Source organism: Polaribacter sp., assembly GCF_039939415.1.
Lineage (GTDB): Bacteria > Bacteroidota > Bacteroidia > Flavobacteriales > Flavobacteriaceae > Polaribacter.
The window spans coordinates 1-45,752 of the sequence record NZ_JBDVJE010000042.1; the positions used below are offsets into that span (position 1 = coordinate 1).

At 28.1% G+C, this 45,752-nt stretch carries 41 protein-coding genes and 1 tRNA gene; 38 read left to right on the forward strand and 4 right to left on the reverse strand.

The window, feature by feature from the left end; translation table 11 throughout:
- Window positions 1-20 precede the first annotated feature (20 nt).
- Window positions 21-1,163, reverse strand: a complete 1,143-nt coding sequence (locus ABJG40_RS06015; protein ID WP_348023673.1) for an acyl-CoA dehydrogenase — start codon at window positions 1,161-1,163, stop codon at window positions 21-23.
- A gap of 92 nt (window positions 1,164-1,255) precedes the next feature.
- On the opposite strand from ABJG40_RS06015, the gene ABJG40_RS06020 reads away from it, so the two are divergent.
- From ABJG40_RS06020 to ABJG40_RS06180, 33 genes are all read left to right on the forward strand, one after another.
- Complete coding sequence (locus ABJG40_RS06020; RefSeq protein ID WP_348023674.1) at window positions 1,256-2,335, forward strand: anhydro-N-acetylmuramic acid kinase; 1,080 nt, start codon at window positions 1,256-1,258, stop codon at window positions 2,333-2,335.
- A 171-nt stretch (window positions 2,336-2,506) separates the two neighbouring features.
- Window positions 2,507-3,919 (forward strand): sodium:proton antiporter NhaD, encoded by a 1,413-nt coding sequence (gene nhaD, locus ABJG40_RS06025; protein ID WP_348023675.1) that lies wholly within the window; start codon window positions 2,507-2,509, stop codon window positions 3,917-3,919.
- Window positions 3,920-4,067: 148 nt separating this feature from the next.
- On the forward strand, window positions 4,068-4,757 hold the full coding sequence (locus ABJG40_RS06030) for a MotA/TolQ/ExbB proton channel family protein (RefSeq protein ID WP_348023676.1): 690 nt from the start codon (window positions 4,068-4,070) through the stop codon (window positions 4,755-4,757).
- Between the two features lies 1 nt (window position 4,758).
- The gene (locus tag ABJG40_RS06035) at window positions 4,759-5,151 is read left to right on the forward strand and encodes a biopolymer transporter ExbD (RefSeq protein WP_348023677.1); all 393 of its coding nucleotides are present in this window, start codon (window positions 4,759-4,761) and stop codon (window positions 5,149-5,151) included.
- Window positions 5,152-5,292: 141 nt separating this feature from the next.
- Window positions 5,293-6,123, forward strand: coding sequence for an energy transducer TonB (locus ABJG40_RS06040; RefSeq protein WP_348023678.1), 831 nt, complete (start codon window positions 5,293-5,295; stop codon window positions 6,121-6,123).
- A 17-nt stretch (window positions 6,124-6,140) separates the two neighbouring features.
- Complete coding sequence (locus ABJG40_RS06045; protein WP_348023679.1) at window positions 6,141-7,349, forward strand: folylpolyglutamate synthase/dihydrofolate synthase family protein; 1,209 nt, start codon at window positions 6,141-6,143, stop codon at window positions 7,347-7,349.
- A 58-nt stretch (window positions 7,350-7,407) separates the two neighbouring features.
- Window positions 7,408-7,485: transfer RNA gene (locus tag ABJG40_RS06050), tRNA-Val, on the forward strand.
- A 119-nt stretch (window positions 7,486-7,604) separates the two neighbouring features.
- Window positions 7,605-8,588, forward strand: coding sequence for an SDR family oxidoreductase (locus tag ABJG40_RS06055; protein WP_348023680.1), 984 nt, complete (start codon window positions 7,605-7,607; stop codon window positions 8,586-8,588).
- Window position 8,589: 1 nt separating this feature from the next.
- Window positions 8,590-9,873: a nucleotide sugar dehydrogenase gene (locus ABJG40_RS06060; protein WP_348023681.1), complete on the forward strand. Its 1,284-nt coding sequence runs from the start codon at window positions 8,590-8,592 to the stop codon at window positions 9,871-9,873.
- 2 nt (window positions 9,874-9,875) lie between these two features.
- Window positions 9,876-10,808, forward strand: a complete 933-nt coding sequence (locus tag ABJG40_RS06065; RefSeq protein ID WP_348023682.1) for a Gfo/Idh/MocA family oxidoreductase — start codon at window positions 9,876-9,878, stop codon at window positions 10,806-10,808.
- Window positions 10,809-10,840: 32 nt separating this feature from the next.
- Window positions 10,841-11,266, forward strand: a complete 426-nt coding sequence (locus ABJG40_RS06070) for an adenylyltransferase/cytidyltransferase family protein (RefSeq protein ID WP_348023683.1) — start codon at window positions 10,841-10,843, stop codon at window positions 11,264-11,266.
- Between the two features lie 3 nt (window positions 11,267-11,269).
- Window positions 11,270-11,701: an adenylyltransferase/cytidyltransferase family protein gene (locus ABJG40_RS06075; RefSeq protein ID WP_348023684.1), complete on the forward strand. Its 432-nt coding sequence runs from the start codon at window positions 11,270-11,272 to the stop codon at window positions 11,699-11,701.
- 12 nt (window positions 11,702-11,713) lie between these two features.
- On the forward strand, window positions 11,714-13,036 hold the full coding sequence (locus ABJG40_RS06080) for a UDP-glucose/GDP-mannose dehydrogenase family protein (RefSeq protein WP_348023685.1): 1,323 nt from the start codon (window positions 11,714-11,716) through the stop codon (window positions 13,034-13,036).
- 5 nt (window positions 13,037-13,041) lie between these two features.
- Window positions 13,042-14,001, forward strand: coding sequence for a GDP-L-fucose synthase (locus ABJG40_RS06085; RefSeq protein ID WP_348023686.1), 960 nt, complete (start codon window positions 13,042-13,044; stop codon window positions 13,999-14,001).
- A 7-nt stretch (window positions 14,002-14,008) separates the two neighbouring features.
- Window positions 14,009-15,136 carry a GDP-mannose 4,6-dehydratase gene (gene gmd, locus ABJG40_RS06090; RefSeq protein ID WP_348023687.1) on the forward strand — a complete coding sequence of 376 codons (1,128 nt, stop codon included), beginning with the start codon at window positions 14,009-14,011 and terminating at the stop codon, window positions 15,134-15,136.
- A gap of 777 nt (window positions 15,137-15,913) precedes the next feature.
- Window positions 15,914-16,516 (forward strand): hypothetical protein, encoded by a 603-nt coding sequence (locus ABJG40_RS06095; protein WP_348023688.1) that lies wholly within the window; start codon window positions 15,914-15,916, stop codon window positions 16,514-16,516.
- 1 nt (window position 16,517) lies between these two features.
- Complete coding sequence (locus ABJG40_RS06100; RefSeq protein ID WP_348023689.1) at window positions 16,518-17,432, forward strand: alpha-1,2-fucosyltransferase; 915 nt, start codon at window positions 16,518-16,520, stop codon at window positions 17,430-17,432.
- Entirely contained in the window at window positions 17,429-18,652 is a 1,224-nt protein-coding gene (locus tag ABJG40_RS06105) for an O-antigen ligase family protein (protein WP_348023690.1), read from the forward strand. The genes ABJG40_RS06100 and ABJG40_RS06105 overlap by 4 nt, the downstream gene beginning before the upstream one ends.
- Window positions 18,653-18,679: 27 nt before the next feature.
- On the forward strand, window positions 18,680-18,868 hold the full coding sequence (locus ABJG40_RS06110) for a hypothetical protein (protein ID WP_348023691.1): 189 nt from the start codon (window positions 18,680-18,682) through the stop codon (window positions 18,866-18,868).
- Between the two features lie 26 nt (window positions 18,869-18,894).
- Entirely contained in the window at window positions 18,895-19,995 is a 1,101-nt protein-coding gene (locus tag ABJG40_RS06115) for a glycosyltransferase (protein WP_348023692.1), read from the forward strand.
- Entirely contained in the window at window positions 19,992-21,131 is a 1,140-nt protein-coding gene (locus tag ABJG40_RS06120) for a glycosyltransferase (protein WP_348023693.1), read from the forward strand. The genes ABJG40_RS06115 and ABJG40_RS06120 overlap by 4 nt, the downstream gene beginning before the upstream one ends.
- Window positions 21,132-21,198: 67 nt before the next feature.
- On the forward strand, window positions 21,199-22,374 hold the full coding sequence (locus ABJG40_RS06125; protein ID WP_348023694.1) for a glycosyltransferase: 1,176 nt from the start codon (window positions 21,199-21,201) through the stop codon (window positions 22,372-22,374).
- Window positions 22,375-22,386: 12 nt separating this feature from the next.
- A complete protein-coding gene (locus tag ABJG40_RS06130) occupies window positions 22,387-23,499 on the forward strand; it encodes a polysaccharide pyruvyl transferase family protein (protein ID WP_348023695.1) in 1,113 nt (370 codons plus the stop codon).
- Between the two features lie 8 nt (window positions 23,500-23,507).
- Window positions 23,508-24,869, forward strand: coding sequence for a Coenzyme F420 hydrogenase/dehydrogenase, beta subunit C-terminal domain (locus tag ABJG40_RS06135; protein ID WP_348023696.1), 1,362 nt, complete (start codon window positions 23,508-23,510; stop codon window positions 24,867-24,869).
- Between the two features lie 8 nt (window positions 24,870-24,877).
- Entirely contained in the window at window positions 24,878-25,423 is a 546-nt protein-coding gene (locus ABJG40_RS06140) for a putative colanic acid biosynthesis acetyltransferase (protein ID WP_348023697.1), read from the forward strand.
- The gene (locus ABJG40_RS06145) at window positions 25,416-26,339 is read left to right on the forward strand and encodes a glycosyltransferase family 2 protein (RefSeq protein ID WP_348023698.1); all 924 of its coding nucleotides are present in this window, start codon (window positions 25,416-25,418) and stop codon (window positions 26,337-26,339) included. Before ABJG40_RS06140 ends, ABJG40_RS06145 begins: the two co-directional genes overlap by 8 nt.
- Window positions 26,340-27,086, forward strand: a complete 747-nt coding sequence (locus ABJG40_RS06150) for a glycosyltransferase family 2 protein (protein WP_348023699.1) — start codon at window positions 26,340-26,342, stop codon at window positions 27,084-27,086.
- Between the two features lie 2 nt (window positions 27,087-27,088).
- Entirely contained in the window at window positions 27,089-28,012 is a 924-nt protein-coding gene (locus tag ABJG40_RS06155; RefSeq protein ID WP_348023700.1) for an NAD-dependent epimerase/dehydratase family protein, read from the forward strand.
- A 4-nt stretch (window positions 28,013-28,016) separates the two neighbouring features.
- Window positions 28,017-29,000 carry a glycosyltransferase family 4 protein gene (locus tag ABJG40_RS06160; protein WP_348023701.1) on the forward strand — a complete coding sequence of 328 codons (984 nt, stop codon included), beginning with the start codon at window positions 28,017-28,019 and terminating at the stop codon, window positions 28,998-29,000.
- Window positions 28,990-30,099 (forward strand): DegT/DnrJ/EryC1/StrS family aminotransferase, encoded by a 1,110-nt coding sequence (locus tag ABJG40_RS06165; protein WP_348023702.1) that lies wholly within the window; start codon window positions 28,990-28,992, stop codon window positions 30,097-30,099. The genes ABJG40_RS06160 and ABJG40_RS06165 overlap by 11 nt, the downstream gene beginning before the upstream one ends.
- A 218-nt stretch (window positions 30,100-30,317) precedes the next feature.
- Window positions 30,318-32,021, forward strand: a complete 1,704-nt coding sequence (locus ABJG40_RS06170) for a nucleoside-diphosphate sugar epimerase/dehydratase (RefSeq protein WP_348023703.1) — start codon at window positions 30,318-30,320, stop codon at window positions 32,019-32,021.
- 43 nt (window positions 32,022-32,064) lie between these two features.
- Window positions 32,065-32,844, forward strand: a complete 780-nt coding sequence (locus tag ABJG40_RS06175; protein WP_348023704.1) for a polysaccharide biosynthesis/export family protein — start codon at window positions 32,065-32,067, stop codon at window positions 32,842-32,844.
- 21 nt (window positions 32,845-32,865) lie between these two features.
- Window positions 32,866-35,244 (forward strand): polysaccharide biosynthesis tyrosine autokinase, encoded by a 2,379-nt coding sequence (locus tag ABJG40_RS06180; RefSeq protein WP_348023705.1) that lies wholly within the window; start codon window positions 32,866-32,868, stop codon window positions 35,242-35,244.
- Window positions 35,245-35,280: 36 nt separating this feature from the next.
- Here ABJG40_RS06180 and ABJG40_RS06185 read toward each other — a convergent pair whose 3' ends face one another.
- Window positions 35,281-36,018, reverse strand: coding sequence for a CpsB/CapC family capsule biosynthesis tyrosine phosphatase (locus ABJG40_RS06185; RefSeq protein WP_348023706.1), 738 nt, complete (start codon window positions 36,016-36,018; stop codon window positions 35,281-35,283).
- Window positions 36,019-36,174: 156 nt separating this feature from the next.
- On the opposite strand from ABJG40_RS06185, the gene ABJG40_RS06190 reads away from it, so the two are divergent.
- Window positions 36,175-37,026, forward strand: a complete 852-nt coding sequence (locus tag ABJG40_RS06190; RefSeq protein WP_348023707.1) for an N-acetylglucosamine kinase — start codon at window positions 36,175-36,177, stop codon at window positions 37,024-37,026.
- On the opposite strand, the gene murF is transcribed toward ABJG40_RS06190, so the two are convergent.
- Together murF and gldJ are read right to left on the reverse strand one after the other, a co-directional pair.
- Window positions 37,019-38,275, reverse strand: coding sequence for a UDP-N-acetylmuramoyl-tripeptide--D-alanyl-D-alanine ligase (gene murF / locus ABJG40_RS06195; protein ID WP_348023708.1), 1,257 nt, complete (start codon window positions 38,273-38,275; stop codon window positions 37,019-37,021). The two genes, ABJG40_RS06190 and murF, sit on opposite strands and share 8 nt — an antisense overlap.
- Before the next feature lie 73 nt (window positions 38,276-38,348).
- Complete coding sequence (gene gldJ / locus ABJG40_RS06200) at window positions 38,349-40,010, reverse strand: gliding motility lipoprotein GldJ (protein WP_348023709.1); 1,662 nt, start codon at window positions 40,008-40,010, stop codon at window positions 38,349-38,351.
- 202 nt (window positions 40,011-40,212) lie between these two features.
- Here gldJ and porU point away from each other — a divergent pair, with 202 nt between their 5' ends.
- From porU to ABJG40_RS06220, 4 genes are all read left to right on the forward strand, one after another.
- A complete protein-coding gene (gene porU, locus ABJG40_RS06205) occupies window positions 40,213-43,608 on the forward strand; it encodes a type IX secretion system sortase PorU (protein ID WP_348023710.1) in 3,396 nt (1,131 codons plus the stop codon).
- A 40-nt stretch (window positions 43,609-43,648) separates the two neighbouring features.
- Window positions 43,649-44,782 (forward strand): type IX secretion system outer membrane channel protein PorV, encoded by a 1,134-nt coding sequence (porV, locus tag ABJG40_RS06210; protein WP_348023711.1) that lies wholly within the window; start codon window positions 43,649-43,651, stop codon window positions 44,780-44,782.
- Between the two features lie 80 nt (window positions 44,783-44,862).
- Complete coding sequence (gene cdd / locus ABJG40_RS06215; RefSeq protein WP_348023712.1) at window positions 44,863-45,345, forward strand: cytidine deaminase; 483 nt, start codon at window positions 44,863-44,865, stop codon at window positions 45,343-45,345.
- A gap of 71 nt (window positions 45,346-45,416) precedes the next feature.
- Window positions 45,417-45,752: group III truncated hemoglobin (locus ABJG40_RS06220; RefSeq protein ID WP_348023713.1), on the forward strand; the 336-nt coding region annotated here is incomplete at its 3' end.

Sequence of the window (45,752 nt, forward strand, 5' to 3'; positions counted from 1 at the left end):
TATTATGTATAAGGATTAATTTATCCTTTTATAACTCCTCTAGAAATTACAATTTTTTGAATCTCAGAAGTACCTTCGTAAATCTGTGTAATTTTTGCATCTCTCATTAGCCGTTCAACATGGTATTCTTTTACAAAACCATTACCACCATGAATTTGAACAGCTTCTACAGTTTGTTCCATGGCAACTTTACTTGCGTATAATTTTGCCATTGCAGATGACATATCATAATTATTGCCTTGGTCTTTGTCCCAAGCAGCTTTTGTAACTAGCATTCTTGCAGCCTCAATTTCTGTGTACATATCTGCTAGTTTAAATGCAATTGCTTGATGATTGCAAATTTCTGTGCCAAAAGCTTTACGTTCTTTAGAGTATTTTAACGCTAATTCGTAAGCTCCAGAAGCAATGCCTAAAGCTTGAGCAGCAATACCAATTCTGCCTCCAGAAAGTGTTTTCATTGCAAACTTAAAACCAAAACCATCTTCTCCAATTCTATTTTCTTTAGGCACTTTAACGTCGTTAAATTGCAAAGTATGAGTGTCTGAACCACGAATACCTAATTTGTCTTCCTTTGGACCAATATGAAAACCTTCTGTTCCTCTTTCTACAATAAAAGCATTAATTCCTTTATGACCTTTACTTCTGTCTGTTTGTGCAATTACTAAATAAATATCTGCACGCCCACCACTTGTAATCCAGTTTTTAGTTCCATTAATTACATAATGGTCTCCTTTGTCTTCTGCAGTGGTTGCTTGTGATGTTGCGTCTGAGCCAGCTTCTGGTTCGCTTAAACAAAAAGCACCAATAAACTCACCTGTTGCTAATTTTGTTAAATATTTTTGTTTTTGTTCTTCAGAAGCATATGCTTCTAAGCCATAACAAACTAAAGAATTGTTTACAGATACAATTACAGAAGCAGAAGCGTCTATTTTAGAAAGTTCTTCCATAATTAATATGTAAGAAATAGTGTCCATACCACTTCCTCCGTATTTTGGATCTACCATGATTCCTAAAAAACCTAGATTTCCCATTTTTTTTACTAACTCTTGTGGAAACTCTTGTTTATTGTCTCTTTCTATAACACCTGGTAGTAATTCTGTCTGGGCAAAATCTTTAGCGGCATCACGTATCATAAGGTGTTCTTCTGTTAAACTGAAATTCATCTGTATGTATTTTTGTTATATTCGTAATTTTATGTCTCAAAGATATCGATTTCGTAACTTATTTTCAATAGAGTTTTGTTAATTTTACAAATATGAATAAAAATGAAGTTTTTGCAATTGGGTTGATGTCTGGGACGTCCTTAGATGGTATTGATTTGGTTTATGTGAAGTTTGATAAAAAAAAATATCAAAATTTTGAAATTTTACATTCAGAAACTGTTTCCTATTCTAAAGAATGGATGTTTACTTTGCAAAATGCCATTCATTTTTCTTCTTCAGATTTAAAAAAGTTAGACGTTAATTATGGAAAACATTTAGGAAGTGTAATTAATAGTTTTATAAAAAAATTTAGAATTGATCTTATTGATTTTATAGCTTCTCATGGTCATACAGTTTTACATCAACCAGAAAAAGGAATTACACTTCAAGTTGGTTCAGGAAAAGAAATAGCAAATGTTACCAAACAAAAAGTGGTTTGCGATTTTAGAACGCAAGATGTAGAATTAGGTGGGCAGGGGGCTCCATTGGTCCCTGTTGGAGATGAGTTACTTTTTTCTGATTATGATTATTGTTTAAATTTAGGAGGTTTTTCTAATATTTCTTATCATAAAGAAGGTAAAAGAATTGCTTTTGATATATGTCCTGTAAATATTGTCTTAAATAAATATGCAAAAGAATTAGGTTTTGAATATGATGATAAAGGAAAAATTGCTGCTTCAGGAACTTTTTTAATGCAGTTAGAGTCTGAGTTAAGAATGTTAGATTATTATAAACAGTTGCCACCAAAATCTTTAGGATTAGAATGGGTGCAAAAAGAAATCTTTTCAAGATTAGAATCATCAAAAAGAAAACCAGAAGATTTATTGAGAACATTTACAGATCATATTGCTAGGGAAATTGCAAAAGTGTTACCTAAAGGAGTAAAGGTTTTGGTAACAGGTGGTGGGGCTTTTAATGAGTATTTAATTTATAAAATAAATTTTAATAAAAAAGTAAATTTAATAATCCCATCAATAGAATTAACAGATTTTAAAGAAGCGTTAGTTTTTGCTTTTTTAGGTTTGTTAAGAATTGATAATCAGGTTAATTGTTTGTCTAGTGTAACTGGTGCGCAAAAAGATCATTCCTCTGGAAAGGTGTTTTTACCTATTAGGGATTCAATAAAAATTTGAGCAATCATTTTTTTACTGTAAGTTTGTAGATAGACTGCTAACTTGTATTTTGTTTTTTTTGGGTGATAAAAGTCATGAAATGAAAGAGCAATTCTTCTGATATTTCGTCCAATTTAGCGATAAGTATAAAGATTAATGAAAAAATTAAAAAACAACAAATAAACAACAAAAATGGAATCAGTAATTATTATTGTATTTGTAATGGGGTATCTAGCCATTACATTAGAACATAACTTAAAATTAGATAAATTAATACCAGCTTTAATTATGATGGCCGTTTGTTGGGCGCTGGTGGCTTTGGGTGTAGATAATTTTACAAATTGGTTCGATTCTGCAAATCATGGTTTGGTAGATGGTTTTGCATCTATGATACATGATGATAAATTACATTTAGTAGAAGAAACATTATTACATCATTTAGGTAAAACTGCAGAAATATTGGTTTTTCTTTTAGGAGCAATGACAATAGTTGAAATAATTGATTATTTCGATGGTTTTTCTACTATTAAAGGATATGTAAATTTTAAAAGTAAAAAGAAACTATTGTGGATGTTTTCAATATTAGCTTTTGTTTTATCTGCAATTATAGATAATTTAACTGCAACCATTGTATTAATTTCAATCTTGCAAAAAATTGTTAAAAACAGAGATGAAAGAATTTGGTTTGCAGGTTTAATAATTGTTGCTGCAAATGCAGGTGGAGCTTGGTCACCTATTGGAGATGTTACCACAACAATGCTTTGGATTGGTAATAAAGTAAGTACTTTAAAACTTATTGAATATTTATTATTGCCTTCATTGCTATGTATGGCTATTCCTTCTTTTATTGCTACTTTTTTACCTGCGTTTAAAGGAGATATTGATTTTGATGAAAACGAAGTTGATAAGCCTAAAAGTAAGCACAGTGCAAGAATGTTGTATTTAGGGTTAGGGGCAATTTTATTTGTGCCAGTATTTAAAACGGTTACGCATTTACCACCTTATGTAGGGATGATGTTGTCTTTAGGGGTTGTAGCAACTTTTGCAGAAATATATAGTAATTCAAAATTCTCAATATCTAGTGTAGAGGGAGAAGAAGCTGTAGAACATGAGGCAGAAGCTCATCACAGTCCTGTTCATCATTCATTATCTAAAATAGAAATGCCAAGTATTTTATTTTTCTTAGGAATCTTAATGGCAGTAGCAGCTTTAGAATCATTAGGAATTTTATTTAATTTTGCTTCTACATTACAAGAAAATGTACCAATGATGGGGACAGAAATGCATGTTGAGGGAATTCATGGAGTTTCGGACTTAGTAGTAATGTTATTAGGTTTAGGTTCTGCTGTTATAGATAATGTTCCGTTAGTGGCTGCAAGTTTAGGAATGTTTTCAGAACCATTAGATAATGAGTTATGGCATTTTATTGCATTTTCTGCAGGTACAGGAGGTTCTATGTTAATAATAGGTTCTGCTGCAGGTGTGGTTGCAATGGGGATGGAAAAAATAGATTTCTTTTGGTATTTAAAAAATATATCTTGGTTAGCATTAATAGGTTTTGTTGTTGGTTCAGCAGTATTTATGGTTACTAGAACTCTGTTTTAATATAAAGCTAATAAATATAAAAATGTCATTTTGTTTTACAGCAAAATGGCATTTTTTTTGATGTAAAAAGAAATTGATTCTTTAATTTTGAAACAATTTAAAAAAAGAATAACCGTTAATAAAATAGAACTTTAAAAATTAGAATTGAATGATATCATTTTATCAAGAAAATAAAGAGTTTGTAGAAGAAGTTGTTTCTGAGAAAAAAACACTTTCAATCTATAATTTAATTATGGATGGTGGTTTAGGAGGACAAATAATTATAGCGATACTTTTTGTGTTATTAACTGTTGCTTTATATATTTATTTCGAACGTTTTTTTGCTATAAAAGCTGCTTCAAAAATTGATCAAAATTTTATGAACCAGATAAAGGAATATATTTCAAATAGTAAGCTAGAGTCTGCAAATGCGCTTTGTAAAAGTAAAAACACACCTACAGCAAGATTAATTGGTAAAGGTATTTCTAGAATAGGGAAGCCTTTAGAGGATATAAATACAGCAATTGAAACAGCGGGTAAACTTGAGGTTTATCAACTAGAAAAAAATGTAAGTATTTTAGCAACAATTGCAGGTGCAGCTCCTATGATTGGTTTTTTAGGAACTGTAATAGGTATGATTGTTGCAATTCACGAAATAGCAAATGCAGGAGGGCAAATAGATATAAAAATGCTTTCAGACGGATTGTATACAGCAATGACAACAACAGTTGCAGGTTTAATTGTTGGTATTATAGCTTACATTACCTATAATCATCTGGTGGTAAGAACAGATAAAGTTGTCTATCAAATGGAAGCTAAATCTGTAGAGTTTTTAGATTTATTAAACGAACCAGTTTAGTATGAATTTAAGAGGAAGAAATAAAGTAGACCCATCATTCAATATGTCATCAATGACAGATATTGTTTTTTTGTTGTTAATATTTTTTATGCTAACATCTACATTAGTAACCGTAAGTGCTATAGATGTTTTGTTGCCAAAAGCAGGAGGGAAAACAGAAAACAGTAAATCAATAGCAATAACAATAACTAGTAAATCTTTGTTTTATATAGATAAAACTAAAGTAAGTTCGGCTAAACTAGAAAGTGAAATTTTAAGAGAAGTAGGGGTAGATAAAAAGAGAACTATTGTTATTAGAGGGGATAAAGATGTACCTTATAAAAATGTAATGAAGGTAATTGATATTGCAAATAAAAATAAATTAAAAATGATTTTAGCAGTAAAAGGAAAATAATATTTTGGGCGTTTTAACAGGCTTTCCATTATATCTTTTTGCAGAAAAAGCAAAAAGGATGTCATTTCAATCCCTAACGCTATGGCTAATCTAAAAAAGGAATTACTTCATTATTCTAATAGAAATATTTAATATATAGAGTTGAAAATATTAGAAACAAAACATAAACGTAAATCTGCTGTAATCACAGCATTAATTCTGTTGCTTTTAATTTTCGGAATTTTTAATTACGGAATGCAATATCTAGATCCACCAGAAGAATATGGTATTGCAATTAATTTTGGAACTTCAGAAATTGGAAGTGGAGATCCAGTTTATAAAACAAAAAAAGTTTCTACACCTAAGGTTGTTGAAAAGCAAGAGGTTGTAAAAGAAGAGGTTAAAGAAGTTTCAAAAGAAATAATTAAAGAAGAAATTATTACAGAAGATGCTGCTAAAGATGTTCCAGTGGTAGAAAAGGTTAAAGAAGTTAAAAAAGAACCTGTTAAAGAAGTAGTAGAAAAAGAAGTAAAAAAAGAGACTCCAAAACAAAAACCATCCAAAGAAACTCAAGATGCATTAAATAATTTATTAAACGGTAATTCTTCAGATGGAGAGCCAAAAGGAGAAGGAGATAATAATGAGCCAGGAGTTAAAGGAGATAAAAATGGAGATCCAGATTCGTCCAAGTATTATGGAAATACAGGAACTGGTTCTGGAGGGAATTATAATTTAGCAGGTAGAAAAGCGCTTTCTAAACCAAAACAACAACCAGATTGTGAAGAAGAAGGGACAGTTGTAGTAAGAATTCATGTAGACAAAAACGGTAAAGTTGTTTATGCTCAAGCAGGAGTGCAAGGAACAACAAATTCTGCACCTTGTTTATTAAAGCCAGCAAAAGAAGCAGCTTTAAAAACAAAATGGAATTCAGATAGTAAAGCACCAGCAAATCAAGTCGGAACTATTATATATAAGTTTTCTCTCTCTAAATAATCACGTATTTTTGTAAAATGAATTATCAACAAACGTTAGACTGGATGTTTGCACAATTGCCTATGTATCAAAGAGAAGGTAAAACAGCATTCAAAAAAGACTTATCAAATACATTTGCATTTTCAAAAGAATTAGGTTTTCCAGAGAAAAGATTCAAATCAATTCATGTTGGAGGAACAAACGGAAAAGGTTCTACAAGTCATATGTTAGCTTCAATTTTGCAAGAAGCAGGGTATAAAGTTGGTCTGTATACTTCTCCTCATTTAAAAAACTTTACAGAAAGAATAAGAATCAATGGAAATGAAATTCCTAAGAGAAAGGTTTCTTCATTTATAAATAAGAATAAAGATTTTTTAGAAAATCAAAAATTATCTTTTTTTGAAATGACTGTAGGTTTAGCTTTTGATTATTTTGCAAGCCAAAAAGTAGATATTGCTATTATAGAAGTTGGTTTAGGAGGAAGGTTAGATTCAACAAATATTTTAACTCCAGAAGTTTCAGTTATTACAAACATAGGTTTAGATCATACTCATTTTTTAGGCGAAACATTACCAGAAATTGCATATGAAAAAGCAGGAATTATAAAAAAGAATATCCCTGTTATAATTGGTGAAGAGCAAGAAGAAGTGAAAAATGTTTTTGTTGCTAAAGCAGATGAGTGTAAATCTTCAATACATTTCGCTTCAGATGTTGATAAGAGTTACAAAACTGATTTATTAGGAGATTATCAAAAGAATAATACAAAAACAGCTGTTGAAGCAATCCGTAAATTAAAAGGTTTTGATGTTTCAGAAGAAAACATAAAAAAAGGTTTGTTAAATGTTGTGAACAATACAAATCTAAAAGGAAGATGGCAGGTTTTGCAAAACAATCCAAAGGTAATCTGTGATACAGCTCATAATAAAGAAGGGTTGAGTGTTGTTTTAAAACAATTAAAAAAAGAAAATTTTAAAAAGATACATTTTGTTTTAGGTGTAGTTTCAGATAAAAAATTAGAAGATATTTTACCTCTTTTTCCAAAAGAAGCAACTTATTATTTTAGTAAACCAGATATTCCAAGAGGAATGTCAGAACAAGTTTTACAAGAAAAAGCTGCTTTTTTTGAATTAATTGGGAAAAAATATTTTTCTGTAAGTGAAGCTTATAAAATGGCATTAACAAATGCTAATCAGCAAGATATAATTTATGTTGGAGGAAGTACTTTTGTGGTTGCTGAAATAATTTAAAAAAAAATCTTTTTTTATTTGTCAAACTCGAAAAGGGTTGTATATTTGCAACCGCTTAGGGCAATTAGCTCAGTTGGTTCAGAGCACCTCGTTTACACCGAGGGGGTCGGGGGTTCGAATCCCTCATTGCCCACCAATTAAAATCCTTCACATTTGTGAAGGATTTTTTCTTTTTAATAGTTTTGTTGTAAAGTAATTAGTCATTCTTTTTGTTATATTTGTTTTTCTTTAAAAAACAGCTATAAATATTTTACAATGGAAGTAGAATTGTCAAAAAAAAAGATTCTTGTTACTGGTGGTGCCGGATTTATAGGTTCTAATCTTAGTGAAGAGTTACTTAATAGAGAAAATTTTGTTGTTTGTTTAGATAATTTTTCCACAGGAAAAAGAGAAAATATTTCTTCATTTATAGATAATCCTAATTATAAGTTGATTGAAGGAGATATCAGGAATCTAGATGATTGTTTTTTGGCTACTAAGGATGTTGATTATGTTTTGCATCAAGCAGCGCTAGGTTCAGTTCCTAGGTCTATAAAAGATCCAATTACAACAAATGATGTAAATGTTTCAGGGTTTTTAAATATGTTGGTTGCTGCTAGAGATAATAATGTTAAAAGGTTTATCTATGCAGCAAGTTCTTCTACGTATGGAGATTCAGAATCACTGCCAAAAGTAGAAGATGTAATAGGAAAACCATTATCTCCTTATGCTGTTACAAAATATGTGAATGAATTGTATGCAGATGTTTTTTCTAAAACATATGGTTTAGAAACAATTGGTTTGAGATATTTTAATGTTTTTGGAAGAAGGCAAGATGCAAATGGTGCTTATTCAGCTGTAATTCCAAAATTTATCAACTTGTTAATGAAAGGAGAGTGCCCTGTAATTAATGGTGATGGTTCTTATTCAAGAGATTTTACTTATATAGATAATGTAATTCAAGCAAATATTTTGAGTTTAGTTTCTCAAAATAAAGAGTCTATAAACCAAGTTTATAATGTTGCTTTCGGAGAAAGAAATACTTTAAATGATTTAGTTGGATATTTAAAAGAATATCTATCTGATTTTGATACAAATATTCTGAAAGTTAAGGTGAAATATGGAGGTAAAAGAGAAGGAGATATTCCTCACTCTCACGCAGATATTCAAAAAGCAAAAGATAGTTTAAATTATAATCCAGCGTTCTCTTTACAAGAAGGGTTAAGGAAGTCAATTAAATGGTATTGGGAAAATATATAGAATGGAGCAAATAAAGATAGCGATAATAGGTTTAGGTTATGTAGGGTTGCCGTTGGCAAGATTGTTTGCGACAAAATATCCTGTTGTAGGTTTTGATGTAAATGAAAATCGAGTTTCTGAGTTAAAATCTGGAATAGATAAAACTTTAGAAGTTGATAAGGAAACCTTACAAGGAGTTTTGGTTAAAGAAAAATCAATTGAAAATGGCCTTTTTTGTTCGTCAACAATCACTGATATAGTAGATTGTAACTATTTTGTTGTAACAGTTCCAACACCAGTAGATAAAAATAATAGACCGGTTTTAACTCCCTTAATTAAAGCAAGCGAAACAGTTGGTGGTGTACTTAAAAAAGGAGATGTTGTTATTTATGAGTCTACAGTTTATCCTGGTGCTACAGAAGAAGATTGTGTGCCAATATTAGAAAAAATTTCAGGATTTAAGTTTAATAAAGATTTTTTTGTAGGATATTCTCCAGAAAGGATCAATCCAGGAGATAAAAAACATACCGTAGATAAAATCTTAAAAGTAACTTCTGGTTCTACAAAAGAAACAGGAAAAAAGGTAGATAAATTATACGCTTCAGTAATATCTGCAGGAACACATTTAGCGCCTACAATTAAAGTTGCAGAAGCGGCAAAAGTTATAGAAAACTCACAAAGAGATATTAATATTGCTTTTGTTAATGAGTTGGCTAAAATTTTTGGTTTGATGGATATTAATACGCAAGATGTTTTAGAAGCAGCTGGTACAAAATGGAATTTCTTGCCTTTTAAACCAGGTTTGGTTGGTGGTCATTGTATTGGGGTTGATCCCTATTATTTAGCTCAAAAAGCTCAAGAATATGGATATCATCCAGAAATTATTTTAGCAGGAAGAAGAGTAAATGATGGAATGGGTAAATATGTTGCTTCTGAAGTTGCAAAACTAATGATTCAAAAGGATATTGAAGTTAAAGCAGCAGAGGTTTTAGTACTTGGAATAACTTTTAAAGAGAATTGCCCAGATGTTAGAAACACAAAAGCTGTTGATTTAATTTATGAATTAAAAGATTATGGAGCTAATGTTACAATTTTTGATCCTCATGCAAATTCAAATGAAGTTGAGAGAGAATATGATTTGGAATCAAAAATGATATTGCCTTCTAAAGAATTTGATGCAATAGTTTTAGCGGTTTCTCATAAGGAATTTCAAAATTTAAATTTTGAAAAAATTAAAAAAGAAAAATCAATTGTATACGATGTAAAGAATTTTTTAAATTCAGAATTCGTAGATAAATCATTATAAAGATGAAAAACTTTGCTTTAATAGGTGCTGCAGGGTATATAGCACCAAGACATTTAAGAGCTATAAAAGAAACAAATAATCAATTGATTGCTGCTCTAGATAAATTTGATAGTGTTGGCGTAATGGATAGTTATTTTCCAAATGCAGATTTCTTTGTAGAATTTGAAAGGTTTGATCGTCACATAGAAAAATTAAAAAGAGCAGGAACACAGTTAGATTATGTAAGTATTTGTACTCCTAACTATTTACACGACTCACATATTAGAATGGCTTTACGAAGGGGAGCAGATGCAATTTGTGAAAAACCCTTAGTTTTAAACCCTTGGAATGTTGAAGCTTTAAAAGATATTGAGAAAGAATCTGGTCAAAGAATAAATACAATTTTACAACTAAGATTACATCCTAGTATTATCAAATTAAAGAAAAAAGTTGAAGCTGCAAGTAATAAAGAAAAGTTTGATGTAGATCTAACCTATATAACTTCACGAGGAAAATGGTATGATATTTCATGGAAAGGAGATGAAAGTAAATCAGGAGGAATTGCAACAAATATAGGGGTACATTTCTATGATATGTTATCATGGATTTTTGGTGAAGTTCAAGAAAACATAGTTCATTTAAGGGAAAAAGATAAGTCTGGGGGGTATTTAGAATTTAAAAAAGCAAGAGTAAGATGGTTTTTATCTATTAATGAAAACGATCTACCTAAAGAAGTGAGAAAAAAAGGACAAAGAACTTTTAGGTCTATCAATATTGATGGAGTAGAACTAGAGTTTAGCTCAGGCTTTACAGATTTACATAACGTAAGTTATCAAGAAATCTTAAAAGGAAATGGTTTTGGGTTAGGTGATTCTGAAGAATCTATAAAAATTGTCCACAAGATTAGGAATTCAGAAATTAGTAAAATAGGTGAAAAACACCTGTTTATTAAATAAATAAATAAGTATATATTTGCAAAAAATAAATCATGAAGAAAAAAGCTATTATAGTATCAGGTTACTTTAATCCTATTCATAAAGGGCATTTAGAATATTTTAATAATGCGAAAGCATTAGCAGATGAACTTTTTGTTATTGTAAATAGCGATTTGCAAAGAGGATTAAAAGGTTCAAAAGAATTTCAAAAAGAAGAAGAAAGGTTATTTATAGTTCAGAATATTAAAGCGGTAGATAAAGCTATTATTTCTATTGATAAAGATAGAACTGTTTGTGAATCTATTCGTTCTTTTTTTGAAGCATATGGGCAAGAATATGATTTAGGTTTCGCTAATGGAGGAGATCAAGATAACAATTCAATTCCTGAAGCTCCAATATGTAATGAGTTAAATATTCAGTTAATAGATGGTTTAGGAGATAAAATTCAATCTTCATCATGGTTGTTAAATAAAAAATAAGTTATGAAAGTAGGAATTACTTTTAGTGCATTTGATCTGTTTCATGCAGGACATGTAAAAATGTTAGAAGATGCAAAAGCTGAGTGCGATTATTTAATTTGTGGTTTACAAACTGATCCAACATTAGATCGTCCAGAAAAAAATATGCCAATTCAATCTGTTGTTGAGAGGTATATTCAATTAAAAGGTTGTAAATATGTAGATGAGATTGTTCCTTATGCAACAGAACAAGATTTAGAAGATGTTTTGAGATCTTTTAAAATTGATGTGCGTATTGTAGGAGATGAATATGCTAGTAAGCCTTTTACAGGAAGAGAATATTGTGAGCAAACAGGAATAGAACTTTTCTACAATAAAAGAGAACACCGTTTTTCTAGTAGTGGATTGAGGAAAGAAGTGCAAGAAAAGGAAAATTCAAAAATAAATAATAAATAAATAAAATTATTAATGAATATATCTGTAGTAGGTTCTGGTTATGTTGGGTTGGTTTCAGGTACATGTTTTGCAGAAATGGGAAATCATGTAACTTGTGTAGACATAGATCCAGTAAAGATTGAAAAATTAAACAAAGGTATTATTCCAATTTTTGAACCAGGGTTAGAAACTATGGTTTTGAAAAATGTAAAAAATAAAAATCTAGATTTTACAACAAGTTTGTCAGATTCAATTTTAAATGCAAAAATTGTTTTCATTGCTGTTGGAACTCCAATGGGAGATGATGGTTCTGCAGACTTACAATATGTTTTGGCTGTTGCTAAATCTATAGGTCAATCAATGATAAAAGAAATTGTAGTTGTAGACAAATCTACGGTGCCTATTGGTACAGCAGATAAAGTGAAAGCAACAATTCAAACAGAATTAGATAAGAGAGGTGTTGATCTTAATTTTCATGTTGTTTCTAATCCAGAGTTTTTAAAGGAAGGAGCTGCTATTGATGATTTTATGAAACCAGATAGAGTTGTGATTGGAGCAGATTCAGATTATGCTTTTGAAGTAATGAAACAATTGTATTCGCCATTTTTCAGAACACATGATCGTTTTATAACGATGGATATTCGTTCCGCAGAAATGACAAAATACGCAGCAAATACTATGTTAGCAACAAAAATTTCATTTATGAATGAAATAGCAAATATTTGTGAAAGAGTAGGAGCAGATGCTAATAAAGTGAGAATTGGTATTGGGTCTGATAAAAGAATTGGTTATAGTTTTATTTATCCAGGTGCAGGCTATGGTGGATCTTGTTTTCCTAAAGATGTTAAGGCTCTTAAAAAAATAGCTGAAGAAAACGGTTATAAGGCAAGTTTAATTGAATCTGTAGAGAATGTTAATGATGCTCAAAAATTAGTGATAGCAAATAAAATTGTAAAACGTTTTGGTGAAGATTTAACAGGAATGACGTTTGCCTTATGGGGTTTAGCATTTAAACCTGGTACCGACGATATGCGTGAAGCACCTGCAATTTATATAGTTAAAGAATTGGAGAAAAGAGGGGCAAAAGTTAAAGCCTATGACCCAAAAGCGATTGAAGAAGCAAAAGAATGTTATTTAAAAGAAGCCAAAAATATTACTTATTATAATTCTAAGTACGAAGTTTTACAAGATGCAGATGCCTTAATTTTATTAACGGAATGGAAAGAATTCCGTTCTCCAGATTTTGTGGAAATTAAACAACAGTTGAAAAACGCGATTATTTTTGATGGTAGAAACCAATACAATGCATTTAATTTAGAAGAAGAAGGATTTGAATATTTTCAAATAGGAAAGTAAAAGTAATGAATAAAGATACAAAAATTTATATTGCAGGTCATCGAGGTATGGTTGGTGCTGCAGTTTGGAGAGCGCTAGAGCAAAAAGGCTATACAAATTTAATAGGAAAAACTAGTAAAGAATTAGATCTAAAAGATCAAAAAGAAGTTTTAACTTTTTTAGAAAAGGAAAAACCAGAAGCTATTATTGATGCTGCTGCTAGAGTAGGAGGTATTTTAGCTAATAATGATTTTCCGTATCAATTTTTGATGGAAAATATGCAAATTCAGAACAATTTAATTGATGGTGCATTAAAAACAGGAATAGAGAAATTTGTCTTTTTAGGAAGCTCTTGTATTTACCCTAAATTAGCTCCCCAACCTTTAAAAGAAGAGTATTTATTGACAGATTCTTTAGAGCCTACAAACGAATGGTACGCCATAGCAAAAATTACGGGTGTAAAAGCTTGTCAAGCCATAAGAAATCAGTTTCAAAAAGATTATGTAAGTTTAATGCCAACAAACTTATATGGGTATTTTGATAATTTCGATTTAAAAACATCACATGTGTTACCAGCAATGCTTCGTAAATTTCATGAAGCCAAAAACAATAATCATTCAGATGTAACGCTTTGGGGAAGTGGAACTCCAATGCGAGAATTTCTTTTTGTAGATGATATGGCGGAAGCTGTAGTATATGCATTAGAAAATAAATTGCCAGAATATTTGTACAATGTTGGTTCAGGTAAGGATATTACTATAAAAGAATTAGCAGAAACTATTCAGAAAGCTACAGGTCATAAAGGTAATATTTTTTGGGATTCTGAAAAACCAGATGGTACACCAAGAAAATTAATGGATGTTTCTAAAATGAAAAATATAGGTTGGTGCTATTCAACCGAATTACAAGAAGGCATTGAAAAAACCTATGATTGGTTTTTAAATAATATAGATAATATAAAAGAAGTAAAATTACAAGTCAATTAAAAATCATATGAAAGTAGCATTAATTACAGGAATTACAGGGCAGGATGGTTCTTATTTAGCAGAGTTATTGTTAGAGAAAGGATATATGGTACATGGAATAAAAAGAAGAGCATCTCTATTTAATACTGATAGAATTGATCATTTATATCAAGATCCTCATGATCCAAATCAAAGATTAAAATTGCATTATGGAGACTTAACTGATTCAATGAATTTGACTCGAATTATTCAAGAATGTCAACCAGATGAAATTTATAACTTAGGAGCAATGTCTCATGTGAAAGTTTCCTTTGATATGCCAGAATATGTAGGTAATGTTGATGGCTTAGGAACTTTACGTATTTTAGAAGCAGTAAGAATTTTAGGTTTAGAAAAGAAAACTAGAATTTATCAAGCTTCTACTTCGGAATTATTTGGTGGATTGCCAGAAAATAAAAACGAAAGAGGTTTTTATGATGAAAACTCTCCTTTATATCCGCGTTCTCCATATGGTGTGGCAAAAATTTATGGTTTTTGGATTACTAAGAACTATAGAGAAGCTTATGATATGTTTGCTTGTAATGGGCTTTTATTCAATCACGAATCACCTAGAAGAGGAGAGACTTTTGTAACAAGAAAAATTACACGAGCAGTTGCTAAAATTGCTTTAGGGTTACAAGAAAAAATATTTTTAGGAAATTTAGAAGCTAAAAGAGATTGGGGGCACGCAAAAGATTATGTGCGAATGATGTGGATGATCTTGCAAGCAGATAAAGCTGAAGATTGGGTGATTGCGACAGGAGTTACGACAACTGTACGTGATTTTGTAAGAATGGCTTTTCAAGAAGTAGGTATAGAATTAGAATTTAAAGGTGAAGGAGTAGAAGAAAAGGCCTATGTTAAAGCTTGTAATCATAAAGAATTTCAAGTTGAAATTGGTAAAGAGGTTTTATCAATCGATCCTACTTACTTTAGACCAACAGAAGTAGATTTGTTATTAGGAGACCCTACAAAAGCAAAAGAAAAATTAGGTTGGGTACCAGAACACGATTTAGCTTCTTTAATAAAAGACATGATGAAAGGTGATGTAGCCTTGATGAAAAAAGATGTGGATTTGTTAAAAGCAGGTCATGAAATTTTGAAACAAGTAGAGTAAACTTCTTATATTAAATTTATGAATAAAACCATTATTTAAAATATACTGGTTTTATTTTTTCAGTCTAATACTAAATTTTTTAATTAAAAAAAATTGGAATATAAAAACTTAAAAAAAACTTTTGTAACAATAGGGGTTGTAAGAGTTCTTACTATTTTGTCTAATTTTTTCATAACATCCTTGTTGTTGAGGTTGTTAGATGTAGGGTCTTACGGAGTATATGCTGCAATGTTCTCACTTTTATCCTGGATATTTTTATTCGATATTGGTATAAGTAAAGGGATGAGAAATCATTTGACTAAATCATTAGTTAATAAAGATTTTCTTTTAGCGAAAAAATTAATAAGTACATCTTATATTACAACATTTATAATTGTATGCTTTTTTTTTTTATTAATATATTTTTTTACAAAGAATATTAATATTGCAAATTATTTAAACATTACGAAATATTCAAATGATAAAATTTATTCAATTTTTATTGTTTTTGTCTTAATAATGTTAAGTAAATTGTTTTTTGGTACAATAAATCAGATACTTTATGCTCATCATAAAAGTAGTTTGAATTCCATCAATGGGTTGATTATTAATTTACTTTTTATATTTGTGTTAATTGTTTTTCTGAAATTTTCATTAAATAATATTTTATTAGTATCCATTGGTTATGGTTTTTCTGTTTTAATTTCATATTTATTTCTGACAATCTATTTTTTTAGAAAAAATTATTCATTATTTCCTAGTTTTAAATTTTATTCAAAAGATTTAATTAAAATTATAATGGGTGATGGAATAAGAATTTTATTTATTCAGTTATTATTTTTCACATTTTTAGGGTTAGATCGATTTATTTTGTTAAAACATGTTTCTGCACTAGAAGTAACTAATTACGATATAATGTATAGAGTAATGAGTTTATTGCTTTTTCCATGGTCAATAATAGCACAACCATTATGGTCTTCTTATGCTGAAGCGTATAATCGAAAAGATATTTCTTGGATAAAAAATATGTATAAAAAATTATTATTAGTGTTTGGTTTTACCATATTAGGTGTGTTTATTTTAAGTTATTCTTTTGATTTTATTACGGAATTATGGATAGGTAAAGTTTTGGAAGTTGATCTTAATATATTGTTTTTAACAGGTTTATTGATTTTATTGATTATGTGGTCTACAATGCATACAGATATTTTATTTGGATTAAGTAAATTTCGTATTCCTTTAATCTCAGCTTCGTTAGGATTCATAGTTAAAATTATTTTCATTTTTGTTGCTATAAACACAGGATTTGATATTTTTAAGTTATTAATTAGTTCTATTGCTGCATATGGGATGTTTTGTGTAATTGCGCCTATTAATGTTTTTAAACTATTAAAGAGTTAATATGAAAAATGTTTTTGTAAATGTTAAGTTAAGTAAAATTGATCTATTGGGATTTAGAATAGGTGGGGCTGGATTGGGAAATATATTATTTCCATGGGCTAGAGGAGTTGTTTTTGCTAAAAAAAATAAATTAAAAAAAATAAATTCAACATGGATCACTTTTAAGTTTGGTACTTATTTAAGAAAAGAGAAAGATAAAAGAAACTATCACAATATTTTTTTGGAAAAGAATATTGGTGGAATAAGAAAAATGATGTATTTGTTTATTGGTAAACATTTTAGTGAAAATGAAATAATAGGAAATAAAATTGAATCAACATTTAGGCCAAGTATCATTACTTTTTTTGGTATGAAGAATCAAATGAATGATATTATTAATGATCAGAAAATTGTTAAAGAAGAACTTTTTAAAATATTAAGGGATAAGCATTTAAAATTAGCTGAAAAACACACACCAAAATCAATAGCAATTCATATACGTTTGGGGGATTTTAGTATACCAAATAATGAAAAAGATATAAGAAATGGCAAAACAAACTGTAGATTACCTTTAAATTGGTACGTGGAAATTATTTCTAATATAAGAAAGGAACTGTCAGATGATATTGACGTATTGGTTTTTTCTGATGGTAAGGATGAAGAATTAAAGCAAATTTTAGATTTACCTAATGTAAGTAGAGCAAAAGGAGGGACAGCTATTTCAGACATGCTATCATTATCATATGCTAAAATTTTGATAGCATCTAATAGTACTTTTAGTTTATGGGCTTCTTATTTAGGCCAAAATAGTACTATATGGTTTCCGGGAACTCATAGGGTTAAGCTTTTTAATAATGATAATGTATTTGAAGGTGAACTAGATTATAATGATAATATACCTTATGTTTTAATTGAAAATTTAAAAAACAAAAATTGAAGAAAATAATATATTTTATAGTTTTTTTTCTGTATTCAGGTTATTATGCTGTTTTAGCTTTACTTATTTCTTTTAATTTAGTGAGTTTTTCAAGATATATTACAGTACCATTGAGATTAGCAACATCAGGTCTAATGGTATATGTTATATTAAATGTAGGAATAAGCAATAATAATTTTTTTAAAAAGAAGAATGATTTATTATTAATTATTATTTGGAATGTTTTTTTTATAAAGGTGTTGGTTGAATTTAATATTGGTACAAGTTTGTTGAGAAGTTGGTATGAATATCTTTTTTATTGTATTAATTTTTGCGTCCTACCATATTTTATGTTTTCAAAACTTAATTTTACAAAATATAAGGACGTTATATTAAATGCTACCATATTTTCAGGATTTGTATTAGGTTGTATTAGCCTTTTTTTATATCGAGACCTTCTAATAATGGGGGTAGGTAGGATCTCAGAGGCAGCATATCTAGATAATAAAATAGAAACGATAAGCCCACTTGCTTTATCTTACTGTTCAGTTTTAACTATAGCACTCTCTGTTTATCAATTATTGTTTCAAAAAGGAATTAATCTAAAGTTTAAATACTACTATTATGTAAATATTGTTCTCTCTTTTATTATGTTTTTTTTAGGTGCTTCTCGAGGGTCTGTGATTGCACTTTTTTTTAGTATATTAATTTTTTATTTTTTCACTAATAAAAAAGTAAAAACGAAAATAATAAAATTAATATTAATTTCAATTCCCTTAATAATTATTGGAGTTATTAAAACCAAAAGCCTTGTTTTTGAAAGGATTTTTAACTCCTCTTCCAAAGTAAATATTGATAATTTTGGTAGGGGTGATTTATGGAGATTAGCTTTTAAAGATTTTGTTAATAACCCATTTTTTGGGGGGCACATAGAATTAATTAATATTCCTGGTTATCGTGATGGTATGGCTGGTAATATATATCCACATAATATGATTTTAGAAGTTTTTATGTCTTCAGGGCTATTCATTGGGCTTCTTTTTATTACAGTTATTATTATTAATTTTAAGAAAATATTTTATCTAGTAAAAAATAATAATGAGAATATTTGGGTTTTTATTATTTTTATTCAAAGTTTTACACAACATATGTTTACAGGATCTATATATACAGCAGTTTTATTTTTCTTTACATTAGGTTTAATATCAGCTATTAAGTTTGATTATAAAACTATTTATTAGAATAATAAATAAAATGAATAAAATAAAATGAATAAAACGACATGCTTAATCTATAACAATGTCCAACATTATAGAGGTGGGATATTTAAGGCTTTAGATCAAGAATTAAAGATTGAATCTTATAGGGGTATTAAAAAGTTAGACGATAAAGAATTAGATTATTTTCAAAAAGAATTAATTAATATTAGTTTAATATTAAATAAAGATTTCTTATAAAATTACCCTTTTAATAATATATATATATGAGTAAAATAGCATTTATATTAAATTTTGCATCTTTTTATCGTCAGAATATTTTTCTAGATATAGAAAAAGAACTAAAGTGTGATTTTTACTTTGGGAATGTTGATAATGGAAGGATTAAAAAAATAGATTTTACTATTTTTAATAATAAAGTAGATGAATTTAATACAATAAAGTTAGTTCACAATTTTACATGGATGTGTGGAACTCTTTCATTATTGTTTAAACCATACGAAAAATATATTTTAACAGGAGAGCCTTATAGTATTTCAACTTGGTGTTTTTTAATTTTAAATAAACTCATTGGAAAGAAAACCTATTTATGGACACACGGTTGGTATGGAAATGAGGGAAGAATAAAAACTGTTATAAAGTATTTTTTTTATAAATTATCAGATGGCTTGTTCTTATATGGAAATTATGCCAAAGTTTTAATGTTAAAAGAAGGTTTTAAAGAAGAAGAATTACATGTTATATATAATTCTTTAGACTACAATAAGCAATTAGAAGTTAGAAATAATTTAAAAAAATCTAATATTTACACGAATCATTTTAAAAATGAATACAAAACATTGCTTTTTATAGGTAGGTTAACACCTGTTAAAAAGTTAAACCAGATCATAGAGGTGGTGTCTAATTTAAAAAAGAAAAATAAATATGTAAATGTTGTTTTTTTAGGTGATGGTTTAGAAAAGAACAGATTAATAGATTTATCTAAAGAACTAGGTATTGAAAAAAATTGTTGGTTTTATGGAGCTGTTTATGATGAGTTAGTTATTAGTGAGTTTATTTTTAATGCAGATTTATGTGTTTCACCTGGTAATGTTGGTTTAACAGCAATACATGCACTTATGTATGGTTTACCTGTTGTTACTCATAATAATTTACCTAATCAAATGCCTGAGTTCGAAGTCATAAAAGAAGGTATAACTGGGGGGTATTTTGAAGAAGATAATTTACTAGAATTAGAATTGAAAATAAGCCAATGGTTAGAAGGTGGGTGGGATAGAGAATCTACAAGAAAGAGTTGTTACAAAATAATTGATAATTATTACAACCCTAATTATCAAATAAAAATTTTTAAAGAAATATTAATATGAAAATTTCCCATGTAATATCATCAATAGATTCAAATTCTGGAGGTACAACAGAATACCTTCGTTTATTAACCAATCAACTTTCAGCAAAAATAGATAATGTTATTATAACTGATGTTAGTAGGACACCTGCAGAGTTTAATCTAAAAGTAATTATAGAGTCAGCTAAATCTAAAAGTAGTTTTTTAAATGTTTCTAATGATATTTCTAAAAAAATGAAACGAATAGAATGCGACTTATTTCATGGAAACGGATTGTGGCAATTTCCTGTTCATTCAATGTCTAAGGTTGCTTTTAAAAGAAATATACCTTATATTATTTCACCTCATGGTATGTTAGAACCTTGGTCTCTAAAACAAGGTAAAGTTAAAAAAGAAATAGCTTTAAAGTTATTTCAGTATAGAGATATTGCCAATGCAACATGCATACATGCAACAGCCCCTATGGAGGTAGAAAGTATTAGAAAACTAGGTTTTAAGAACCCTATAGCTGTAATACCGAATGGTATTGAATTATTAGAATTTTCAAAAGAAATACCAGAGAAATTGAGCAAACAAAAAAAAATATTATTTTTATCAAGAATACATAAAAAAAAAGGGATAGAAAACTTAATTGATGCATGGGAACTGATTGATAAAGAATATAAAAAAGATTGGAAAATTGAAATAGTTGGTAATGGTGATGAAAACTATATACAAATTCTAAAAAATAAAATAATTTCTAAGAATTTAATAAAAGAAATTGAAATTAAAGAACCCGTTTTTGGAGACCATAAAATTAAATTATTTAGAGAAGCAAGTTTATTTGTTTTGCCAACTTTTAGTGAAAATTTTGGTATTGTAATTGCTGAAGCATTAGCGGGTTATACGCCTGTAATTACAACTAAAGGAACTCCATGGGAAGATTTAAATAATTTTAATTGTGGTTGGTGGATTGATATAGGTGTAAAGCCATTAAAAAAAGCTTTAGAATTTGCTTTAAATACTAATGAACAAGAATTGTTTAAAATGGGACAAAATGGTAGAGATTTAATTGAAAATAAATACTCTATGGATTCTGTAGGGAAACAAATGATACAGCTTTATGATTGGATTTTAAATGAAAACAAAACAAAACCTAAATTTGTAGATATTTTATAATCAAAGAAGTTGGTTAATACCAACTATAATGTTTTAGGTAAAAACCCTTAATAAATCACATATTTCTATGGCTAGTATACTTTTTTTAATAGGAACTTATCCCAATTATGGAGGTACTGAAAAAGTTACAACATTTTTAGCGAATAAATTTTCTGAAGAAGGTCATGAAGTTGCTATTGCTTCTTTTGAGCAAACTGTTCCAGAGTTAATTAATGAACTTAGCAGTAATATAAAGTTAGTTGAATTGTCTTACCCTGTTCTAAAAAAAAATAATAAAATAATTTTAAGCAAAGCAATAAAGGATTTTAATGTTGATGTAATTATCAATCAATGGGCATTACCTTTTCAGACAAATATTTTATGCAATAGAGCCATTGGTAATAAAAAATGTAAAATAATTTCTGTTTTTCATAATGCGCCAAATAAAAATGCTCGTGTAACGGATATTGATATCGTATTGTCTGAGTCAGGTTTAAGTTTTTTTAAAAAGAAAATATTAAATTTAAAAAGGTTTTTTACGGAGTCAGTTATTAGGTTAAGTATGCATTATGTTTATAAGAATAGTGACCAATACGTAATTTTGTCAGAAAGTTTTAAAAAAATATTTTTTAATTATGCTATGCTTAAAAAGGCACCTAAGCTTTCTGTAATTACTAATCCATTGACTATAGAAGAAGTCAATTGGAAGATGTCTGATAAAGAAAAGGTTCTAATCTATGTTGGACGTATAGATTATAATCAAAAACGTGTGGAAAGAATTGTAGATCTTTGGAGTGAAGTTAATGAAAATTTAACAGGTTGGAAGCTTCAAATTGTTGGTGATGGACCTGAAAAAGAAAAATTGGAAATAAAAGTTAAAGAAAAAAACATCAAAAATATAAGTTTTGAAGGTTTTCAAAATCCTTTAGAATATTATAAAAGAGCTTCAATTTTACTACTAACTTCAGAGTATGAGGGGTTTGGTTTAGTTTTAGTAGAAGGTATGCAATATGGTGTTGTACCAATTGTTTATGGTAGTTATGAATCTGTATTTGATATTATAGAAAATGAAAAAACAGGGTTTATAACGGATGTTCCTTATAGGTCAGCAGATTTTGAAAGTATTATAAATAAACTGGTTTCGGATGAAAAATATTTGTTAGAAATAGCCGAAAACTGTGTTAAAGAATCTGAGAAATTCACAATATCTGAAATTTCTTTAAAGTGGAATGAGTTATTTGATAAATTAATTAATAATAAATAGATAATAAATAATATGAAAATAGGTCAACTAACTTTACCTTTTAATTGGAATTATGGAGGTATTTTACAAGGCTATGCCTTAAAAAAAACACTTCATAATTTAGGTCACGAAACTGTAATTATAAGTAGAAGGCGTAATCGAGATAAATTTATACCAAAAATGATTGTTTGGTTTAAATGGGAGGCTATTAAAGTGTTAAGTTTTATACCTTTTTTTAGAGCAATACCTCTTATTAGTGTAGAGGCTTTTAAACGTAAATATATTAAAGATTTTACACCTAATGTATACTCTGATAAAAGTTTACGTGAAATAGTAGGTAAACATGATTTTAAAGGTTATGTTGTAGGTAGTGATCAAATTTGGAATTATACTGCTGCTCCGCATATAAATGATGCTTTTCTAGATTTTGTTTCAGATAAAAAAGATATAAAGAGGGTTTCTTATGCTGCCTCTTTTGGAAGAGGTGTTTGGAAGTTTCCTAAGGAAGAAACTAAGATATGTAAAGAGTTGGTTAAAAAATTTGATGGAATTTCTGTTAGAGAAAAATCGGGAGTGACCTTGTGTAATGATTTCTTAGATATAAAGGCAGAACATCATGTAGATCCAACGATGTTACTTAATAAAGAAGACTACATAGATATTATTCAAAAATCTAATGTATCAGCATCAAATGGTAAATTATTGCTTTATATATTAGATAATACAGAATCTAAACAAGAAATCGCTAACAAAGTAACAAGTGAGTTGGGGTTAAAACCTTATGGTATAAGACAGTTTAAAAAAATTCAGGTTTTGCAAAATGCCATTAAAGGTATATATCCTTCTGTAGAACAATGGTTAAAAAGTTTTTATGATGCAGAGTTTGTAATTACCGATTCTTTTCATGGAACTATCTTTGCAATAATTTTTAATAAACCATTTATTACTGTAGGTAATAAAGAAAGAGGTATGGCTAGATTTGAATCTCTGTTAAAAGGTTTAAGCTTAATTGATAGGCTTGTTAATGATCCAAAAGAAGTTAATATAAGTTTAATTAAGCAAGTAATTAATTGGGATAGTATTAATAAACAGATTGATTTATATAGATCTGATAGTATGAGTTTTTTAAAGAATAATTTTAAATAATATTTAAGATGGAGGGAATCCCAAGTGTAATAAAGCATGTAGTTGAGAAAGATATGTGTACTGGTTGTGGAATCTGTACAAGTTTCTGTAGCAGTAAAGCTTTAAAAATGGATTGGAATGAATCTGGTTTTTTAGTACCTAATAAAATAGATGATTGTTCAGAAGATTCTTCATGTATTTCTGTTTGTCCTTTCAATCCTTTTCCAGAAGATGAAGTAAAAACAGAAACGGAAATAGCAAATATATTTTTACCAAATGATGACTCAACAAAGTTCCTTCCTAAATTAGGGAAATATAAAAATACTTATGTAGGCTATAGTAAAGAATATAGAGAAAGCTCTTCATCAGGAGGGATTGCAACTTATGTTACAAAAACGCTATTTAATGAAGGTGTTATCGATTATGTTATAAATGTTAAAGCAGTAGGTAATAAGTATTCATACGCTATAACAGGCGCTGATGATGATGTGAAATCGACTTCAAAAACTAGATATTATCCAGTAACAATGGAATCAGTTTTTGCAAAAATTGGTGATTTAGAAGGTAAAGTTGCTATTGTTGGGATTCCGTGTTTTTTAAAAGGAGTTCGATTAGCTCAGTTTAGAAATAAAACATTAAAGGATAAGATTGTGTTTACTATTGCAATTATATGTGGAGGTGTTAAAAGTAAGTTTTTTACAGAATATTTAGTGCAAAAAGCTGGTGTAAAAGATAGCTTAATAAAAAAAGTAGAATATAGGGTAAAAGATTTTAATAGTACAGCAGGTGACTATTCTTTCGGGGTAATAACAGAAGAGGAAAAGGAAATTCAAACTTTAAGAATGAGTAGCGTTGGTGATATGTGGGGTACTGGGCTTTTTAAATGTAATGCTTGTGACTTTTGTGATGATGTTTCTGGGGAATTAGCAGATATATCTTTAGGAGATGCTTGGATAAGACCATTTATAAATGAAGGAGGTGGTAATAATGTTATCGTTACTAGATCTATATTAGCAGATAAAATAATAAAAGAAGGAGGTAAAGCAGAGGTCTTAAAAGTTGACTTACTTCCAGAGTCAGAAGTAATAAGATCACAAAAAGGTAGTTATACACATAGGCAAGATTGTCTTCCTTATCGTATGAAGATATCAGATAATAAGGAATTACCACCTAAAAGGGTTTATAATAAATTTTTATCTCCAGAAGTTAAATTAGTTCAGCTTGCACGTAGGGTTACAAGAGCAAAAAGTTTGACCGTTTGGAAAGAAAATAAGGATGCTAATCTTTTTGATGAAGAAATGAAATCAGATTTGAAGTATCTGCGCACTATTACTAAGATCAGTCATTATAAAAGAGGTATTTTGGAAAGATTAAAAAAAATATTCAACTAAATTAATTTATGGAAAATGTTGCTTTAAATGAATATTCTGAGAAAAAACCTAAATTTATAAAAAGGATTTTATGGAAGTTTATCAATAAAACTATATTTAGGTTATTAATTGGGAAAAAATTATTTTTTGTAAGAAATGCTTTATTAAGAATTTTTGGTGCAAAATTACATCAAAGAGTTTTAATCTATTCGAGTTGTGATATTTTTGCGCCTTGGAATCTAGAAATTGATAAATTTGCTTGCTTAGGTCCTAATGTAGAAGTCTATAATAAGGCAAAAGTTGTTATAGGAGCTAATACTGTTATTTCTCAAGGAAGTTTTCTATGTACTGCTTCCCATGATATTTCAAAAAATTTATTACCCTTAATCTCTAAACAAATAACAATTAAAGATAGGGCATGGGTTTCTGCAGATACTTTTGTTGGTATGGGCGTAACGATTGGTGAAGGTGCTGTTGTGGGAGCTAGATCTGCAGTTTTTAAAGATGTAGTTGCATGGACAGTTGTAGGTGGAAATCCAGCTAAATTTATAAAAAAAAGAGTTATTAATGAATAAGAATAAACCTTCATTAACTGCTTTAGTGCTTACGTACAACGAAGAAATGCATCTTAAAAGATGTTTAGAATCATTAAAAGATATTTGTGAAGATATTGTAATAATAGATTCTTTTTCAAATGATGAAACAGAAAATATTGCTAAAGAATTTGGAGCAAGATTTTATCAAAACCCGTTTGTAAACCATGCAGTTCAATTAAATTGGGGAATAGAAAATGGAGAAATAAATACAGATTGGGTAATACGAGTAGATGCAGATGAATATATTTCTGATGAATTAACAAGTAGTATTAAAAATGAGTTACCTACTTTAAAAGAAGATATAACCGGTGTAAGAGTTAAAAGGTTAATGTATTTCTTTAATAAACCCCTTAAGAAATCAGGGATGTATCCTATTTGGCATTTAAAGCTTTGGAGACACGGTAAAGCACTATGTGAAAAACGTTGGATGGATGAACGTATGAAGTTATCTGATGGAGAAACCACAACTTTAGAGGGAGATTTAATTGATAATAATTTAAATAATTTAACTTGGTGGACACAGAAACATAATAGTTATGCAACTAGAGAAGCCATCGATATTTTAGATAAAATTTATAATTTCACAAATTCTGATGTAGTAAATGCAAATCTTTTTGGTACTGCAGAAGAAAGAAGAAGATGGTTTAAGAAAAAATATTTAAACCTTCCGTTGTTTGTTAGGCCAATAATTTTTTGGTTTATAAGATATATTATTCAGGGTGGTTTTTTAGAGGGTAAAAGAGGTTTTATATGGAATGCATTACAATGTGGATGGTACCGTTTCTTGGTAGATGCAAAAATCTATGAAGCTTATATAGTAGCAGGTAAAGATAAAGATAAATTAATAATGTACTTTAAGGATACTTATGGTTACGATATTACTAAAATTGGATAAATGAAAATATCTATAATTACAGTTTGTTGCAATAGTGCTAAAACAATTGAAAAAACTTTTAAATCTGTAGAAAGCCAAACTTATAATAATATAGAATATATTGTTGTAGATGGAGGTTCTAAAGACACTACACTAAATATTGTGAATAATTATAAAGAATTAGTATCTAAATCGGTTTCTGAACCAGACAAAGGTTTGTATGATGCCATGAATAAAGGAATTAAAATGGCTACTGGAGATTTGGTAGGTATTTTAAATTCTGATGATATTTTTACAGACAATCATGTTTTAGAAAATGTAGTGAATTTTCATTTGCAAAACAATGTAGATGCTTCAGTAGGAAATATTATACAGTTTAATGAAGAAGGTAAAACGGTTCGTAAATATTCTGCAAAAAACTGGAATCCAGAAAAACTAAAAATTGGTTTTATGCCTGCGCATCCTGCGATCTTTTTCAAAAGAGAATTATTTGATCAATTTGGAGATTATCAATTAGATTTTACTATTGGTGCAGATTATGAGTTAATTACGCGATTTTTCTTAAAATATAAAATTTCTTGGAAATTTTCTAATATTACAACAACCTCTATGTTAATTGGAGGTTTGAGTAGTTCTGGTGTGAGTAGTTATCAGTTGATTTCAAAGGAAATTAAAAAAGCATTGACTAGAAACAATATTAAATTTAGTTACCTTAAAGTTCAATTAAGAGGTTTTTGGAAAATAATAGGTTTTTTAAATAAAAAGTAGTTTTGAAAAATAATTTACATATAATTACAGGAAATAAAGGCTTTGTAGGTCTTAATTTAACTACTTACTTATCAAAAGCAAATAAACCTTTTATAGGAGTTTCTAGAAACCCAAATGATAATGAAATTTCTTATACTAGTTTATCAGTTGAGGATTTCAATACATCTAAAAGTTGTATTCATTTAGCTGGTAAAGCTCATGATTTAAAAAAGACGTCTGATGATTCTGAGTATTATAAAGTAAATACAGAATTAACAAAATCACTTTTCGATCAGTTTTTACAAAGTGACTGTGAAATTTTTATCTATATGAGTTCTGTAAAAGCAGCTGCAGATGAAGTAGTAGGTGTTTTAACAGAAGAAGTTATACCTAACCCTGTAACTGTATATGGAAAATCTAAGTTAGCTGCTGAAGAATATATTTTATCAAAAGAAATTCCAACCAATAAAAGAGTATATATATTAAGACCATGTATGATTCATGGGCCAAATAACAAAGGGAATTTAAACTTACTATATAGTTTTGTGGCAAAAGGAATTCCGTATCCGTTTGGAAAATATGAAAATAAAAGGTCTTTTGTTTCTGTTGAAAACCTATGTTTTATTATTAATGAGTTAATTGATAATAAAAAGATTAAATCTGGTATTTATAATATAGCAGATGATGTTTCACTTTCAACAACAGATTTGGTTAGAATTATTGGTAAAACCATAAATAGACCCTCAAAAGTACTACAGATACCAAAGTTTATGGTTTCAATTATAGCTAAAATAGGAGATGTTTTACCATTACCTGTAAATTCTGAAAGGTTACAAAAGCTAACAGAAAATTATGAGGTATCTAATGAAAAAATAAAAAAAGAGATTCAAAAAGACTTACCTTTGTCAACAGAAGAAGGCATTATAAAAACAATCGCATCATTTTAGTTTTATGGAAAAATATTTTTTTGTTTTAATATTTTTAATTTTAGCTTCTTATGTATATCTAAAATTAGCAGTTAAATTTAAAATTATAGACAAACCTAATCAAAGAAGTTCTCATACTAAAATTACAGTTAGAGGTGGTGGAATCATTTTTTCTCTAGCCATAATTGTTTTCTTTTTCTTAAACGATTATCAATATCCTTATTTTATTTTGGGTGTATTTTTACTTTCAATAATAAGTTTTTTAGATGATATTTATACATTAAGCTCAAAAATTAGGTTTCCTTTCCAACTTTTAGGAGTTTTGTTAACTTTTTATCAAATAGGAGTAGAGTTTTTACCAATTACAGCTTCCATATTATTTTTATTCCTTCTAATATTAGGAGTAGGAATTGTAAATATGTTCAATTTTATGGATGGTATAAATGGTATTACAGGTATTTATAGTTTGTCTGTATTAAGTGGTTTTTTCATGATTAACTTCCAAGAAAAGCTTTTAGATCAAGATTTAATAATTTATGTCGGAATTTCTATATTGGTGTTTGGTTTTTATAATTTTAGAAAAAAAGCCCTTTTTTTCGCAGGAGATATAGGTAGTATAACTTTGGGAGTTTTAGTAGTTTTTTTAGGTCTTTTTTTAGCATATAAACTATCTGCTCCAATACTAATTATGATTATAATGGTTTATGGGGCAGATGCAGGATGCACACTATTGTACCGTAAATTCTATACAAACGAAAGTATTTTGGATCCACATAGGCACCATATTTACCAAAAGTTAGTTGATATTTATAAAATACCTCATTTAAAAATTTCATTAATTTATGCTGCCTTACAAGTTTTTATAAATTTTGTGGTATTAAAAACATACCACCTTGATGTAAAAAAACAAATTTTTGTTTTTTTAGTTTTTATGTTTCTTTTTATTTTTTGTTATATATTGTTATTCAAAAAGATGAAAAAATCATTAGCTTTAAAGAATGTTGCCTAAGATACCGCTATCAAATTCAACCATTAATATTGATTTAAAAACAGAAATTTCTTCAATAAGGAAGGATAGTATTCATAAGTTTGAAGATGTTTTAGAAAATTATTTTAATACTGAAAATAAAAAAGTAGTTGCATTAAACTCCGGAACATCAGCAATACATTTAGCTTTAATTTTAAGCGGTGTAAAAAAAGGAGATGAAGTCTTATGCCAATCTTTTACATATATAGCTACAGTAAATCCAGTAATTTACCAAAATGCTACTCCCATATTTATTGATAGTGAGCGAAATACTTGGAATATGTGTCCAATTCACCTAGAAGAAGCTATAAAAGATAGAATTTCAAAAGGGAAAAAGCCAAAAGCAATTATTGTAGTAGATTTATATGGTATGCCAGCAAAAATGGATAAAATTGTTAGCATCTCAAAAAAATATCAAATTACATTAATAGAAGATGCTGCAGAAGCCCTAGGTTCTGAGTATAAAGGAAAAAAATGTGGGACTTTTGGAGATTATGGAATTATTTCATTTAATCATAACAAAATTATTTCTACTTTAGGAGGAGGTGCATTAATTTGTAAATCTGAAGAAGAAAAAAACAAAGCAATTTTTTACGCTACGCAAGCTAAAGAAAAGACTAAACATTATGAGCATAAAAAAATTGGTTATAATTATAGAATGAACTCATTAGCAGCCATTATTGGTTTGCAACAGATGAATAATTTAAGGCAAAATATTAAAAAAAGAAGAGAGGTTTATAATTATTATAATGATTTTTTTAATAAAATAAAAGGTATTAATCTGCTGGCAGAAAAACCTAATAATTATTTCTCTAATCGTTGGTTGAGTTGTATTGAGATTAATGAACTTGAAACAGTTGTTAATAAGGAAGATATAATTTTATTGTTAGAAAGTAAAAATATTGAGTCAAGACCATTATGGAAACCTTTGCATCTTCAGCCGGTATTTAAAAGTTTACCCTATTATGGAGAAAGAGTTGCAGAAAATCTTTTTAAAAAAGGATTATGTTTGCCTTCTGGTTCAAACTTAAAAAATGATGATTTAAAAAGAATTTTTTCTACAATAAATAAATTATTGTAAATTGCAACGTTATAAATTAAGTAATGATAAGAAACTTTTTTCTAAGAACATTAAATAAATATGCTTCAAAATGGTTAGTGTTATTCATTGATCTTTTTTTGGTTTTAATTTCCTTTTTTTTAGCTTATTTTATTAGGTTTAATGTAAGTTTTAACTTCAATTTTTCAAACTTAATTAAGCAAATCCCATACGTTTTGCTTTTTGCACTTATAAGTTTTTTGCTAATAGGTTCTTATAAAGGTATCATTCGCCATACAGGTGTTAGAGATGCATTTAATGTTTTTATCGTCACAACATTATTAGGAGGTCTAATTTCATTAGCTGTTACGTTTAATGTTTTTTTTAAATTAATAGATAGTTTCTATATTCCTAAGTCTATAATTGTAATTCACTATTTAGTAACAACTTTAGTTTTAATTTTAAGTCGATTTATTTTTAAAGCTTTTTTCGAAGTTTTATCAACAGAATTAGACTCTATTCATAATGTTTTAATTTTTGGAGCAGGAGATTCAGGTATTATTGCTTTTAGTGCTTTAAATAGAGATACAAAAAACAATTATGATGTTGTTGGTTTTATAGATGATAATAAAAATAAGATTGGAAAAAAAATTGATAGAGTTAAAATATATAACCCAAAATCAATTACAAAAGATTTTATAGAAAAACATGTAATACACGAAGTAATTATTTCTATTCAAAATATAAAACCGAATAGACTATTAGCATTTACAGATAAATTTATAAAATTAGGTGTAGAAGTAAAAATAGTACCTCCTTTATCTAAGTGGATTGATGGAGATTTAAATGCAAATCAAATAAGACAGATAAAAATTGAAGACCTTTTAGATAGAGCTCCAATTATAATAGACAACCCAATTGTACAAAGAGAAGTAAGTAATAAAGTTATATTAGTTTCTGGTGCAGCAGGATCTATTGGTAGCGAAATATCTAGACAATTGAGTCTTTATGATTGTAAATTAATTGTGTTAATTGATCAAGCAGAATCTCCTTTATATGATTTACAACAAGAATTGATTCAAAAAGGAATTACTAATTTTGTAGCCATTGTTTCTGATGTTAGAGATAGATTTAAAATAGAACGAATCTTTAAGAAGTATAAACCTCAAAGAGTTTTTCATGCTGCTGCTTATAAACATGTTCCTTTAATGGAGAGATCTCCTTATGAAGCTATTAAAGTAAATGTTTTAGGAACCAAAAACTTAGCAGATTTATCAATTGAAAATAATATTGAAAGGTTTGTTATGGTTTCTACAGATAAAGCTGTAAACCCTACAAATGTAATGGGAGCATCTAAAAGAATTGCAGAACTTTATATTAGTTGTGTGAGTAAAAATGCAAAAAAAACAAAGTTTACAACAACAAGATTTGGTAATGTTTTAGGTTCAAATGGATCTGTAATCCCTTTGTTTAAAAAGCAAATTGAAAATGGAGGCCCATTAACGGTTACTCATAAAAAAATAACTAGGTATTTTATGACAATACCTGAAGCTTGTAGTTTAGTTTTAGAAGCTGGTACTATGGGTAAAGGAGGAGAGATCTATATATTTGACATGGGTAAATCTGTAAAGATTTTTGAAATTGCAAAAAAAATGATTCATTTATCTGGCTTAAAGTATCCTGATGATATTGATATAGAAATAACAGGTTTAAGACCTGGAGAGAAACTGTATGAAGAATTGTTAGCTAATGGAGAGAATACTACAAAGACATACCATGAAAAAATTATGATTGCAAAAACTCAAGATTTAGATCATTCAAATGTAAAAGTTAAAATTGATGATTTATCTCTTAATTTCAACAAATTAAATAATAGTGATTTAGTTAAGTTGATGAAAGAATTGCTACCAGAATACGTTTCTAATAATTCAGAATTTGAAATACTTGATAAAGTTAGTGTTTAGTAATTTTTTATATTATTTTCGCAAAAAAAAAAGTATGTTTAAAATGAAAAATCAAAGAATTAGTCTTAATTTTTTACTCTTATTTTTATTAATTCAATTAACTTCTTGTGTTTCTAAAAAAGATATTGTCTACTTTCAAAATGATGAAATAGATCAAGAAAAGGTTTCAAATAGTTACAAAACAATTATAAAACCAGATGATTTATTGCAAATTACCATTACAGCATTAGATACAGAAGCAGTAAGACCTTTTAATTTATCTGCTGTTACTTATTCTACGTCATCTAATTCTGCAATTGGTGTTGCACAGCAGCAAAATTATTTGGTTGATAATAAGGGAGAAATAGATTTTCCTGTAATAGGTAAATTAAAAGTTGGTGGATTGACTAGAGATGAATTGATTGATTTTTTAAACTCAAAATTAGACCCAGATTATATTAAAAAACCAAATATTAATATTAGAATAGCAAATTATAAAATAAGTATTTTTGGAGATGTAGCAAGACCAGGAAGTTATACTATTCCTAACGAGAGAATTACTATATTAGAGGCTATTGCATTAGCTGGAGACTTAAATTTATCTGGTAAGCGAGATAATATAATGGTACAAAGAGAAGAAGATGGAAAAAAAATTCAGTATAGAGTTAACTTATTATCTAATAATATTAATGTCTCTCCAGTTTTTTACCTCCAGCAAAACGATGTAGTTTATGTTGAACCTAATTATGCTAGGATTCAGACAGCTTCATCAAATTCAAATACTAGTTTGTTTATTTCTGTAACAGGATTAATTATAACTATAGTTTCCTTAATTACAAAATAGTTTCCTTAACAACAAATTAAAATGCAAGAACAAGATAATTTTATTTTAAATAAAGTAGAAGCAAATGATACTTTAAATATTAGAGAAGAGATTGAAAAGTATCTATCGCATTGGAGGTGGTTTTTTGTTTGTGTTATCTTAGCTTTAATATCTGCTTTTTTATATTTAAGATATTCCACCCCTCAATATACAGCTTCAACTTCAATTCTAATAAAAGATAATAAAAAATCAGGTATATCAGCTGAGTTAGCTGCCTTTGAGGATTTAGGAATAGTTGGAGGAGGATCAAGTAATAATACAGACAACGAAATTGAAATTTTAAAGTCTAGAAAAATATTAGGAAGTGTTATAGATAGTTTAAATTTAACAACTTCTTATTTTTCTCAAGGAAGAATTAAGTTTTCAGATATTTACAAAAAGTCACCTGTAAAAATAAATTTTTTAGAAAGAGATTCTATTCATATTAAAAAAGATACAGTTTTTAAACTAAGAATTTTAGATCTAGATTCTTATGAAATTAGTGATTTAGATGATAAAATTATCTCTAAACATTATTTTAAAGATTCTATTGAAACTCTTTTTGGGAATTTTTATTTTTCTCATAATAAGTTAAAAGAAACAGATTTAGATAAAACTATTAAAATCGTTCTAAGTAATAGAAATAATGTTATTAGTGATTTTAAAAGTAAAATAAATATTAATCCTGTTAATAAAAATTCGTCTGTTTTAATTTTGTCAATAAAAGATGCCGTAAAAACTAGAGCAGAAGATTTTTTAAATGAGTTAGTTAGACAATATAATTTAGATGCGATTAATGATAAAAACGAAGTTTCTAGAAAAACAATCGACTTCATTACAGATCGTTTAAAGAGTGTTGGTAATGATTTATCAAATATACAGGATCAAATTAAAGATTTTAAATCCAATACAGGATTTACAGGTTTGTCTAATGAAGGAGAACTGATATTAGAATCTGTAACTAATAATAATTTAAAGTTTATAGAGATTCAAACAGAATTACAATTAGCTAAATCAGTTAATGAGTCTATTTTTGATAAGTCAAAAAACTATAAGTTACTCCCTGCTAATTTGGGTTTTACTAACCCAATTATAACTAATTCAATTAATGAATATAATCAACTTTTATTAAGTAGAAATAAATTAGTAGTAATAGCTGGGGTTAAAAACCCTAATTTAATAGAATTAAATTCACAAATACAAAATTTAAAAACTGGTTTACAGAATAGTTTAAAAAATTTAATAAGTTCTTTAGAATTTAGGTTAAACCAACTTAAGAAAGAACAAAATAAATTTAATACACAAAAAGCTACAATCCCTTTAATAGAAAGAGGTTTTATAGATATTGCTAGACAACAAGAAATTATTTCAGGTTTGTATTCCTACCTTTTAAAGAAAAAAGAAGAAACAGCAATTTCTTTAGCTGTAGCTGTTCCAAATGCTAAAATTATTGATGTTGCTTATAGTTCGGGTATTCCTGTTTCGCCAAAAAAGAAAATTATCTATTTAGCGGCATTATTACTAGGCTTAATCATTCCTTTCGTTATTATTTATATTCGAAATTTATTAGACAATAAATTTCATTCCAGAAAAGACATTGAAGAGCTTATAAATGTACCTTTTTTAGGAGATGTTCCACATTCTGAAACCAAAGAGAAAATAGTTATAGGTTCTGATGCAAGATCTAGCACAGCAGAAGCTTTTAGGCTTTTGCGTACAAATTTGGATTTTATGATACCAAATATTGCAAAAGATAATTTAGGAAAAACGATATTTATTACGTCGACAACAAGTGGTGAAGGAAAATCTTTTATATCTATAAACTTAGCTGCTACTTTATCACTATCTGAGAAAAAAGTATTATTATTAGGTATGGATTTAAGAGCACCTAAGGTAACTGAATATTTAGGCATACCCGAAAGGAAAGGGATAACAAATTTTATTACTAATGATAATCTATCTTTAGATGAATTAAAGTTTTCAATACCCGAAATGCCTAATTTAGATATTATTTCGTCTGGGGTTATTCCTCCTAATCCTGCAGAGTTATTATTAACTGATAAAATTAAAGAACTATTTGAAATCGTTAAAAAAGAATACGATTATATTATTGTTGATACTGCACCCGTAAACCTTGTAACTGATACATTATTGGTCTCTAAATATGCAGATATGTTTATGTATGTATCTAGGGCTAATTATTTAGATAAAAGAATGTTAGTTGTACCTCAAAACCTTTATGTAGAAAAAAAATTACCAAATATGGCTATAGTGTTAAATGACACAGATCTTAACAGAGGTTATGGTTATGGTTATGGTTATGGTTATGGCTATGTTGAAAAAGAAGAAAAACCTTGGTTTAAAAAAATATTTTCAAAATAAATTAAATAAAAAAAGAGCATTTTAAATGCTCTTTTTTTATTTAAACTTTTTATTGTTTTTTAGAAGCAAAGTTAACTTTTCTAAATTCTTTTTTTTACCAATTTTCTTAAGAAGTTCTAAATGATTATTGTGGTGTGTATCTGTACCAACAAAATCATATAAATCTTCTTTTAATAATTTTTCAGTAGTTTTTTGTACTCCTTTTCCATATTGCTCTGTTAAAGACAATAAATTTAATTGAAACAAACAACCTGCATTTTTTAGTTTATAATAATTATTAAGGTCGTTATGATAAAACTTATAACGTTCAGGATGTGCTAAAATAGGTTTATATCCTTTTAACTGTATTTCAAATATAATATCATATATATTTATTGGGGGACTGAAATAAGACATTTCTACTAATACATAGTTGTCCTTTATTGTTAGCAGGTCATCATTTTTTAAAAGTTTAGAAAATTGTTCATCCATCATGTATTCTGCAGCAGCATTTATAGAAACATCATTTATATTTCTTTTTTTAAGTTCTTGCTGAACTTCTTCTAGTTTATTTTTTATTATTTTAGAGGAATTAGGATAAACATCACCTAATACATGAGGAGTGGTTATAATGTTTTTAATTCCATAGGAACGCATTTTTAAAATTAATTCAATTGAATTATCTAAGTCTTTTGCACCATCATCAATTCCGGGTAATAAATGAGAATGTATATCAACAAATCCTTCTGGAAAGAATTCATTTAAGGGAATTTCTTTTTTCTTAAAAAAAATCATAATCTTATTTTGGTGTAAATTTACAATAATTTACTTCATTTTAATTATCCAATACTTAAAGGCAAAAAAATATTTTTACGAAAACGATTGAAGATTGTATTGCTATTGTGTATGAGTTTTACTTGTAATATCTTTGAGTACAAAATAAATATTATTATGATTTTAATTGCAGACGGAGGTTCTACAAAAGCAGATTGGATTGCTATAAATAGTGATAAAGAAGAAGCTTTTAGAGTAAGAACACTAGGGTTAAATCCAGCTATTGTTCCTGAAGAAGAATTAGAGAACAGAATTATTAATATGTTTCAGCTTATTAATATAAAAGAAGATGTTGAAGAAATTCATTTTTATGGAGCAGGATGTGGTACACCAAAACCGATTCAAATATTAAAATCAATTTTAGAATCGATTTTTGTAAACGCTAAAGTATTTATTGCAGAAGATATGCTAGCTGCAGTTTATGCTGCAACTGGTAATGCACCTGCCATAGTTTGTATTTTAGGAACAGGTTCTAATAGTTGTTATTATGATGGAGAAAATATGGAGATGTTAGTCCCTTCTTTAGGCTATATTTTAATGGATGAAGCAAGTGGGAATTATTTTGGTAAAAAATTAATTATAGACTATTATTATGATAAAATGCCAACAAGAATTGCAGAAAAATTTAAGGAAGATTTTGATTTATCTGCAGACAATATAAAAAAGAACTTATATAGAGAGGCTAATCCTAATATGTATTTAGCCTCTTTTGCTAAATTTATGTTTGAATTTAAAGAAGATAAATATATAAAAAGAATCATTAAAAAAGGATTTCAAGAATTTTTTAAATATAGAGTTTTACCTTATAACAAAACTTCAGATACGCCTATTTATTTTATTGGGTCAATAGCTCATTATTTTAGAGATATTTTAGAAAAAATAGCAGAAAAGAATAATTTAGTCATTACAGAAGTTATTCAAAGACCAATTGATAATTTATTAGAATATCATAAGAATAATATTAATTAATTATATCTAAAAGTCTTTCTAAGCGCATTCCTCTTGAACCTTTAATCAAAATTGATTGATGTTTAAGAGGATTGTTTTTTAAATACTCTATTAAATTGTCGAATGTTTTAAAGGTTGCTTTACTAGATTCTGTCTGATGAAAATTTTCACCAACAAAATAAGAGTTATCAAAATTTAATTTTTCTACCAAATCAACAATAGTTTGGTGTTCCTTTAAACTGGTTTCTCCTAATTCAAACATATCACCTAAAAAAACTGTTTTATTCACTTCATTTATGGCATCAAAATTTTCTAAAGCAGCTTTCATACTAGATGGATTTGCATTGTAAGCATCTAATATGACTTTGTTATGCTTTTTGTAAATGATTTGAGAACGATTATTTTCTGGTATGTAACTTTCTATAGCTTCTTTTATTTCTTTATTAGATACCTTAAAATAGTCTCCAATTGTACAAGCTATGGCTATATTTGTATAATTATATTTACCAATTAGATTACTTTGTATAATAATAGAATTGTTAGATAATTTTACAAACGGATTAACTTCTAAAAAATGTAAATTTTTATTAAAATTTACAGATGTAATATTTTTTGTTTTTTTAACTTGAATTTTATCACAAGGATTAACAAATACAATTTTATTGTTTTTTTCTAAATAAGTGTATAATTCACTTTTAGCTTTAATGACTCCTTCAATTCCTCCAAAACCTTCTAAATGAGCTTTCCCAAAATTTGTGATATAACCAAAATTAGGTTCACATATGGTACATAAAAATTCAATTTCTTTTTGATGGTTTGCACCCATTTCTACAATGCCTATTTCAGTTTTTGGAGTCATAGATAGTAGTGTAAGAGGAACACCAATATGATTGTTTAAGTTTCCTATGGTTGCTGTAGTTTTATATTTTTTAGATAAAACTGAATTTATAAGTTCTTTTGTTGTTGTTTTACCATTACTACCTGTTAATCCAATTATTGGAATATTCAATGCATTTCTATGGTAATTTGCTAATTTTTGAAGTGTTTTTAAAACATTATCAACTAATATAATATTGGGGTTTGTATCATATATATCTTCATCAACAATTGCATATTTTGCTCCAAGTTCTAAAGCTTTTTTTGCAAAATTATTTCCATTAAAATTTTCGCCTTTCAATGCAAAAAATAAAGTGTCTTTTCTAATACTTCTTGTGTCTGTGTCTACAAGAAAATGCTCTGTATATAAATTGTAAATGTCTTTAATTTTCATTTTTTAAAAATAAAAAAACCTCACTGTAAAAAACACACAGTGAGGTAATATTTTTGTTATAAAATACTTTTAGTTATCTAGAAGGGTTTTTTACCTTTCTTTTTTTATATGTCATTGGTCCTAATTTGTCAGTAACACATCTAAAACCAATATAGTTTGTAGCCATATATTCTGGTAAATATCTTCTTTGTGCAGGATCTAGCCAGTATTCTCTGTCAGACCAAGCCCCACCTTTATAAACTCTAGTTCTATTACTTATTAAAGTAGTTCGTTTTTTAGCATCATTTACAGAAACTTCTAATCCTGTTTCTGGGTCTATAACTCTTGTTGGTTTTCTAGGAGAGTTATACATACTTGGTCTAGAGCCAAACTGTTCTTCATCATCTTCATAAAATCTAGAAGAATTTAAATCACCATCACCAATATTAGTATTATCCGAAACGCTAAAGTTTCTTCTTAAAGTAACATCATCTTGTGTAATTGGAATGTATTTAATGGTTCCTGGTAATTGTTTCGGTATTATTTTTCCATTTGGTAAGGTGTCATATTCTACTTGTGCACTTTCGGCAATTACAACTTTACCATCTTTACCAATCATTTTCTTTTTAAAGATATTTCCTCTAAAATAGTTGAAATCATTTGCTTCATTGTCTATAATTGGTCTATAAACATCTGCAACCCATTCAGCAACATTTCCAGACATATCATACAATCCAAATCCATTTGGAGGGTAAGATTTTACTCTAATAGGAATATCAGAGCCATCAGAACTCCATCCTGATAAACCACTATATTCACCTTTACCTTGTTTAAAGTTAGCTAATTGATCTCCTCTAAATCTTTTTTCAGTTTCTCTAGAGTATTTACCGTCCCAAGCGTATTTTTTTCTACCTCTAACGTTGTTGTATTCTCTGTTTTCAATATTTGCTTTTGCAGCAAATTCCCATTCAGCTTCAGTTGGTAATCTAAAACGTTGACTTAAAATTCCGTCTGCTGTTGTAATTTTTCTTCCTTGAAAGCCATCTTGTTTTCCTCTTACAGTACCTCTTGTTCTTACCCCTCTTTTATAAACAGTTGTATCTCCTTCAAAAAGTTTATCAGAATCAGCTAAAAAAACTTCTGTATCAAAAAAATTTCTAATAGAATCGTTTTCAAAAATATTTTTAATATAACCTTTATCTATTAATTTTTTTAAATTAACAGCATCTGTACGCCATTTACAATATTGGTTTGCTTGCAACCAACTAACACCAACAACTGGGTATTCTGCATAAGCAGGATGTCTTAAATAATTTTCAGATAAAATATCTGTATTACCTAAACTTTTTCTCCAAACTAAAGTATCTGGTAAAACCGAATTGTAAATATGTTTATAATTTTCTTCTGAAGGAGGAAAAACATCCTTAATATATTGTACATATAAGAAGTATTCAGAGTTTGTAACTTCTGTTTCATCCATAAAGAATGAACGAATATGTATTTTTTTTGGTGTAGTGTTCCAATCAGACATTACATCATCTTGAACTTGCCCCATAGTAAATGTACCACCTTCAATAGAAACCATTCCTAATGGAATTTCTTGACCAGCAGTTGTATTTCCTTTACTATAGTTACCATATTTAGGATTATTAAAAGGTAATCCTGTAAGTTTTGAATTTCCTGAAGTTGATTTGCTACAACTAGCTAAAGCCAATATTGATAGTACAACTAAAGATATTTTAAATACGTTTCTCATTTCCTAATTGAAAATTGTTTAGGGTTTTTGTTTATAGCGATGCAATTTACAATAATTATACTTTCAAACAAGTAAATTACTAATTTTAACGCTTCATTTTTCTTTACACAGACTATAAAACGTTTTCTTTTTAAATTTAGTATAATTTATCTTTATTAGAACTAAAATATCTATAAATAATTTGCGTTATTTGAATACAATTATGAGAAAACCTTTTTTTATCCTTTTTTGTGCCATTTTTGTTCAATTATTATCTGCACAAGTTAATAGTTCTGTATTGTCTAATGGAGATTGGTTTAAATTTTCTGTAGATACAACAGGGGTTTTTAAGATTGATAAAAATTTATTACAAGAAATTGGCGTTTCTACAAATAATTTAGACCCAAAAAAAATTCATATTTACGGAAATGGTGGAAACATGTTACCTGTTTTAAATTCTGACTTTAGATATGATGATTTACAAGAAAATGCTATTTATATAGAAGGTGAAAGTGATGGCTCTTTTGATAATTCTGATTATATTCTTTTTTATGCGAAAGGTCCTCATGATTGGAATGTAGACGCTTCGAGTAATACAGTTAGCCACAGACAAAATATTTATTCAGATGAGGCCTATTATTTTATTAATGTATCTGATATCAATGGTAAGAGAATTCAACAAAAAACACCTGTAACCACACCTGTAACTTCTCTACTAACGACTTATAATGATTACACTTTTTTTGAAAAAGAAGAAATAAGCATTTTAGCAGCAGGAACTCAGTGGTTTTTTGATGATGATTTTAATGTAGAAAACACCCAGAATTTTAAAATTCCTTTTTCTAATGTTATTACAAATGAAGATTTAACAGTTAAAGTTAGAGGTGTTTCTACTTCTGTATCTTCTTCTAATATGGCAGTTAAAATTAACGGTCAAGATATTTATAATCTTAATTTTTTTGCTGTAAATTCAGGGTCACTTACCAAAGCTAATACATCAGAAAGAACTTCTAGTATTAAAAATTCGGCAAGTTTAATAGATATTTCTATTACCTATGACAATGGAGGAAATCCTTCTGCAAATGCATATTTAGATTATATAGAAATAATAGGTAAGAAGCAATTAGTTGCAAATGGTAATCAATTTGCATTCAGAAGTTTTAGTCAAGCAAATACATCAGGAACTGTCGAATTTCAAATACAAAACAGTAACAATATATTTCAAGTTTGGGATGTAACTAATTCTTTAGAACCTCTACTAATTGTTAACCAAGACGCTACCACTAATTTTAGTTTTAAAGCTAATGCAGGTTCATTAAAAGAATATGTGGTTTTAAATAATTTTGATTATTATATACCTAAATCAATTCAAAAGGCAAAAGTTGCAAACCAAAATTTACATGCTTTAAAAGAGATAAATTACATTGTAATTACAAATGATGAATTATCTTCTGAAGCACAAAGATTGGCAGATTATCATCAAGAAAATTCAAACCTTACAACAAAAGTTGTTCTTTTAGATGAAATTTATAATGAGTTTTCATCAGGATCTAAAGACATTACTGGTATTAGAGATTTTTTAAAACATGTATATACTACAAATTCATCTGCAGATAAAAAATTAAAATACGTCTGTTTTTTTGGAGATTCATCTTATGATTATAAAGACAGAATTACTAGTAACAATAATATAGTGCCTGTAAAATTATCAGAAAGTAGTTTTAATTTAGCAACATCTTGGGTTACAGATGATTTTTTTGTGATGTTAGATAATAATGAAGGAACAATGTCTACAAGTCACACTTTAGATGTAGCATCAAGTAGAATTCCTGTTTCTACAGTAGCTCAAGCAAAAGGAGTTGTAGATAAAATTTTAACTTATTATAATAGAAATAATATTGGAGATTGGCGTAATACAATTACATTATTAGCAGATGATATAGACGCAACAGGAGAAGAAGTTATAGAACAAGGAGTAGAATCTATAGCAGATGAAATAAAAACGAATAAGCCAATTTTTAATGTAAACAAAATTTATGTAGACTCTTATGTACAAGAAAATTCTTCTGGGGGTGAACGTTATCCAGAAGTAAATGCAGCTATAACAAATGCAATCGAAAAAGGAACTTTAGTTTTCGATTATTTTGGTCATGGAGGAGAAGATGGTTTTGCTTCAGAAAAAATATTAGACAAATCTCAAATACAAAGTTTTAATAACCTAAACACATTGCCACTTTTAATAACTGTTACCTGCGATTTTTCTAGATTTGATAACCCAAATAGAACCACTGCAGGAGAATTAACTTTATGGAATACAACTGGTGGTGCTGCAAGCATGATAACAACTACTAGAGAAGTTTTTATTTCTGTTGGTCAGAGTTTTAATCAACAATTAATAAGAGTATTATTAGAGTTTAATGATGAGGATTTAACTATTTCAGAATCATTAATGAAAACAAAAAATCAGTTTACAGACACCCAAAAATTCTTTATTTATTCCTTTGGGGATCCAGCAATGAAATTAGCTGTTCCGCAACCAAATGTTAGAATTACTAAAATGAATGGTAAAGACATTACCCAATCAATAGATACTTTAAAAGCCTTGTCTAAAGTAAGTTTTGATGGGATAATTGTAGATGCTTCAGATGTTGTTTTAAGTAATTTTAATGGCTCTCTTTCTACAACAGTTTTTGATAAGCCTATTAATAAAACAACTTTAGATAATGATGGTTTTGGTATAAAAATGATTTTTGATACTCAAGACAGTAAATTGTTTAGAGGTAAGTCTACAGTAGAAAATGGTGTATTTAAGTTCGATTTTATTGTGCCAAAAGATATTAAGATTGCTTACGGAAAAGGAAAACTTAGTTTTTATGCAGACAACGGAGAAGTAGATAAAGCTGGTTATAATTTTGATGTTGTTGTTGGTGGTATAGATAGCAATGCACCAGATGATACAGTTGGTCCAGAAATTAAATTATATATGAATGATGAATCATTTATTGAAGGAGGAAATACAAATGCATCACCTAATTTAATTGCAGTTTTATCTGATGTTAGCGGAATTAATACATCAATTACAGCGGTAGATCATGATATTGTTGGTATTTTAGATGGAGATACAACAAATCCAATTATATTAAATGACTTCTATCAAACTGAATTAAACGACTTTACAGTCGGAAAAGTAAATTACAGATTAAGAGATTTAGAAGTTGGTCCTCATACTTTAAAAATAAAAGCTTGGGATACTTACAATAATTCATCTGAAACCACGTTAAACTTCGTGGTTGTTAGCGATGCAATTCTAAATTTAGAAAATGTTTTAAATTACCCAAACCCTTTTGTAAATTACACTGAGTTTTGGTTTAATCATAACAAGCCAAACGAAACTCTAGAAGTACAGATTCAAATTTTTACGGTTTCTGGTAAATTAATAAAAACGATTAACCAAAATGTTATTACAACAGGTAACTTAGCAAGAAGTATAACATGGAATGGTTTAGACGATTTTGGAAATAAAATAGGTAAAGGAGTATATATATATAAATTAAAAGTAAAATCAACAACAAGTAATCTAGTTTCTGAGAAGTATGAAAAGTTAGTAATTCTTCAATAAAAATTAGATATTTGTCAAACAAAAATCAGAATAATATCAAATGAAAAAATTAGGAATTTGTATTGCAGTTTGTACTTTTTTAAGTTTAAAAACAATTGCACAGACAGATATAGATACAAGAGAAATAGGAGGAATAACAACAGCAATTCCATTTTTATTAATAACACCAGATGCTAGAGCAGGTGGTATGGGAGATATGGGTGTTGCTACCTCTGCAGACGCTTTTTCTCTCTATCACAATGCATCAAAAATGGCTTTTAGTAATAGACAAGTAAAAGCAGGTATAACCTATTCACCATGGTTACGTAATTTAACAGATGATATTTTTACTGGTAGTTTTTCTTACATGAATCGTTTTAGCGAAAATGCAGCATGGGGAGCAGATTTAAAATATTTTTCTTTAGGGCAAATAGATTTAACAGATAGTAGTGGTAATCCTAACGGAACAATTAAACCTAATGAGTTAGCAGTAACTGGTGCATATTCATTAAAATTAAGTGAAACTTTTTCTATGGGTGTTGGGTTAAAATATTTACGTTCTAATTTAACCTTAACAGGTGTTTCTGGTAATTTACAACCAATTAATTCTTTTGCAGTTGATGTCTCAGGGTATTATCAATCTTTTGAAGAAAATTACGGAAATTTTAATGGACGCTACAGAATAGGTTTTAATATTGCTAATATTGGGCCTAAAGTAAATTATACAACAGATGCTAATAATGAAGATTTTATACCAACAAATTTAAAATTAGGTGGTGGTTTCGATTTTATTTTAGACGATTATAATACAATTTCTACAAACATAGAATTTACAAAACTTTTAGTACCATATTCAGGTGATGATACAGATGAAGACAAAGGTTGGGTAGAAGGTATCTTTAGTTCTTTTGGTGATGCACCAGGAGGATTTAGTGAAGAAATAAAAGAATTTACATACGCATTAGGAGCAGAATATTTATACAATCAAGCATTTGCTTTAAGAGCAGGATATTTTCATGAAAGTGCAGACAAAGGAGATAGACAGTATTTTACTTTAGGAGGTGGATTTAAAACCAATGCAATGAATATAGATTTATCTTATTTAATAAATTCATCAGATGTAAATAATCCTTTAGAAAATTCATTACGTTTTTCTTTATCATTTGATTTAGGTGAAGTGTTTGAAGACTATTAAAAGTCATTTTTTTTTAGTAAGTTTATAACAATATTTAAAAGCAGTCAATCAAGGCTGCTTTTTTTGACGAACAGATTTTTATGAGAAAAATAGAAATTTTAACTTCTGCAATTATCTATAAAGATATTTCAGAACTTTCAGAAGATGATTATACGCTTATGAAAAAAGCAATTGAAGCAAGAGAAAAAGCATACGCACCTTATTCTAAGTTTAATGTTGGTGCAGCTTTATTGTTAGAAAACGGAGAAATTGTATTGGGTAACAACCAAGAAAGTGCAGCATACCCTTCTGGTATGTGTGCAGAAAGAGTTGCCGTTTGGAAAGCAGGTTCTACTTACCCAAACATGAAAATAAAAAGATTAGCAATTTCTGCAAGCTCAACAATTTCTAAAGTAGATAAACCAGTAGGGCCTTGTGGTGCCTGTAGACAAACTTTATCTGAGTATGAAATTAATCAAAAAGAATCATTTCCTGTAATTTTTATGGGAGAAGAAGGAGAGGTCGTAAAAACAGAATCACTACTTTCTTTGCTGCCATTTTCTTTTGATAGTTCGTATTTATAGTTAATTTAATGGCTTTTCACTATGCTTTTTTATATAAAACGAAAAATTAAAGACATATTTAGAAATAAAATATGAAACCAGATATTGCATCAAGAGAAGATATAAAATTTATCATTACCCATTTTTATGATAAATTATTAGCAGACCCAAAAATGATTCCTTTTTTTGAAGATATTGTATCGCATAATCATTTAGAAGAACATTTAGATATCATTTCAGATTTTTGGAATGATATATTGTTTGATACAACATCTTATAGCAATAATGTGATGAAAAAACATGTTGATAAAAATGTTTTGGTAACTTTTAAAAAAGAACATTTTAATATTTGGGTATCGTATTTATTCGAAACAATTGATGTCAATTTTTTTGGTATAAATGCTCATAACATGAAAAATAGAGCAAGG

Bases quoted from the DNA above. Each gene is read 5' to 3' on its own strand.
- ABJG40_RS06015 (WP_348023673.1), bottom strand. From the start codon at position 1,163: ATGAATTTCAGTTTAACAGAAGAACACCTTATGATACGTGATGCCGCT.
- ABJG40_RS06020 (WP_348023674.1), top strand. From the start codon at position 1,256: ATGAATAAAAATGAAGTTTTTGCAATTGGGTTGATGTCTGGGACGTCC.
- nhaD (WP_348023675.1), top strand. From the start codon at position 2,507: ATGGAATCAGTAATTATTATTGTATTTGTAATGGGGTATCTAGCCATT.
- ABJG40_RS06030 (WP_348023676.1), top strand. From the start codon at position 4,068: ATGATATCATTTTATCAAGAAAATAAAGAGTTTGTAGAAGAAGTTGTT.
- ABJG40_RS06035 (WP_348023677.1), top strand. From the start codon at position 4,759: ATGAATTTAAGAGGAAGAAATAAAGTAGACCCATCATTCAATATGTCA.
- ABJG40_RS06045 (WP_348023679.1), top strand. From the start codon at position 6,141: ATGAATTATCAACAAACGTTAGACTGGATGTTTGCACAATTGCCTATG.
- ABJG40_RS06055 (WP_348023680.1), top strand. From the start codon at position 7,605: ATGGAAGTAGAATTGTCAAAAAAAAAGATTCTTGTTACTGGTGGTGCC.
- ABJG40_RS06060 (WP_348023681.1), top strand. From the start codon at position 8,590: ATGGAGCAAATAAAGATAGCGATAATAGGTTTAGGTTATGTAGGGTTG.
- ABJG40_RS06065 (WP_348023682.1), top strand. From the start codon at position 9,876: ATGAAAAACTTTGCTTTAATAGGTGCTGCAGGGTATATAGCACCAAGA.
- ABJG40_RS06070 (WP_348023683.1), top strand. From the start codon at position 10,841: ATGAAGAAAAAAGCTATTATAGTATCAGGTTACTTTAATCCTATTCAT.
- ABJG40_RS06075 (WP_348023684.1), top strand. From the start codon at position 11,270: ATGAAAGTAGGAATTACTTTTAGTGCATTTGATCTGTTTCATGCAGGA.
- ABJG40_RS06080 (WP_348023685.1), top strand. From the start codon at position 11,714: ATGAATATATCTGTAGTAGGTTCTGGTTATGTTGGGTTGGTTTCAGGT.
- ABJG40_RS06085 (WP_348023686.1), top strand. From the start codon at position 13,042: ATGAATAAAGATACAAAAATTTATATTGCAGGTCATCGAGGTATGGTT.
- gmd (WP_348023687.1), top strand. From the start codon at position 14,009: ATGAAAGTAGCATTAATTACAGGAATTACAGGGCAGGATGGTTCTTAT.
- ABJG40_RS06095 (WP_348023688.1), top strand. From the start codon at position 15,914: ATGGGTGATGGAATAAGAATTTTATTTATTCAGTTATTATTTTTCACA.
- ABJG40_RS06100 (WP_348023689.1), top strand. From the start codon at position 16,518: ATGAAAAATGTTTTTGTAAATGTTAAGTTAAGTAAAATTGATCTATTG.
- ABJG40_RS06110 (WP_348023691.1), top strand. From the start codon at position 18,680: ATGAATAAAACGACATGCTTAATCTATAACAATGTCCAACATTATAGA.
- ABJG40_RS06115 (WP_348023692.1), top strand. From the start codon at position 18,895: ATGAGTAAAATAGCATTTATATTAAATTTTGCATCTTTTTATCGTCAG.
- ABJG40_RS06120 (WP_348023693.1), top strand. From the start codon at position 19,992: ATGAAAATTTCCCATGTAATATCATCAATAGATTCAAATTCTGGAGGT.
- ABJG40_RS06125 (WP_348023694.1), top strand. From the start codon at position 21,199: ATGGCTAGTATACTTTTTTTAATAGGAACTTATCCCAATTATGGAGGT.
- ABJG40_RS06130 (WP_348023695.1), top strand. From the start codon at position 22,387: ATGAAAATAGGTCAACTAACTTTACCTTTTAATTGGAATTATGGAGGT.
- ABJG40_RS06135 (WP_348023696.1), top strand. From the start codon at position 23,508: ATGGAGGGAATCCCAAGTGTAATAAAGCATGTAGTTGAGAAAGATATG.
- ABJG40_RS06140 (WP_348023697.1), top strand. From the start codon at position 24,878: ATGGAAAATGTTGCTTTAAATGAATATTCTGAGAAAAAACCTAAATTT.
- ABJG40_RS06145 (WP_348023698.1), top strand. From the start codon at position 25,416: ATGAATAAGAATAAACCTTCATTAACTGCTTTAGTGCTTACGTACAAC.
- ABJG40_RS06150 (WP_348023699.1), top strand. From the start codon at position 26,340: ATGAAAATATCTATAATTACAGTTTGTTGCAATAGTGCTAAAACAATT.
- ABJG40_RS06160 (WP_348023701.1), top strand. From the start codon at position 28,017: ATGGAAAAATATTTTTTTGTTTTAATATTTTTAATTTTAGCTTCTTAT.
- ABJG40_RS06165 (WP_348023702.1), top strand. From the start codon at position 28,990: ATGTTGCCTAAGATACCGCTATCAAATTCAACCATTAATATTGATTTA.
- ABJG40_RS06175 (WP_348023704.1), top strand. From the start codon at position 32,065: ATGAAAAATCAAAGAATTAGTCTTAATTTTTTACTCTTATTTTTATTA.
- ABJG40_RS06180 (WP_348023705.1), top strand. From the start codon at position 32,866: ATGCAAGAACAAGATAATTTTATTTTAAATAAAGTAGAAGCAAATGAT.
- ABJG40_RS06185 (WP_348023706.1), bottom strand. From the start codon at position 36,018: ATGATTTTTTTTAAGAAAAAAGAAATTCCCTTAAATGAATTCTTTCCA.
- ABJG40_RS06190 (WP_348023707.1), top strand. From the start codon at position 36,175: ATGATTTTAATTGCAGACGGAGGTTCTACAAAAGCAGATTGGATTGCT.
- murF (WP_348023708.1), bottom strand. From the start codon at position 38,275: ATGAAAATTAAAGACATTTACAATTTATATACAGAGCATTTTCTTGTA.
- gldJ (WP_348023709.1), bottom strand. From the start codon at position 40,010: ATGAGAAACGTATTTAAAATATCTTTAGTTGTACTATCAATATTGGCT.
- porU (WP_348023710.1), top strand. From the start codon at position 40,213: ATGAGAAAACCTTTTTTTATCCTTTTTTGTGCCATTTTTGTTCAATTA.
- porV (WP_348023711.1), top strand. From the start codon at position 43,649: ATGAAAAAATTAGGAATTTGTATTGCAGTTTGTACTTTTTTAAGTTTA.
- cdd (WP_348023712.1), top strand. From the start codon at position 44,863: ATGAGAAAAATAGAAATTTTAACTTCTGCAATTATCTATAAAGATATT.